Here is a 57,671-nt window from a genome sequence, read left to right as displayed (position 1 = left end):
TGCGGGCCGCCCGGTTCACGCGAAGCTGACGTCGTACACGTGCATGCACGTCGTACACGTATGCGTACTCGCACCCTCGATCAGGAGCGTTTGATGCCGCAGATCACCGTCGACTACTCCGCGGAGCTCGACGACAGCTTCGACCGCCGTGGCTTCGCGCTGGCCCTGCACCCGCTCGTCGCCGAGACCGTGTCCACCAAGGTCCCCGCCTGCAAGACCCGGTTCCACCGGGCCGGGGACTCCGTCGTCGGCGACGCCGCGACGGGCGACTGCCTCGTCAACGTCTCGATCGCGATGCTGCCCGGCCGGAGCCCCGAGACCAAGGCGCGGCTGACGGAAGCCGTTCTCCAGCTGCTGGCCGGGCACCTCCGGCCCGTGGACGGCCTCACCGTCCACACCTCCGCCGAGGTCCGGGACCTGGACGCGTCCTACCGGAAGAACTGAGGCAGCCGCTGCGGCGGGACGGCCGGTGCGGCGGGTGCCAGGACCGAGAGCCTGGCGAGCAGTTCGCCGAACGGGCCGTCCGCCGGCTCCTGTGCGAAGACCCGCAGCATGATGCCCGCCATCTCCTGGTCGTACGCCGCGCTCACCGACGCCAGCGCCGCGAAGTCGTGCACCAGCTGCAACTCCAGCTCGGCACGGGGAATGCGCTTCCCGTCGAGCCAGAGCAGCGCCGTCGACTCGGCCAGCGACACCCAGGTCCGCACGACGAGCTCCAGCCGGGCCGGCGGGGACGATACGCCGAGATGCGCGACGATCTGCTCGTACGCCGCCTGCCGCACCTCGTCCACCAGGGCGCCGGCCGTGGAGGGGCCACCTGACGGGCCGCCCCGCGTCAGCGCGGCGAAGCCCGGGCCGTGCTCCTCGACGAAGTCGAAGAACCGGTGCATCACCCGCACGAGCCTGGCACCGAGGGGCCCTTCGTGCGCCTCCAGGAAGCGGCCGGACAGCTCGTCGGCGGCCCGCCTCAGCGCCGCCTCGTACAGGCTGCGCTTCCCCGGGAAGTAGTGGTAGACGAGCGGGCGGGAGATACCGGCCGCCGCCGCGATCTCGTCGATCGACACCTCGTCGGGCGAACGGTGACTGAACAACTCCAGTGCGACGCCGATCAACTGGGCCCTGCGCTCGTCGACACCCATCCTGCGCCGCACCCCGCTCCTCATGCGCACCAGCCTATCGGGGCAAGGCCGGCAGCCACCTGCCGCACTCCCGCCCTCCCCGCTCAGCGCAGTGAGCCCGCCCGGCCACCGCCCTTCAGCAGCCCGTCGAGCCGGGGCCGGTCGCCCTCCCCGGCCGGCAGCACCAGCAGCCGGCCGTCCGACCGGCCCTCGACACCCCCGGTCGCCGAGAGGGACGCGAACTGCCGTGAGCCCGCCGCCAGTACGTACCACCGCCCGCTGCCCGACCTCCACAGCACGCCGGCCAGCACCCGGGGCCTGCGTATCCCGCAGTCCGGCACGCCCTCGGCACGGGCCGCCACCGCTCCCGGGGACCCGGCGCCACCCGACACCCCGGGCGGCGCCTGGAACTGTGCCAGGACCCTGCTGCCCGTACCCCGCCAGGTGTCCGCCCTGGTGCAGGACCACCGGGCGTGCCCCCCGCCCTCCGGCAGCCGCTGATCCGCGTACAGCCAGGAGTTCACCGACCGGACCCCGTGGGACCGCAGTGCCGGAAGGAGACAGGCGGTACGCGCCCAGCTCTCCCGCTCGGCACGCCCCGACACGTCGTGCGGAGCCGACGGCACCCCGGAGGTGAGGCGCACGGGCGTGAGCTCACCGAGATCCGTCATCAGACGTGCCACCGGGCCGTCCCTCAGCTCCAGGACCGGCCAGGACCGGCAGTCGTCGCCCCCCGCCCGGGTCCGCGGCCCCGTCAGCGGATCGGTCACCCCGTGACGGTCGCGCGGCAGCGGCCGGGCACCCTGGCGCGGTGCGAGCAGGTCCCGCACACCGGCCCGTTCCGTCCATGGCGCGGTCAGGTAGCGGATCCTGCCGGCGTCGCGCCGCACCACCAGCGCGCCGGCCGCCACCGCGTCCGCGCCGTCCACCCGGGCGAAGTCCAGCGCCGCGCCCCCGGACGGATCGGCGTTCCGCGGCTCCGCGTAGCGCACGACACGCAGCCCGTCGTGGAACAGCACGACCGCCGCGGGCCCGACCTCCCCCGCGAACAGCAGCTGCGGAGGCCCCATCGGCGGACCGTCGGGCGTCCCGGGGGTCGCCGACGGGACCACCGCCGGACCCGGCCGCGCCCAGGAGGCGAGGGCGCGGCGCAGCAGAGAGGTGTCCCCGGTCCGGTCGCCGCGCGTCGGCCAGACGGTGAAGTCCCGGCGTGTGGAGCCCCGCCAGAGCCCGTCGGGCACCCGGCGCAACGCGGCGGGATCCAGGGCCCGCTGAGCGGTGTGATGACGTGCGTAGAGCGGCGCGGAAGCGGCCCGCGGGCCGCCCAGGCCGTCCGCCGGCAGCAGGAGCAGCGTCCCGCAGACCAGCAGGGCGCCGACTCCCGCCAGGACGGTGCCCGCCCGGCGCCGCCGCCGGGCCGGATCGGCCGGCCGCACCTGGAGGGAACACGGGTCGAACTCCGTCGACGCCAGCAGCGCGTGGGGCGGCGTGAGCGAGTCGGCCTCCAGCAGCGCCGCCCCTGGGTCCGGTACGCCCGCCGCGCCGAGCACCCGGCACACCTCGGCGTCGTCGAGCCCTTCGAGCCCCCGCAGCACGTACGCCGCCCGGCAGGCTCCCGACACCTCGGCGAGGGCCTGTTCCAGCGCCAGCTCGTCCGCGCCGCAGGAGTGCGGGAGGAGCCGCAGCCCCCACACCTGGGGCACCAGCGGGGGGAACTGCGCCCTCCGGGGCCGGGACGGCCGGAGCAGCGGCCGTCCCGCCTCCAGCGCGGACCGCAGCAACCGGAGCCGCACGCGTTCGTACGCGCGCCCGGGACCGGCGTCCCGCCCGCCGGTCAGAGCCCGCTGGGCCAGCCGGTGGGCCGACAGCACCCGCCGGTTGCGGCCGGGCGAGGGCGGCAGGACGAGATAGGCGATACGCGCCAGCCGCGCGTAGTGCTCGGCGGGCACGGCCTCGGCCGGTTCCCCGGCGGCCTGCTCCGCGTACGGACGGCCGGCGGGCGGCGGTACTGCTGGCAGAGGGGGCATGTGCAGCTGAACGAGCGAATGGTGCGATGGTCACTCCGGCGCGCGCGCTCCGGGGCGGGTTGTGCGGTTCGCCCGCGCGAGCCGGTGGGGCCGGGGCAGGATGGCCGGATGCCGGAGCAGCTGGAGTGGCGACGAGGAAGTGCCCGCCGGGTGACCGCGGCCGTGCTGGCGGGGCTCGCCCTGCTCACCGCGTGCGGCGGGGGAGCGGACGGCGACGACAGGCCCGCCGTACCGCCCACCGCGAGCGGGACCCTGGAACAGCTCGCCTCGAAGGCGCACTGCGAGCCGGACGTGCAGACCGACGCCGAGGAGATCAGACAGGCCAACTGCACCACCGGCGACGGACGCTACGTCCTGGCCACCTTCGCCACCGACCGCGGCCAGCGGGAGTGGCTCGACGAGGCCAACGACTACGGCGGCTCGTACCTCGTCGGCCGGAAGTGGGTCGCGGTCGGTGACGCGGACGTGGTCGCGACGCTGCGCGGCCGGCTCGGGGGGACCGTGGAGACCGCCTCGCCGCACCACTCGGGGAGTGGCGGGGGGGGGGGGGGGGGAGGGGGCCCCCCCCCCTCCCCCGCCCCTTGTGCGTGTGCCCCCACCAGGCTTCCCCGGCCTTTCCCCGGTCTTTCTCATGCGGACTGAGGCTACTATGGTCGGACCATAAGCGAACGGGGAGGCTCCATGCGTATCGGACTCTTCGCCACCTGTCTGGGAGACACCCTCTTCCCGGAGGTGGTCAGATCGACCGCGGTGCTGCTGGCCCGACTGGGCCACGAGGTGGTCTTCCCGCCGGACCAGACCTGCTGCGGCCAGATGCACGTCAACACCGGCTACCAGCGCGAGCCCGTCCCGCTGGTGCGCAACTTCGCCCAGCAGTTCGGGGACGCCTCGATCGACGCGGTCGTCATGCCGTCCGGCTCGTGCGCCGGCTCGGTCCGCCACCAGCACGAGATCGTCGCCGAGCGGTACGGCGACGCCGCGCTGCGCGCCGGGGTCGCCGTGGTCAAGGCCAAGACGTACGAACTCTCCGAGCTCCTCGTCGACGTCCTCGGTGTCACCCAGGTCGGTGCGTACTTCCCGCACCGGGTCACCTATCACCCCACCTGCCACTCCCTGCGCATGCTCCGGGTCGGTGACAAGCCGCTGAAGCTGCTGCGCGCGGTCGAGGAGATCGATCTCGTCGAGCTGCCCGAGGCCGACTCCTGCTGCGGCTTCGGCGGGACCTTCGCCCTCAAGAACGCGGAGACCTCCACCGCGATGCTGCACGACAAGATGCGCGCCATCCGCGACACGAAGGCCGAGGTGTGCTCGGCCGGCGACGCGTCCTGCCTGATGCACATCGGCGGGGGGCTCTCGCGCATCAGGTCCGGTACGCGCACCCTGCATCTCGCCCAGATCCTCGGATCCACCCGCACCGCGCCGTACACCCCGATGGAGGCCGCCCGATGAGCACGTTCCTCGGCATGCCCGCCGCCCCGCCCCGCTCCCCGTACGGCACGGGGAATCTGCGAGGCGACCGGAAGTTCCCCGAGGCGGCGCATGACGGACTCCGCGACGACCAGCTGCGCCGCAACCTCGGCAGGGCCACCCGCACCATCCGGGCCAAGCGCCTGGACGTCACCGGTGAACTCCCTGACTGGGAACACCTGCGCGACGCCGGATCGGCCATCAAGACCGACACCATGAACCGTCTTCCCGAACTGCTGGAGCAACTGGAGCGGAACGTCACCGAGCGGGGCGGCACCGTCCACTGGGCGCGGGACGGCGTCGAGGCGGACGAGATCGTCACCCGGCTGATCAGAGCGACCGGCAGCAGTGAGGTCATCAAGGTCAAGTCGATGGCCACCCAGGAGATCGGGCTCAACGAGCACCTCGAAGCAGCCGGCATCACCGCGTACGAGACCGATCTGGCCGAGCTCATCGTGCAGCTCGCCCACGACAAGCCCTCGCACATCCTGGTGCCCGCGATCCACCGCAACCGGGACGAGATCCGGCAGATCTTCCTCGACGGGATCCCCGGCGTCGATCCGGACCTCGACAACGTGCCCGCCCATCTCGCCGCCACGGCACGGGCCTACCTGCGTGAGAAGTTCATGACGACCAAGGTGGCCGTCTCGGGAGCCAACTTCGGCATCGCGGAGACGGGCACCCTCGCCGTGGTCGAGTCGGAGGGCAACGGGCGGATGTGCCTGACCCTCCCGGACACCCTCATCACCGTGATGGGCATCGAAAAGGTCCTGCCGCGCTACCAGGACCTGGAGGTGTTCCTCCAGCTGCTGCCCCGCTCCTCGACCGGCGAGCGGATGAACCCGTACACCTCGCTGTGGACCGGCGTGACACCGGGCGACGGGCCGCAGGACTTCCATCTGGTACTCCTCGACAACGGCCGCACCGCCGCGCTCGCCGACACGATCGGCCGCGAGGCGCTCAACTGCATCCGCTGCTCCGCCTGCCTCAACGTCTGCCCCGTCTACGAACGGGCCGGCGGCCACGCGTACGGATCGACGTACCCCGGTCCGATCGGCGCGGTACTCACCCCTCAGCTCGCCGGGATGGACGCGGCCAGGAACGACCCCAACAGCTCGCTACCGTATGCCTCCAGCCTCTGCGGAGCCTGCTTCGACGCCTGCCCCGTGAAGATCGACATCCCCTCGATGCTCGTCGAGCTGCGTCATCAGCACACCGAGCAGTCCGGCATCACAGGGGAGAAGCTCGCCATGAGGGCTGCGGCCCGAGTGATGAAGCAGCCCAGGCTCTTCACCGCGGCACAGAAGGCGGCCTCCCTCGCCAGAGCCGTCGGAGGGCGCGACGGCACCCTCTCGCGTCTGCCCGCACCGCTCAGCGGCTGGAGCGACAGCCGCGACACCGCCGTCCCGCCCAAGCAGTCCTTCCGCTCCTGGCTGGCATCGGAGGAGGGTGCGGCGACCCTGCGCGCCGCAGCCGAGGAAGGCGCCGGACGCACCCACGGGGACGCGGGGGAGGACCGGTGACCGCGCCCACCGCCCGCGAGACGGTACTCGGCCGCATCAGGGACGCCCTGGCACTCGCTCCGACCCCCGAGGCGGAGGTCCCCCGCCTCTACCGCACCGCCCGCACCCTCCCGGACGGCGAGCGTCTCGCACTGCTGACCGGCCGGCTGGTCGACTACAAGGCGCAGGTCCACCCCTGTACGGGCGACCGCACGGCCGAGGTGATCGCCGAGATCCTGCACGCGCGCGGCGCACGGCGCATCGGTGTTCCGGACGGACTGGACGAACGGTGGCTCAGCGCCTACGGCGGGGAGGTCCGGCGGGACTCGGCGGACATCCCCGCGCCAAGTCTCGGCGCCCTGGACGGCGTGGTGACGGCCTCCGCCGTCAGCTGCGCGGAGACCGGCACGATCTTCCTGGACGGATCGCCCGACCAGGGCCGGCGTGCCCTGTCCCTCGTCCCCGACCTCCACGTGTGCGTCGTCGACCTGTCCTCGGTCGTGGCAGGAGTCCCGGAGGCGGTGGCAAGGCTGGTGCCGGAGAGGCCGACCACCCTGATCAGCGGTCCTTCGGCCACGTCCGACATCGAACTGGAACGGGTGGAAGGCGTCCACGGTCCCCGCACGCTCGCCGTGGTGATCCGCACCGACGTGTGATGCCGGCGCGGTGCCACCGTGGCACCGCGGCCCCTGGTGCCCGCGTCCCCGCGCGGACCCCAGGGGCCCCGGCCCCGAGTCAGGCGCCGAGGTCGTAGAGGACGAACTCCTCCCAGGACCCGGTGATGTCGGCGGACCGGGCGCGCAGCGAGTACTGGAGCGATCCTGTGTAGCCGTTCTCCATGGTGACGAAGAGCCCGTTCAGCGTGGACTGCAGCGCCCAGCGGCCCAGGACCTCGTTGTGCCACAGGACGAACCGCTCCCAGCCGCCCGCGCTGGTGGACCGGGCACGCAACACGTTCTGCGCACCACCGGTGTAGTTCTTCTCGACCGCCACGTAACGGTTGTTCGCCAGGGACTTCATGGCGAACGTCGCGGAGGCCTCGTCCCATTCGAGGGCGAAACCCTCCCACGAGCCACCCACGTCGAGGGAGCGGGCCCGCAGAACACCGGTGTGAGGGGCGGCGTAGTTCACCTCCGTGGCGACGAACTGCGCATTGCGAGCCGACTGCAGGGCCACGAGTTCGGTCTCCGCGGAGGCGGATACCCGGCCACCGGCGGCGAACGGGGACCGAAGGGATTCAGCCCCCTCCGTGACGCGCGCCGACCCGGCTCCGTCCACCTTCTCCCAGCCGCCGGGCACGGCAGCCGGTCTGCCGGCCACCGGCGTGGCCCCGGCGGTGGGTGAGGTGGACACGGAGACCGCCAGAAGGGCGCTCAGGGACAGAATTACGGACGTGATGCGTCGCACCGGTATTCCTCACTCGTCATCAGAAGAATCAGGGGACTGCGGAAACCTGGCCCGCGAAGCATTTCCGGTCGCGTGGTCGGGCCGTTCTCCCGGATGGGTGTGAAGGGCGGACAGCGCGCGCCCTCAACCGTTTCCACCGCGTGGCGAAATCTCCCCCTCGGATCTCCCGCACCCCCCGAAGGCCGAGTTCGGAGCCCTCCCCGGGCATCCTGTCGGCCGCCGCGCCACTCGGCGAAGCGGGTTCAGCGTAACGGCGCGAAGTCCTTCCCGGTCATGAATTCGAGGGACTTCGCGAGTTTTCGGGCACCGTCTCATCGCATTTCCGGTTCCGCGATATTCCGTTAAGGGCGACGACGTCTTCTGTTTCCTTCGCGGTCGCACGCCGCCTGTTACGCAATCCCTCAGTCCTCGCCGAGGCCCCGCTCGTAGGCCGCGAGGGTGTCGACGAACATCCGCCGCTGGTCGGCCGTCAGCGGGGCGAGTGCCTGCCGCCAAGCTGTCGCGCCGCGTCCCAGCCACCGCTGGATCGTGTCCCGGTGCTCCTCGGAGATGCTCACGATCTTCCGGCGCCGGTCGGCCTCCGACTCCCGCCTCTCCAGGACACCCTTCCGGCTCAACTCGCCCACCATCAGGCTGACGGTCGTCGGCGCCACCCCCAGCCTCGACGCGAGGCCGTTGACGCCCATCGGCCCGTCGAAGAGCAGGTAGGCGAGCAGCGACAGGTGCCGCGGGGCGAGCGCGAGCGTCCGGAGCTCCTCCGGTACGGGAACCCGTTTGGCCCGTCCCACCATGCGTGGCATGAGGAGGAGCAGCTCCCGGATCGATTCGTCGACATCGCCATCGGGGCCCCCATGTGTCGGGCCGACGGTTGACACGGTCCTCACCCCTCAATAGCTTTGTGGTCAAAGCTTATTTGCTTTCGAAGCAAATAAGTGTGTGGTGTGATGCTATCGAAAGGCTGATGTCGTGACTGAGCAGAGTCCTTCGCCCGCTGCCTTCAACCAGCAGGTCATCGAGGAGTTCCGCGCGAACGGCGGCACGGTGGGCGGGATGTTCGCCGGCGCGCCGCTCCTGCTGCTGACCACCACCGGGGCCCGCAGCGGCCGGACCCGCACCAACCCGGCGGTGTACGCCCAGGACGGTGACCGGTTACTCGTCTTCGCCTCCAACGCGGGCGGGCCCAGACACCCCGACTGGTACAGGAACCTGCTCGCCGATCCCCGGGTCACCGTGGAGATCGGCACCGGCGACGGCGGAGTGGAGACGTTCGCCGCCACAGCGGTGCCGGTCGACGGCGAGGAGCGCGACCGCCTCTACCAGGCGCAGTGCGCACGCGACCCCGCTTTCATCGCCTACCAGGCCGGCACCACCCGGGTCATCCCGGTGATATCGCTGAACCGCCTCGACCTCTCCGACCCGGAGCGCAACCGCGCTCTCGGTGCCTTCCTCCTGCGTGTCCACGGCGAACTCCGGAAGGACCTCGCCACACTGCGCCAGGACGTCGACGAATATCTCGCCGGACCGCGCGCACCACACGGGTCCACACCGGCGGAGCCGTCCATGGGCCGGCGACTGGCCACACACTGTCTGACGTTCTGCGATGCCCTCCACACGCACCACATGAGCGAGGACGGCGCCTTCACCGCATTCGAGAAGCAGTTTCCGCGCCTCGCCACCCCGATCGCGCGGCTGCGTGAGGAGCACCGCGCCGTGGCGGACGCCCTGGCCGGCATCGAAGCGCTGCTGGGCCGCCTCCCCGGCCGGGCCGACGCGGACGAGGCGGAGGCGCTCAGGAACGGCCTCGCACGACTGGCGTCGGACCTGGAGGCGCACTTCGACCGCGAGGAACGGGATCTGCTCCCCGCGCTGACCGGGCACGACGGGCCCGCCGACGCGTGACCGCACGCGCCGGCGGCCGTCCGTGCCCAGGTGCGGCGGGCATCAGAGCCCGTGGGTGACCCCCAGTGGTGCGAAACAGACACGCGTCGTCGTACCGTCGTCGGCCCACCGCACCGTGATCGTCTCCCCGTCTGCGTCCACTCCGCTCACGGCGGAGGCGAGAGGGCCGGCATCCGGCTCGGCGGTGAGCGAGGCCAGCGCCACGAGCACCTCGGTCCCCTCCACATCGGCGCCGAGCCGGGGCAGCACGGCCCACGGCGTGAACGCCGTGCCCTGCGGAGCCCGCACCTCCTCCTGCTGCGACCAGCCGCGCAGCCCGTGCAGCGCGGAGCGCACCGCGCCCCCGGGGGCCGTCGCCCAGCCCGTCTGCTCGGCCCGCGTCCCGGCGGGCGCGCCCAGGACGCGGTGCACCCGCAGTTCGTACCGCCCCCGGACGACGGTCACGCTCTCCACCCGCAGGCCGGGCCAGGCCGGTGGACCCTCCGGGAAGACCGGGCTGTGCCAGGACGCGGCCCAGCCCCAGCCCTCGCCGTGTCCCGCGCCCAGCGGGCGGATCCGGACCCGGCTGCTGCGGGAGCCGGCGATCCGTAGCGACAGATGGTTGTCCGCCGTGTTCGCGGACGCCGTGGGGCCGGTGGCCGTCGAGTACGCGAGGCGGGCGTAGAGCGGGTCGGACAGGTCCGCCGTCTCGCCCTCATGGGGCCGGACGTGGTCACTGCCGTGGTTGTGGAGCCGCACGATGCCGTCCGCCCGGGTCGTCTGCACCAGCAGCCCCGGGGAGGGCAGCGACAGCACCCGGTCCGGACCCTCGCTGGGCGCGGCCTCCTCCTCGGCCGTCCACAGCGGGTGGTGGTCCGGGGCCAGCAGGGCGACGAAGGCCTTCGACGCCCAGTAGGGCGAGGACGGACCGGAGTACACCTGGAGCGTCGCTTCGTGCGGACCGTGCCATCCCAGGCTCAGCAGACCGTCGTCCCCGGCCGAACCGCGCTCCAGGAAGTACCGCAGCGAGCCGCTGATCAGCCTGCGCGAGACACCAGGCGCCAGGGGTGTGTGCCCGGACACCGCGCCCATCCCGACCGCCGCGCCCGCCGCGAAACGGTAGGTGAGGGAGCGCCCGAAGTGCAGCGGAGCGCCGTCCCCGCCGAACATCAGCGCGAAGCTCTCCAGGTGCTCGCTCAGCCGCGCGCCGTGGTGCGCGGAGAGTTCCGCGTCGCCCGACAGGTACGCGTCCAGCACGGGATACAGGTGCAGAGCCCAGCCGTTGTAGTGGTCGAAGGCGCGCCCGTCCCCGTCCGCGTACCACCCCTCGCCGCGGTACCAGACCTCCAGCAGGTCGAGCGCCCGCTGCCGGGCCCGGGCCGTCTCCGCGTCGCCCCGGCCGGCCGACTCCAGGAACCCGGCGACGGAGAACGGGAAGAGGTACCAGTTGTTGGGCGCCGGCGTGTGCCGCAGGGCGCCGCGCAGCCATTCCTCCGTCCGGTCCTGGGTGGCTGCGTCGAGCCGGTCCCACAGCCACGGGCGGGTCAGCCGCAGCCCGATCGCCACCGACGCCGACTCCACCATCGGCTGGCCGGCCACGGTGTGGTCCAGGATCAGCGGCCAGGACTCGGCGTCGTCCCGCCCGGCCGTGCGGGTACCGGCCGCCAGTCCGTCGGCATAACGCTCCAGCCAGTTGTGCGGGTCCTTGCCCTGCGCCCCGGCGACCCGGAACGCGGCGGTGAGGAACGTACGGGCGTAGCCCTCCAGGCCGTCGGACCGGACGCCGGAGCGGGACGGGCGGCCCGGCAGGTCGATGAGGGCGCTTCCGGGGGTGGCCCACCTCCAGGCGGCGTCCAGCATGCCGTCCGCCGCCGCTTCCCAGTGGCTCCGGGTGTAACCGGTGTACGGGCTCGTTCCACGGTCGTCGGGGGGGAGTCGGAAGGGAGTGGAGGTCATGCGAGGAAAGCCAGCCTTTCGCGTCGTACGGGGTGGGCGAAACCGTCGCCCGCGGCCCAGCGGGCGACCTCGCCGATCGCCAGATCGGCCAGCCGCCGCAGTTCGTTGCCCTGGGATCCGGCGAGATGCGGGGTGATGGTCGCGTTGCCGCATTCCCACAGCGGGTGGCCGGCCGGGAGCGGATCCGGGTCGGTGACGTCCAGAACCGCCCGGATCCGTTCCGTCCGCAGTACGTCGGTGAGGGCGTCCTGGTCGACCACAGCACCCCGGGAGGTGTTGATCAGGACGGCACCGGGCCGCATGGAGGTGAGGAGTCCGCGGCTGACCAGCCCCGTCGTCTCGGGCAGCAGGGGGGTGTGGACGCTGACCACGTCGCTCTCCGCGAACAGCCCGGCCAGGGTGATCGGCCGGACACCGAGCCCGGCGGCCTCCTCCTCCGTGACGTACGGATCGTGCAGCAGCACCCGCAGGTCGTACGGCCGCAGCAGTTCGATCACCCGCCGGCCGATCAGTGAGGCGGACAGAACGCCCACCGTGCGGCGGTAGTTGCCGACGTCGGGCGGCGCGGCGAGCCAGGCGTCGCGCACGCGGGTGGCCCGGAAGTCCCGGGCCCGCTCCAGGACCCTCTTGCCGGACAGCAGGATCATGGCGAGGGTGTACTCCGCGACCGGCAGCGCGTTGGCCGCGGCGGCCGACGACACCTCGATGCCCCTGTCCCAACAGGCATCGGTGACATGGCCGCGCACCGTTCCCGCCGTGTGCACGACGGCCCGCAGCGCGGGCGCGGCGGCCAGGACACCCGCGTGGACCGGCGGGCAGCCCCAGCCGGTGACCAGGATCTCGGTGTCCGCTAGCACGGCCCGGGCCGCCTCGGTGGTGAAGTCGGCGATCGCGGGTCCGGGGGCGAGGACGCACACCTCGGCCAGGGCCGCCAGGGAGTCGGGGGTGAGCACCGCGGCTGCGGCGTCCGCTCCCATGGCGAGCGCGGCACGCGGCCGGCGGTGTGCGGGGTGAGTGCTGGGCATGGTTCTCCTGAGCGGTGGTCCGGGCAGGGCGGCAGGGCTACTTGACGGCGCCCGCCGTCAGTCCGGACCGCCAGAAACGCTGGAGCAGGGCGAAGGCGAGGATCAGGGGCACCACCGCGAGCAGCGAGCCCATGATGACGACGGGGTAGTACTCGGGTGACACGGACGCGGCGCTGTTCCAGGAGTACAGCCCGAGGCTGACCGGATACAGGTCCTGGTCGGAGAGCATCACCATGGGCAGGAAGAAGTTGTTCCAGATGGCCGTGAGCTGGAAGAGGAAGATGGTGACCAGACCCGGTCCGAGCATGCGCAGCGCGACCCGGAAGTAGGCGGCCAGTTCGCCCGCGCCGTCCATCCGCGCGGCCTCGAGCACCTCGTCGGGCACGTACCCCTGACTGAAGATCCGGCCGAGATAGACGCCGAACGGGTTGAACAGCACAGGGATGAAGACCGCCCAGAAGGTGTTCACCAGCCCGGTGCCGGAGGCCATCAGGTAGAGGGGCAGCGCGAGCACCGTCTGCGGCACCATCACCGCGGCCAGTACCAGCCCGAAGAGCTTCTCCTTGTGGGCGAAGCGGTACTTGTCGAAGGCGTATCCGCAGGCGATGCTGATCAGGGCGCCCAGCGCCGCGCCGAGCACCGCGTACAGCAGGCTGTTGCCGTACCAACGGCCGTACAGCCCGCCGTCCATGGCGAAGAGGTCCTTCGCGTTCTGGACGAAGGAGAAGTCGCCCATCGACAGGAAGTCGCTGCGGAACAGGGCGTCCCTGTCCTTCGTCGAGGCGAGCACCAGCCACATCACCGGCAGCAGGGTGTACAGCACCGAGACGAGGACCACCAGGTTGACGACCGAGCGCCCCAGGAGCCGGGGCCGCAGGGGTGATGCGGTGCGGGACGCGGTCGACGCGCTCATCGGGCGGCCTCCTCGGCGGCGTTGGCGCGGTTGGTCCAGCGGGTGACGCCGTAGGAGAGGGCGATCGTGCACAGGAGCAGGATCACCGAGGCGGCTGCCGCGAGACCGTAGTTGTTGCGGGTGAAGGCCGCGTCGTAGATGTACATGCTGGGGGAGAAGCGAGAGTTGATCATCGGCGTCGACTGGCTGAGCAGCATCGGCTCGGTGAAGAGCTGGAGCGCGAAGATCAGGGTGAACATCGCGACCATCACGGTCGACGAGCGCACCAGTGGGGCCTTGACCTGGAGGGCGGTGCGGACGGGGCCCGCGCCGTCGACCACCGACGCCTCGATCACTTCGCGGGGGACCGCCTGGAGGGCGGCGTAGAACACGACCATGTTGTAGCCGAGATTGCTCCACAGGGCGATGTTCACGATGGACGGGAGCACCGTGTGCACCCCGAGGAAGTCGACGGTGATGTCGGCCCTGCCGAGCAGGTCGATGACCGGGCTGATGCCGGGTGTGTACAGATACAGCCAGATCAGTGCCGCGATGATGCCCGGCACGGCGTGCGGCAGGAACAGCGCCAGCTGGACGGTGCCCCGCAGGCGGACCACCCCTGAGTCCAGCAGCAGCGCCAGCACGAGGGCGCCGATCACCATGAGCGGGATGTAGACCACGCAGTACAGGGCGACGACGCCGAGACCGCCGAGGAACGTCGGGTCCGCCAGTACGGCGGCGTAGTTGCGGAGCCCGGCGAAGACCGTGCGTTCGGGGCCGAAGCCCAGTCCGGGCTGGTCGTCGCTGAAGAAGCTCAGATGGACGGCGGTGGCGACCGGAATCAGGAAGACGGTCACCAGAAGGACGAAGAACGGTGTCATCAGGACGCCGCAGGCGCCGAGTTCACGCCGACGGGCGGACCTGCGCGCCCGGGCGGCCGGCGCGGCGGCGGCCGGCTTCCTCGGTGACGGCCGGTCCGTGACGTCCGCCACGGACACGGGTGTGGTGCTGGTCATGGGTGTCACCTGCCTCTCTGCTGCTGGGTACGGGACGCGGACGCCGGGTCAGGTGGAGCGCTGGGTCGTGGACAGCCCGAGGGCCCTGAGGTCGGGCATCGTGCCCTCCTGCGCGGCCCGGACCGCGCCGAGGATGGACCCCTGTCCTCCGCTCGCCCGCGCCAGCCCGTCCCGCATGATCTTGCCGGTGGCCGTCATCCGGGGGCCCCAGATCCAGCCCGCACGGACCTTCCGGGCCTCCTGCTCGAAGAGGGTGTAGATGTCCTGGCCGCCGTAGTAGGCGCGGTCGAAGGCCCTGCGGCCCACCTCGACGAGCCCGGGGGCGGCGGGGTACTGGCTGCTGGCGCCGCTGGACAGCCGGGCACGGAGCGCGTCCGGGTGCGAGACCTGCCACTCGATGAACTCCATCGCGGCCTCGGGATGCGCACTGTCCTTGGTGATCGCGAAGGTCGAGCCGCCATGGGTGCCGACGCCGGGATCGGCCGGATCCCACTGGGGCAGCGGAGCGAGCGCCCACTGCCCCTTCTGGCCAGGCCGGGCCTTCATCTGGGCACCGGCGTCCCACGCGCCGCTGAGCCGGCTGACCACCAGGCCGTCGGCGATCTGGACATCGCTGTGCCGGCTCTCCACCGCGTTCATGAAGACCAGTTCCTGGTCGGTCAGCCGCTGCCAGAAGGCCGCCACACGGCGGGTGGGCGCATCGGCGAGCGAGACGTTCCAGGCCCCGCCGGCCGTATCGAACCACTGGGCCCCCGCCTGCCAGGCGTAGGCGGCGAGGTGGGTGTCACCGTCCGTCGGGAAGAGTGCCATCCGCCGCTCACCGCTCCTGCGGCGCACGGTCCTCGCGGCGTTCTCGAAGTCCTCCCAGGTGCGGGGGACCGCGAGCCCGTACCGTTCGAAGAGGTCGGTGCGGTAGTGCAGCACCATGGGCTCTATGTCGAGCGGGACGCTGAAGACCCGCTTCTCGAAGGTGGTCAGCCCCAGGGCCTGCGGCAGCATCCTGGCGCGGAGCCCCTCGCCGACCAGGTCCGTGATGTCGCGGCAGACGCCGTCGATGGCGAAGCCCGGGACCTGGGGGTACTCGATCGTGGCGATGTCCGGTGCGTTGCCCGCCCGGGCCGCGTTGCTGAGCTTGGCGTAACCGCCCTGCATCCCTCCGGGGACCTGCTGGTAGTCGACCTCGATGGTGTCGTGGCCGCGGTTGAACGCGTCCACGACCTCCTGGCTGCCCCGCAGCGCGGACCAGAAGGTGATCCGGGTCTTCCTGCCGGTCCTGCTGCTCACTGTCCTGCCGGTACTGCTCGTACCGCCCAATCGTGTGTCCCCGCCACCGCCTCCGCAGGCGCTGAGCGCGCCTGTCAGAGGCAGTGCGGCGATCGTGGCGAGCACGGATCGACGGCTTTGTCGACCAGGCATGTGCGCCTCCCGCGGCTCCTGATTCGAGACACGGGGAATACTGATCGGCTGATCGATAGCGGTCAATAGACCGATCAGAAGAAGCTCGAAGTGTTCAAACGCTCAGTTGTCCGGCTGATGCAACGCCTGGGCGGATCCGCGCACTTCGAGGCGGGGGAGCACCTCCGTCCTGCGCACCGGACCGGCGGCACCCGCGGGCTGCGCCAGCCGGTGCACGAGGAGCTCCGCCGCCGCCCGTCCGATCTCGGCCCGCGGCGGGGCGACCGCGGTGAGAGCGGTGCTGCCCAGCGCCGCGACGACGTCGTCGTACGCCACCACGGAGCAGTCCTGCGGAACCCGTATCCCGCTCTCCGCCAGCCGCTGCACCAGCATCAGGGCGTCCTCGTCGCCGTGCAGGACGGCGCCGGTCACGCCGCGCTCCCGCACCAGCGCCGCGAGGTCGGGCACCGCCTCCCGCGTGCCCGGCTCCCCGGGCCCCGCGTCGGGTGAACTGAGCACCACCGACCAGTCCTCCACCTCGGGCCGGCCGGCGGCTATCTCGGTGAACGCCGACCGTATGGAGCGTGCCGTCGGGCTGTCGTTCCTCGCGGCCAGCACGAGCCGGCGGTGGCCGAGCGAGACCAGGTGGTCGACGGCCAGGTGGATCCCGTACCAGTGGTCGGAGCACACCGAGTCCATGGCGTGCAGCGCGCTGCCCGGCCGGGGTCGCCGCTCCATCAGGACCGTCGGGATCCCCACCTCCGCGAGCCAGCCGTAGTCCGCCTCCTCCCCGGCGGCGCTGCGCCAACGGGGAGCGATGAGAAGTCCGCGCACACCGGCGGCCAGGGCCTGCTCGACCTGCGGTCTCTCGGCCCCGGCCGCCTGCGGGGCGATGTGGAGGGCGATCCGCATCCCGGCCTCCTCCAGGGCGGTCCTGGCGCCGTGCAGGGTCTCGTACAGATACGAATGCCGCTCCGGCACGACCAGGGCGATCGCGGCCCCGTCCCCTGCCGGTTCCCCGTTCCGGACGGCCGGCACGGCAGTCGGACGCGCGACGTCCCCCACCGGACGGACGACGCCGTGACCGCGCCGCAGCATCCCCGTCCTGGCCAGCTCCTCCACGTCCCGCCGGAGCGTGACCGCCGAGACGTCCAGCTCGTCGGCGAGCGAGCTCACCTTCACGGCGCCGCGCGCGTGCACCACCGCGAGGATGCGCTTGCGCCGCAGCTCGACCGGCTCCCGCATGCTGGCCCCCTTGCCTACCGCTGTGCGATGTTCGTTTGAACGTTCTCGTGAGCGATCGCAGCATAGCGAGGGACCCGCACGCCGGGCGGCCGGAGGATGGAACGATGATCCGTCGAGAGGAAGATGTGCCTACCATCTGAGCCGAATGGACACCATCACGCTCTGGCAACTGGCCGCGCTCGCGGCGGCATCCACGCTCGTCGGCTTCTCCAAGACGGCGGTCAGCGGTGCCAACACGATCAGCCTCGCGGTCTTCGCGGCCGTACTCCCGGCCCGCGAATCGACCGGAGTGCTGCTCCCGATCCTGATCGCGGGCGACGTCCTCGCCGTCCTGGTCTACCGCCGGCACGCCCACTGGCCGACCCTGCTGCGGCTCTTCCCCGCCGTCGCCGTAGGAGTGGTGGCGGGTACCGTCTTCATGCTGTGGGCCGACGACGACGCCGTACGCACCTCCATCGGCGCCATCCTGGTCCTCATGGCGGGTGTCACCGTGTGGCGCCGGCGGGCCCGCCCGGAGCCGGCACCGGAGGGGGAGGGCGAGGACGGACCGGCGCGCGGCGGCCGCTTCAAGGCCCGCTCGTACGGGGTCCTCGGCGGGTTCACGACCATGGTCGCCAACGCCGGCGGGCCCGTGATGTCCCTCTACCTGCTGTCGGCGGGCTTCCGGAAGCTGGGCTTCCTCGGGACGTCGGCCTGGTTCTTCCTGATCGTCAACACCTCGAAGGTGCCGTTCAGCGTGGGCCTCGGCCTCATCGACGCGCAGTCACTGCTGCTGGACGCGGCCCTCGTGCTGTTCGTCATCCCCGGCGCCTACCTCGGCCGCGCCTGCGTCGGCCGCATCAACCAGAAGCTCTTCGACCGGATCGTGATCGGGGCCACCGTCCTGGGCGGCCTCCAGCTGCTGGTGCGCTGAAGACCGCCGGCGGCGGGCGGCGGCCCGGAAAGGAGTCCTAGACGATGCCCTCGGCGATCTCCGCCTGCTCGCGGGCGTTCCCGTACGCGGCCGGGGTGCCGTACGAACGGCGTGCGACGAACCACCACACCGTAGCCAGTACCAGGACCGCGACCAGGGCGATCGACGCGTAGTTCATCGAGTCGATGGTCACCGGGGAGGACTGCGGGAGCAGGAACAGCACACTCACGAGGGCGACCCACACCACGGCGATCCAGCCGATCGGCTTCGACCACCGGCCCAGGTGCCAGGGACCGCGCTGGAAGCGGTCACCGGCCCGCAGCTTCAGATAGATCGGGATGGCGTAGGCCGGCGTGATCCCGATGACGTTGATCGCCGTGACCGCCCCGTACGCGGTGGCGGAGTACAGGGAGGGCACCGCGAGCAGAGCGGCGACGGCGACCGAGAGCCATACGGCGGGCACCGGCGTCTGGGTGCGCGCGCTGACCTTCCGCCACAGCGCCGACCCCGGCAGCGCGTTGTCACGGCTGAAGGCGAAGACCATCCGGCTCGCGGCGGCGACCTCGGCGTTGCCGCAGAACAGCTGAGCCGCGATGACGATCAGCAGCATAGCGGTGGCGCCGGACGTACCCAGCGCGTCGATCAGGATCTGGGCGGGCGGGACCCCGGTGGCGCTGTTCTGGGTGCCCGAGTAGTCCTGGATGGCGAAGGTCAGCCCCGCCAGCAGGACGAATCCCGCGATCCAGGAGACCCAGATCGCTCGGACGATGCCCTTGGCCGCCGTCACCGACGCGTTCGAGGTCTCCTCGGAGAGGTGGGCGGAGGCGTCGTAGCCGCAGAAGGTGTACTGCGCCAGGAGCAGGCCGATCGCCGCCACGTAGATCGGGTTCTCCCAGCCCGTGCCGTTCACGAACTCGGTGAAGACGAACGACGGCGACTGGTGGTTCGAGGGCACGATCGCCAGCACCGTCACGATCAGGGCGACACCGGCCAGATGCCACCACACGCTGATCGAGTTGAGCACGCTGACCAGGCGGACTCCGAAGAGGTTCAGCACGGCGTGCAGCAGCAGGATGCAGAGGAAGATCACCATCGTGGAACCAGGGGTGGGATCGAAGCCCCACTGCAGATTGAGCAGGGCGCCCGTGAACAGGGCCGCCCCGTAGTCGATACCGGCGATCGCGCCGAGCAGACCGAGCAGATTCAGCCACCCGGTGTACCAGCCCCATTTGCGGCCACCGAGCCGGTCGGCCATGTAGTAGAGGGCCCCCGACGTCGGGTACGCGCTGGTGACCTCGGCCAGGGCCATGCCCACGCAGAGCACGAACAGGCCGACACCGGCCCAGCCCCAGAGCATCACGGCCGGGCCGCCGGTCGACATGCCGAAGCCGTACAGCGTCATGCAGCCGGAGAGGATCGAGATGACGGAGAAGCTGATCGCGAAGTTGCCGAAGCCGCCCATGCGGCGGGCCAGCACCGGCTGGTACCCGAGCTCGCGCAGTCGCTGCTCCTCGTCCTTGTGCGGCATGGGCTCCGTGCTCGACTGGGGCGAGGCGGATATGGGCATGGAGACGACCTCCGGGTGGGGATGTGGACGGAACAAGAAAGAGCGGGGCCGGGGGAGCCGGCCGCGCGGTGCCCTGCCGGGCGGCGGCCGGTCAGCCCTGCGGTTCCCTCCCGGGCTCGTGCTCGGCGGTCAGGCAGCGGCCGCGGGCGCGCAGGAACACGTCCTCGGCCCCGGCCGGGTCCTGCGGAGTCCGGGTGCGGTAGGTCCAGGGGACCGACGTGTAGTAGGGGCCCATCGCCCGGAACACCGGCGCGGCGTCGGCGAACCGCAGCGACCCCCACAGCGCGTGGGCCAGATAGTTGAGGTCGAGCAGGGAACGCGCCGCGGGGTCCGACGCGGCGAACCAGACGCGCAGGGCCCGCCGGGCGTCGCGCTCACCGTCCTCGGTGACCCAGTGCAGGTCGAGTGCCCGCTCGTTGCCGTGCTCGCGCCGGTAGCGCTCCACCCGGACGTACAGCGGCAGCACGTGGAGCGGGGAGCCCTCCGGCGCGGAGGAGGCCGCCCACTGGACGAAGTTGACCGCCTCGGAGAGCGTGCCGCTCGCCTGTCTGGCGTAGACGAACTGCAGCATCCGGTGGTAGGCCTCGCGGTTGAACGGGTCGCGCTTGTCCGCCTCCGCCAGCAGCCCCCACGGCCCGGGGAACAGCATCGGGCCGGGAGGCAGCAAGCGGTGCTCCTCCAGACGCTGTCCCTCGTCGAGCTGGGACAGAGCGAGGAGACAGACCCAGGGCACCGGGTCCGTGGGTGAGGCGTGCGCGGCGGAGCGGCACCCCTCCCACGCCTCCTGCCACAGCTCCTGTGCGCTCGGTCGCTTCTCCCGGTGCGCGCGCACGGCCCGTTCCACGGTCACCCGGGCGTGCATCACCGTCGCCGCCACGCTCCGCGGTTCCTCGGCGAGCCAGGCGTGCACCGTGTCGGAGCCCGCCGCCACGGCCGCGAGGACCTGGGTCCGTTGCGTCCACAGCGCCCAGTCCGGTGTGCTCTCCAGCAGATTGCGCATGGCGAGCCAACGGCCGGTACGCAGGTCCTGTAAGGCCACCCGCAGAGCGTGGTCGTGTCCCGCGGGGTGGTAGACCGGCCGGAAGTCACCGGTAGCCATGTACGCGCCCTGCCCCTGAACGCGCGGTGGGGGCGGGGCGATGGGCCGGGCACAGTGGCACGGCGCGGGTTCTTCTGGACATGAATCCTCAAGAAACGTGGGGGGTCGGGCCGATCGGTCGTGAACCACCGGTGGTCATCGTCCGGTTGTCCACTCGGCGGTGAGTGTAGGGCGCCGGACACCTGCTATCCGGTGACTCCGCGGATCTTACTCAAGTAGGCCCTTCACACAGGACGTTGATCTCCCCGGGCGGCCGAGTACGGGATGATCTGGGTGGGGTTGACGCGGGGCGTGGTCTGCACGACTGTGGGCGCAGGGACCAGATGATCACGATTCCGCCCGGGTCAGGGCGGCCCGCACGGCTGGAGCGTTCGCTTGACAGGACCGGTACTCGCCATCGACCAGGGGACCTCCGGAACCAAGGCGCTGGTGATCTGCCCCGAGCGTGGGGTGATCGGTTCCGGTTCGGCGCCCGTGCGCCCGCGCTACGGCGCCGGGGGCCTGGTGGAGGCCGATCCGGCCGAACTGATCGGCTCGGTCCTCGACGCCGGACGGCAGGCCGTGGCGGACGCCGCGGAACCGGTGGCGGCCGTCGGCCTGGCCAACCAGGGCGAGACGGTGCTTGCCTGGGACCCCGCGACAGGCCGGCCCCTCACGGACGCCGTGGTCTGGCAGGACAGGCGTGCCGAAGGCCTCTGCGACGGCCTCTCCGAACACGGGGACGAGCTGAAGCGGCTCACCGGGCTGCCGCTCGATCCGTACTTCGCCGCGCCCAAGATGGCGTGGATACGCCGTGAGCTGACCCGCGAAGGGGTCGTGACGACCAGTGACTCCTGGCTGGTCCACCAGTTGACGGGAGCCTTCGTCACCGATGCCGCCACCGCGGGCCGCACCCAGTTGCTCGCTCTCCACGACGCGGACTGGTCACCCGCAGCCCTGGAGATCTTCGGCCTGTCCGGCGAGCGGCTGCCCACGGTCGTCGACTGCGCCGGAGCGGTCGGGACCACCACCGCGTTCGGCGCGGAGATCCCCCTGACGGGCCTCCTCGTCGACCAGCAGGCCGCCCTGCTGGCACAGGGCGCCCTGGACCCCGGCCAGGCCAAGTGCACCTACGGCACCGGCGCGTTCCTGCTGGCCCAGACCGGCAGCCGGCCCAGTACCGGCTCCACGGGCCTGGTCAGCTGTGTCGCCTGGCGGCTGGGCGGCCGGACGGACTACTGCCTCGACGGGCAGGTCTACACGGCTGCCTCGGCCGTGCGCTGGCTCACGGACCTCGGAGTGATCTCGGGCGCCGGGGATCTCGACGTGGTCGGTGCCTCGGTCGGCGACACCGGCGGCGTGACCTTCGTCCCCGCCCTCGCCGGTCTCGCCGCCCCGTGGTGGCGCGGCGACCTGCGCGGCTCCCTCACCGGCCTGGGCCTCGACACCACCGCGGGACACCTGGTGCGCGCCCTCTGCGAGGGCATCGCCGCGCAGGTCGTCGCCCTGGCCGACGCGGTGGCGTCCGACCTGGGCGCCCCACTGGCCGCGCTGCGGGTCGACGGCGGCCTGACCCGCTCCTCGTTGCTCATGCAGACCCAGGCGGACCTGCTGCAACGGCCGGTCGAAGTCTCGGCGCTGCCCGACGTGACCGCCCTCGGCGCCGGTGTGGTGGCCAGACTCGGGCTCGACCCGCGCCTGACGCCCAGCAGCGCGACACCCGAGTGGCGGCCCTCGGCCGTGTACGAGCCACGGATCGGCCCCGGGGAAGCCGCGGAGCGCCTCGCGGGCTTCCGTGCCGCGGTGGACGGCCTGCTGGAGCGCGCGTGAACGTCACCCTCACCACAGCGGGCCCCCTGACCCACGAGGCGGGGGAGGCGGCCTACGACGTGACCGTCGTGGGAGCCGGCGTCGTGGGCGCGGCCATCGCCCGCGAGCTGGCCCGCTACGACCTGCGCACCGCCCTCGTCGACGCCGCCGACGACATCGGCAACGGGACGTCGAAGGCCAACACCGCGATCCTGCACACCGGCTTCGACGCCGTCCCCGGCTCACTGGAGGCCCGCCTCGTGCGGGAGGGGCAGCAACTCCTGGCCGCCTACGCCGCCGAGACCGGAATCCCGGTCGAACGGGTCGGCGCCCTCCTCGTGGCCTGGGACGAGGACCAGCTCGCCACTCTGCCCCGTCTCCGGGACAAGGCCGTCCGCAACGGCTACCGCGCCTCCCGCATCATCGACGCCGGCGAACTCCGGTCGCGCGAACCGCATCTGGGGCCCGGCGCCCTCGGCGCGCTGGAAGTGCCGGACGAGAGCATCATCTGCCCCTGGACCACCCCGCTGGCCTTCGCCACCCAGGCCGTCCGCGCAGGCGTCCACCTGCATCTGAACTGCCGGGTGGGGGACGTGCGCAGCGACGCCGACGGCCACACGCTGAGCACCTCGCGCGGCCGGCTGCGCACCCGCTACCTGGTCAACGCCGCCGGGCTGTACGCCGACGAGATCGACCGGCTCCTGGGCCACGACGTCTTCACCGTGACGCCGCGCCGAGGCCAGCTCATCGTCTTCGACAAGCTCGCCCGCGACCTCGTCAGTCACATCCTCCTGCCGGTCCCCGGGCCGGCGGGCAAGGGCGTCCTGATCGCACCGACCGTCTTCGGCAACGTCCTCCTCGGCCCCACCGCCGAGGAGCTCGACGACAAGACCGCCACCGGCTCCACCGCCGAGGGCATGCGCCTGCTGCGTGAGAAGGGCCGCCGGATCGTGCCCGCGCTGGTCGACGAGGAGGTCACCTCCGTCTACGCGGGCCTGCGCGCCGCCACCGGGCAGGAGGACTACCGCATCCAGGAGTACCCCGGCCGGCGCTACGTCGCCGTGGGCGGCATCCGCTCCACCGGTCTCACCGCCTCCATGGCGATCGCCCGTCATGTCGGGGAACTGCTCGCGGACATCGGCCTGGAGCTCGCCGGGCCACGCGCCCTCCCGCCCCTGACGATGCCCAACCTCGGCGACTCCTTCCCCCGGCCCTACCGGAGTGCCGGCCTCATCGCCCGGGATCCGGCGTACGGAACCCTCGTCTGCCACTGCGAACAGGTCACCCTCGGAGAGATCCGGGACGCGCTGTCCGCGACGATCCCGCCGCAGTCCCTGGACGGCCTGCGGCGACGCACCCGCGCCCGTGGCGGCCGGTGCCAGGGCTTCCACTGCGGCGCCGCCGTCCGCGCCCTGTTCGAGGAGGCGCGCCCATGACCCGCAGCGCACGCGAGGTCGACGTCCTGATCGTCGGCGGGGGCCCCGCGGGCCTCGCGGCCGGAGCCGAACTCGCCGCGGCCGGCGCGGGACGGGTGGAGATCCTGGAACGCGAACAGGAGGCGGGCGGGATCCCCCGCCACTGCCACCACGGCGGATTCGGCGGACGCGTCGAGCGGTCCCTGTACGCCTGGGCCACGGCGACCGGGGCCACGTTCGCCCCGGAAGGGACGAGCGGGCCCGACTTCGCCCGGCGGAGCGTGAGCGCGGCCGTCGACGCGGGCGCCGACCTGCGCACCGGGGTCACCGTCACCGGCTGGGCGGGGCCCCGAACCGTCGAGACCACCGGTCCCGCCGGGCTCGAACGGATCACCGCCCGGGCCGTCGTCCTCGCCACGGGCGCCCGCGAACGGCCGCGCGGCGCCCGTCTGATCCCCGGCACCCGGCCGCCGGGCGTCTACACCACCGGTGAACTCCAGCAAGCCGTCCACCTGTACGGACAACGGATCGGCACCCGGGCGGTCGTCGTAGGCGACGAGCCCGTCGGTCACGCGGCCGTCGCCACCCTGCGGGCGGCGGGGGTGCACGTCGTCGCCATGGTCACCGACCAGCCGGCCCACCTCGGCCGGATCCGTCACCGGCGCACCCCGCTGCTCACCGGCGCCACCGTCACCGAGCTCACGGGCCGGGGCAGGCTGTCCGGGGTGGCACTGCGCCACGACGACGGCCGCACCACCACACTGCGCTGTGACACCGTCGTCCTGACCGGCGACTTCGTCCCCGACCACGAACTGGCGAGGCGCGGCGGGGTGCTCCTCGACCCCGGCACCCGCGGACCGGCGTACGACGCCGCGTACCGCACCTCGAGGCCGGGCGTCTTCGCCGCCGGGAACCTGCTGCACGCCGTCGAGAGGGCGGGGACCGCGGCCCAGGAGGGCCGAGCCGTGGCGGTGCCCGTGCTGCACCGTCTGGGCGGTACCGAGGAACCCGCCGGTGACGGACGGCCCCTGGTCGTCGACGCGCCCCTGCGATGGATCGCACCCAACGTGACGGGGCCGGACGGCGTGCTCCCCCACGGGGACCGGTTCGTGCTGCGCACCGCGAGGCGGCTGACCATGCCGCTGCTCGTCGTCTCCCAGGGCGGACGCGAGCTCCACCGGCAGCGGCTCCTGACGACGGCCGTCCCCGGAACTCCCATTCATCTGGCGGCCGGCTGGGCCGACCGGGTCGACCCGCACGGCACGTCCGTACGGATCACCGCGAGGTGAGGGCGGTGCGGCTGCCTCAGGGAATGAGCAGCCGGTCCGCGCCGACGGCCGCCACCAGCCCGGCGCCCAGCAGCCAGCTGCCGAGCCGGGTGCGGCCGTTCCTGCTGAGTTCGATCACCACACCGCAGAGGATGAGCGCGAGCCCGTAGACCCCGACCACCAGGACCGACGAGCGGCTCGCTATGCGCAGGGCCAGCACGACGGCCATCGCCGCCATGCCCACCGACGACAGCACGATCCGCAGCCGCCGCGCCTGGCGTGGTGTGAGTCTCCGTTCCTGTGCCACGGCCCCGGCCTGCGCCGCGGGGCCCCCGCCCCGCTCGTGGTCCTGCCACCGGTCCTGGTCCTGGTCAGAAGTGCTCATGACGCCGGATCGTAATGGCTGTCCGCCGCGATGTTCGCCGGACCCGGGGATCACCGAGGCGTCAGGCGATCGAGGCCGACACGATGGCGGACACCGCCAGGTTGCAGGACGCGGTCACCCACACCGCCGGATGCGGCTCCCGCTCCACCAGTGTGGCCCCCAGCTTCCCGGGCGTGACCAGGTCCACGACGAGGAAGGCGACAGCCATCATGACCAGGCCGAGCAGCCCGAACGCGGCCGTCGAGGCGAGCCCCTTGCCGAAGTCCTCGTACGTCGTCCAGATCGACGTGAACACGATCCCGCCTATGCCCAGCATCGCCGAGCTGAGGAGCAGCGCCGCGTTGCGGTTGCGCTCCTCCCATATCTGACGGCCGAGCTTGCCCGGTGTCAGGGCGTCGATCAGAAAAATGCCGAGAACGAGCAGTACGACGCCGAGGGCCCCGTATGCGGTGGCACGGCCGAGGCCGTTGATGATGTCGGTCATCGGGGCGTCCGTCTCCTGAGCAAGTGGTCGATGAATGGAACATGGGCGTGACGGACGTGATCAACACGCCGTCAAGAAGGAGCAAAACCTATCGCATGGATGGGGTCAGCTCCCGGCCCGGTCCTCCCGCCGCAACCGGGGTGCCACCGCGGCCGCGTCCACGGCCGGGGCGCTCCCGGCGCCCCTCTCCGCACGGAGGGCGGACCCGTCCGCGCCCCCGGGCCCGGAGGGGTCGACCCGGCCCGCCAGCTCCCGCGCCCAGCTGATCAGCCCGTCCACACCGATCCCGTGCGGTTCCGACGCCCGGAACCCCTCCACGGCGGCGGCTCCCCGCCTCAACAGCCTTGCCCCGCCCGCCGCGTTGCCACGAGCGGCATGGGTCAGCCCGACCGCCATCTGCGCAAGGCCCCGCCACAGTTCGCGCTCCGCCTCCGGCCCCGACTTCCAGGCGTCCTCGAACACCTCATGGGCGTGGAACGGCATGCCCGAATCCAGCAGACGCTGCGCCTCGCGCACCGTCTCGTCGGGGGAGCGGACCACCCCCTCGGGCTGCCGCTCCACTCCCGGAGCCCCGTACGGCAGGGGGCGCCCCAGCCCGTCCCGGGGGCGCGCGTTGCGCGCCCGCCCTTCCTCGTCACGGTCCCTGCGAGATTCTTCCACCCTCCGATTGTGCCTCGCACCTGCGAAGAACCACCGGAATCCCGTCCGCGGGCCCCCGCGCGCGGATAGGCTCGGGGCTCTCCGCATCCACCCTGGGAAGGGGAGGCATGAAGCCGTCCCGGCCGTTGTACGAGCGCGAACCGGAACTCGCCGCCGCCGCACAGGCGTTGGACGCCCTCTGCGGCGGTCAAGCCGCCGGCGGGCTGCTGGTCTTCAGCGGCGAAGCAGGCATCGGCAAGACCGCGCTGCTCGGCGAGATCCAGGCCATGGCCGCCGACCGCTGCACCATCTGGTCCGCACGTGGCGGCGAGACGGTCACCTCGGTGCCGTTCCACGTCGTACGCCAACTGCTCCAGCCCGCACTGGACCGCTTTCCCCCCGACGAGACCCGCGCGCTGTTCGGCGACTGGTACGAGATCGCCGCTCCCGCCCTGGGCCTGGCGGATCCCAGCAGCCCGCAGCCCGACCCCCAGGGGGTCAGGGACGGGCTCGACTACGTCGTCGCCCGGCTCGCGTCCCGCCTCAGCCACCGGCCGCTGCTCCTCATAGTGGACGACGCGCACTGGGCGGACGGTGAGTCCCTCGCCTGGCTCGCCGGTTTCACGGCGCGGCTGTCCGAACTGCCCGTACTGGTCGTCCAGGCGCACCGCCCCCAGGAACTGGCAGACCGCAACGCCGACTGGGCCATCGCGCGCACGTCCGACAGCGCCGGCAAGGGGGCCCACCCGGCGCTGGTCCGCGTAGCGCTGCGCGCGCTCACCCCCGAGGCCACGGCCGACCTGGTGCGCGCCGGCCTGGGAGACCACGCGGACGACCCGTTCTGCCGAGAGGTCTGGGCCGTCACCGGAGGCAACCCGTACGAAGCGGTCGAACTCGTCGCCAAGGCGCAGGACCGTGAACTGGCGCCGGTCGAGGAGTCCGCGGGGCTCCTGCGTGAACTCGGCGCGTCCGCCCGGGGCAGCGGGCTCGTCGCCCGCCTCGAACGCCTGGGCACCAACGCCAACCGCTTCGCGTGGGCAGCGGCCGTACTCGGCACGGAGATCTCCCAGGAACTCGCCGCCACACTGGCCGGGATGAGCTCGGCAGAGGCCGCCGACTGCACGGCGCGGCTGCGGGACGCCCGCATCGTCAGCGGCTTCGACCCGCTCGAGTTCGTCCATCCCCTCATCGCCACGGCCGTCTACCGCTCCATCCCGCCGGCCACCCGCACCGCCATGCACGGACGGGCGGCATGGGCGATCACCCAGGCCGGACTCGGTGCCGCGGCGGCCTCCCGGCACCTCCTCGAAGTCCACCCGGACGACGACCAGGAACTGGTCGCGCAGCTCAGGGACCGCAGCACGGCAGCACCTCGCGGTCGGCGCGCCGGAAGCCGCCAGGCGCTGCCTGGAGCGCGCCCTGGACGAGCCGCCGCGTCCGCGCGACCGAGCGGTGCTGCTGTACGAACTGGGCTGCGCCACGCTGCTCTCCTCGCCGGCCACCACGGTGCAGCACCTGCGCGCCGCGCTCGACACACCAGGACTCGACGGGACGCTGAGGATCGACGCCACCTTCCGGCTCGCCTCCGCCCTGGCCCACAACAACCAGCTCAAGGACGCGGCGCTCTCGCTGGCGGCCGAGGCATCCCGCACCGCTCCCGGCCCCGGGCTGATGCGTCTGCAGGCCGCGCACTTCCTCTGGGAGGGCATGCAGGCCACCGAGGACGACGGACCCGCGCGGTCGGCCCGTCTCGCCCGCAACGCGGACCACCTCAAGGGGCGGGACAACGCCGAGCGTGCCCTGCTCACGCTGAGGGCATTCGACGCCATGCTGCGTGGCGAGGACGCCCAGGTCGTCGTGGACTTCTGTGAGCGCGCGCTCGTCGACGGACGGCCCGCGCGCGGGCTGGGCTGGACCGATTCCCAGTGGGGTTTCGAACTCCCCGCGATGGTGGGCATCACCTACGCCTTCACCGACCGGCTGGACCGGGCCGAAGCGCTGTTCGGGGAAGCCGTGCGCGCCTTCGAGATCTCCGGCTGGAGCGGTGCGCACCTCGCGTTCGCGCACACCCTCCTCGGGCTCGTGCACCGGCGCCGCGGCCGTCTCGCCGAGGCCGAGGGCTTCCTGCGGGAAGGGCTGCGCCTCGCCGACCGGGCGGGCAGCGGACTCCCCGTCCACTGGGACGCCACCTGCCTCCTCGTCGACACCCTGCTGGCGCGTGGCCGGACGGCGGAGGCACGGCTGGTCGCCGACCGGTACGACTTCGGTCCGCCGTACCCCAGCGCCATGGTGCTGCCGGACGCCCCCTGCGTACGCGGACGACTGCTGCTGGCCGAGGGCCGCACGGAGGAGGCCGTGGCCGAGCTGGAGTCGGCGGGCGCGGCCCTGGAGCCACGAGGCCGCTTCAACGGCGTCTGGGCCCCCTGGGCCGGGGACCTCGCACGCGCTCTCGCCGACACGGACCCCGTCAGGGCGGCCCAGCTGGCCACCCGGGCGCGCGTCCACGCGGAACGGTTCGGCACCGGCACGGCGATCGGTGAGGCCCTGCGCTGCCTGGCCCTCTTCGCGCCCCGTGAGGAGGCCACCCACCTGCTGGCCGAGTCCGTACGCCACCTGGAGACCTCGTCGTCCGCCTACGAGCACGCACTGGCACGCTTCGAGTACGGCATCGCGATCCACTCCCGGCGGGAGGTCGCCCTCGCTCAGAAGCTCGCCACGGCCTGCGGGGCGGAAGGGCTGGCGAGCCGCGCCCAGCAGGTACGGGCGTCGATCCGATCCTCGGAGTGAGGTAATGTTTGTCCTGCGCCGCCGCCCGGGAACGCCGGGAGGAAGTGCATCGGGACGTAGCGCAGCTTGGTAGCGCACTTGACTGGGGGTCAAGGGGTCGCAGGTTCAAATCCTGTCGTCCCGACTCGAGAGAGTCGCAGGTCAGGGCCGGTTTCGGAGAAATCCGAGACCGGCCCTTGATCATTTTTGGGGACCAGTCGGGGGCCAGCTGGAGGTCCGGCGTCCTTGACCGGGTCAGCGGGTCGTGACGCTGGGGCTCGTTGAGCGTGGTGCGCGCACTACGTTGAAGTGGGCGGAGAGTGCCGTCCCGGCCGCCGTGAGCGTGTGGACCTCCGGTTGCGGGTGGTGGTCGGTGATCCTGCGGACGACGCGTACATGGACCCCGGCAGGTGCCCCGGAGCTCGTGGCGACGCAGATGCTCGTACCCGAGCTCGGTGACCACGTCGTCCCAGTGTGGGGCTCCCTCGGCGTGCGCGAGGTCGACATGGCTGACGGTGTGCGGAAGTTCGGGGCGGGCGAAGAGCGCCACGGGAATCCGGGCGGCGCGGCCTGGACAAACACGACCAGCGCACCATCCCGTAGTGCCCTGGCTACATGTACGGGGAGTTCCGGGCCCTCCCAGCCAGCAGGCCGCCGCCGTGTGCCGTGGTCCGGCACAGCCCGTACCGGCCCGCCGGCCGATGCCAACTGCGTTGCTGCAGGGCATCAGTTGCTCATCACGGAGTCATCCGACCGTATGCGGTCTTAAACTTAATGGAAGTCTAAAGAAAAGTCGGTCCGAGTCCTTGACCGCACCCGCAGGAACAGGCCAAGGTCTGGAGAGCGCTCTCCCGTTTCAGGTTTGTTAAGGAGCCCTTCATGCCTGTTGGCCTTCCGGTCGCAGCACCATCTCGCAGACGCCGTCATCTTTCAGCCCGTAAGGGCATCGCCGGGGCGATAGCCGCCGCAGTGGCGGGCAGCCTGCTCGCGCTGGCCCCCGCCACGACGGCACAGGCCGCTCCCACCCTGCTCTCGCAGGGGAAGACGGCCACCGCCTCCTCCACCGAGGGCCCCGCGTTCGCCGCGAGCGCCGCGGTGGACGGCAACCTCACCGGCACTCGCTGGGCCAGCTCCTGGCAGGACGCCCAGTGGCTCCAGGTCGACCTCGGCAAGAGCGCCACGCTCAGCCGCGCCGTCCTGACCTGGGAAGGCGCCTACGGCAAGAGCTACCAGATCCAGTCCTCGGAGAACGGCACCGACTGGCGGACCGTCACCGCCGTCAGCGCCGGTGACGGCGGCACGGACGACGTCACCCTGTCCGGGACCGGCCGGTACATCCGTATGAACGGCCTCACCCGGGCCACCGGATACGGTTTCTCCCTCTGGGAGTTCCAGGTCTACGGCAGCACCGACGGCGGGGGCCCGACCCTTCCCGGCGGCGGTGACCTCGGTCCCAACGTGCATGTCTTCGACCCGTCCACGCCCGGCATCCAGACCAAGCTGGACCAGGTCTTCCAGCAGCAGGAGTCGGCCCAGTTCGGCGCCGGCCGGCACGCCTTCCTGTTCAAGCCGGGTACGTACAACGGTCTGAACGCGCAGATCGGTTTCTACACCCAGATCGCCGGTCTCGGACTGCGCCCGGGTGACACCACCATCAACGGTGACGTGACCGTCGACGCCGGCTGGTTCAACGGCAACGCCACCCAGAACTTCTGGCGCGGTGCGGAGGGCCTGACCCTCAACCCGGTCAGCGGCACCAACCGGTGGGCGGTCTCGCAGGCGTCCTCGTTCCGCCGCATGCACGTCAAGGGCGGTCTCAACCTGGCGCCGAACGGCTACGGCTGGGCCTCCGGCGGCTACATCGCCGACTCCAAGGTCGACGGGCAGATCGGGAACTACTCGCAGCAGCAGTGGTACACCCGCGACAGCTCCATCGGCGGCTGGTCCAACAGTGTCTGGAACCAGACGTTCTCCGGCGTGGAGGGTGCTCCGGCCAACGCCTTCCCCGAGCCCCGCTACACGACGCTCGACACGACGCCGATCTCCCGCGAGAAGCCGTACCTCTACCTCGACGGCAACGAGTACAAGGTGTTCGCGCCCGCCAAGCGCGTCAACGCCCGTGGCACCAGCTGGGCGAACGGCACTCCTCAGGGTGAGTCCATCCCCCTGAGCCAGTTCTACGTGGTCAAGCCCGGCGCCACCGCCGCCACGATCAACCAGGCGCTCGACCAGGGCCTGCACCTGCTGTTCACCCCGGGCGTCTACCACGTCGACCGGACCATCAACGTGAACCGGGCGAACACCATCGTCCTCGGCCTCGGCCTCGCGACGATCATCCCGGACAACGGCGTCACCGCGATGCGGGTCGCCGACGTCGACGGCGTCCGGCTCGCCGGCTTCCTGATCGACGCGGGGCCGGTCAACTCCCCGACGCTGCTGGAGATCGGGCCGCAGGGCGCAGCCGCGGACCACGCCGCCAACCCCACCACCGTGCAGGACGTCTACATCCGCATCGGCGGCGCACACGTCGGCAAGGCCACGACCAGCATGGTCGTGAACAGTGACGACGCGATCATCGACCACACCTGGGTCTGGCGCGCCGACCACGGCGAGGGCTGGGGCTGGGAGACCAACCGCGCGGACTACGGCGTGCGAGTCAACGGTGACGACGTGCTCGCCACCGGCCTGTTCGTGGAGCACTTCAACAAGTACGACGTCGAATGGTACGGCGAACGCGGCCGGACCATCTTCTACCAGAACGAGAAGGCGTACGACGCCCCCAACCAGGCCGCCATCCAGAACGGCGCCACGAAGGGGTACGCCGCCTACCGCGTCGACGACTCGGTGAACACCCACGAGGCGTGGGGGCTGGGAAGCTACTGCAACTACAACGTGGACCCGACCATCGTCCAGGACCACGGCTTCAAGGCACCCGTGAAGCCGGGCGTGAAGTTCCACAGCCTCCTGGTGGTGTCCCTCGGCGGCATGGGCCACTACAACCACGTCATCAACAACACCGGGGCGTCCACCATCCCCGCCGGCACCTCGACCGTGCCCTCCACCGTCGTGTCCTTCCCCTGACGGGCCGTCGCCTCCCTGCCGGACTCCGGTAACGCGACGGAGCCGACCGCAACTCCCCGGGCCGGGTGAACAGTCCCCGCGCCCCGGCCCGGGGCACTTACCGCACCACCCGACCAGCCAGGACGTCCTGACCCGGGCGCGTCACTCAGAGTGACATGGGCATGCCACATCCGTCGGACCCGAGAGAGCGCCGCATCGGCGGGTGAGCCCTTCCGGAAGCTGGTCCCACGTCGCCGCCTTCACCTCAGGAGCCGCAATGTTCCATCCCCCCTCCGTGACCGCACCAGCCCGCCGCACGCGCGGCGCGGCGGCGGCCCTCACCCTCGGAGCGCTTCTCGCCACCTCCCTCACCACCCTCGCCACCGCCCCCGCCGCGAGCGCTGCGGAGTCCCTGCTGTCCCAGGGCAAGCCGGCCAAGGCCTCCTCGCAGGAAGGCGAGGCCTTCTCCGCCGCCGCCGCGGTCGACGGCAACCTGACCGGTACCCGGTGGGCGAGCCAGTGGAGCGACGCCCAGTGGTTCCAGGTCGACCTCGGCGCGAGCAAGAACCTGAGCCGCGTCGTCCTGACCTGGGAGGGCGCGTACGGCAAGAACTACGAGATCCAGGTCTCGGACAACGGCACCGACTGGCGTACGGCGAAGACCGTCACCGGCAGCGACGGCGGCACCGACGACCTCGCGATCTCCGGTTCAGGCCGGTACGTGCGCATGAACGGCCTCGTCCGCTCCGGTGGCTACGGCTACTCCCTGTGGGAGTTCCAGGTCTACGGCGCCGACGGCGTGACCGATCCTCCTCCGGCCGGCGCGGTCAAGGTGACCGGTTCGCCGGGGAACTGGCAGCTGACCGTCGGCGGCCAGCCGTACACCGTCAAGGGTCTCACCTGGGGCCCGGCCATCGCGGACGCCCCGAAGTACATGCCGGACCTGAAGTCCATGGGCGTCAACACCGTCCGCACCTGGGGCACGGACGGTGGCACCAAGCCCCTGCTGGACGCCGCGGCCGCCCAGGGGCTGAAGGTCGTCAACGGCTTCTGGCTCCAGCCCGGCGGCGGCCCCGGCTCCGGTGGCTGCGTCAACTACGTCACCGACACGACGTACAAGAGCACCATGCTCACCGAGTTCGCCAAGTGGGTCGACACCTACAAGTCCCACCCGGCGACGCTGATGTGGAACGTCGGCAACGAGTCCGTCCTCGGCCTGCAGAACTGTTACGGCGGCACCGAGCTGGAGGCCCAGCGCAACGCGTACACGTCCTTCGTCAACGACGTCGCCAAGAAGATCCACTCCATCGACCCCGACCACCCCGTGACCTCGACGGACGCCTGGACCGGCGCTTGGCCGTACTACAAGCGCAACGCCCCGGACCTCGACCTGTACTCGATGAACGCCTACGGCGACATCTGCGGCGTGCGCCAGGACTGGATCGACGGTGGGTACGACAAGCCGTACATCATCACCGAGACGGGGAACGCCGGTGAGTGGGAGGTGCCCGACGACGTCAACGGCATCCCCGACGAGCCCACCGACGTCCAGAAGGCCGAGGGCTACACCAATGCCTGGGGCTGCATCACCGGGCACCGGGGAGTCGCGCTGGGCGCGACGATGTTCCACTACGGCCTCGAGCACGACTTCGGCGGTGTCTGGTTCAACCTCCTCCCGGACGGCCTCAAGCGCTTGTCGTACTACGCGGTGAAGAAGGCGTACGCCGGCTCCACCACGGGCGACAACACCCCTCCCGTCATCACCGACATGACCGTCACCCCGGCCACCTCGGCCCCGGCGGGACGTGAGTTCACGGTCCGCGCCGACATCCGGGACCCCGACGGCGACCCGGTCACACCCAAGATCTACCTGAGCGGAAACTACGCCAACGGCGACAAGCGTCTCGTCGACGCGCAGTACCGCTCCCTGGGCAACAACACCTTCGCCGTCACCGCACCCGAGAAGCTCGGCGTGTGGAAGGTCTACATCCAGGCCGAGGACGGCCGCGGCAACGCCGGCATCGAGACGAAGTCGGTCAAGGTCGTCGCCCCGCCCGTCACCGGCACGAACATCGCCCTGAACAGGCCCGCCACCGCCTCCTCCGCCCAGGCCTCCTACGGCGACTGCCCCTGCCCCGCCTCCAACGCCTTCGACGGCAAGACCGGGACGCGCTGGGCCAGCGACTGGAGCGACCCGCAGTGGATCCAGGTCGACCTCGGCTCGGCCAAGCCCATCCGCACACTCCAGCTCGTCTGGGACCCCGCCTACGCCAAGTCCTACGAGGTCCAGGTCTCCGACAACGGCACGACCTGGCGGACCGTCCACACCACCAACACCGGCAACGGTGACATCGACACCATCGAGGCCGCCACCACCGCCCGGTACGTCAGGCTCCAGCTGACGGCCCGCGGCACCGGGTGGGGCTACTCGCTCCACGAGTTCGGCGTCTACAGCTGACGAGCCGGACCCCATGACGGGTGGCGGGGCCCGCTGCTCGGCCCCGCCACTCCGGCACCACCGCACGGGAAACCCCTCACACCGGTCGCGTGGCGCGTTCGCGTCCACGCGAAACCCCCCATGGGCAGGAGATCCCCATGAGATCGAGTCCGAAAAGGCTCCCCGCACTCCTCCTCGGTACGGCCCTTGTCGCCGGCGTCCTCGGCATCGGCACCATGGCCTCCGCCGCGGACACGGACAACAGCGCCCCGCCCTCCGCCGTCGCGGCCGACGCCCACAGCGGACACGTCACGGCCGTGTCCACCCGGGCCTCGGGCGACGACGCCGACGGAGACGGCTACATCCCGGCCGTGCCCCAGGTCACCGGAGCCGTTCCGTCCACAGCCACCCCGCCGCCGGCCTACCACCACGAGTTCCAGGCCGGCTGCGCCGTCACCCACACCGCGCCGGACGACCCGATCGTCTACCCGGGCCAGTTCGGCAAGTCCCACGACCACACGTTCATGGGCAACACCTCCACCGACGCCGCCAGCACCACCGGCTCGCTCTACGGAGGGAACACCACCTGCAAGGCGCCCGCGGACGCCTCCGCGTACTGGATGCCCTCGCTGTACAAGGGTGACCAGAAGATCCTGCCCGTCGGTCCGCAGGTCATCTACTACAAGGCGGGCGTCACCGACTACCGGAGCGTGCGGCCCTTCCCCAAGGGTCTGCGGTTCGTCGTCGGCAACCCGATGCAGAGCGCCGGGGAGTTCCGCGGCCACAAGGGCTTCGTCGAGGGCTGGGAATGCGGTGACAGCTTCTTCAACACCGACTTCCCGGCGAACTGTCCGAATCGGCCCGACGTACAGCTCAACCTGCGCATGCAGGCCCCCAGCTGCTGGAACGGCCTGTACCTCGACACCCCCGACCACCAGAGCCACATGGCCTACCCGGTGGTCAAGCCCGGCACCAACGACAACATGTGCCCGGCCTCCCACCCCGTCGCCCTGCCGATGATCGAGTTCAAGATGGCGTGGCCGGTCAACGGGGACATGTCCCAGGTCCGCCTGGCCAGTGGCCGCGGCTACTCCTTCCACTACGACTTCTTCAACGCGTGGGAGGAGCGCACCCTCAAGGCCCTGGTCGACCACTGCATCGTCGGCGGCCTGCAGTGCGACACACGGGGCTTCGACCTCTACCGCCCCGAACGCGGGACCGTGCTGAACGCGGACCACCGACTGCCCTGAGCCGGCCGGCGATGCGCACCGGCCCGGTCGCCCTCTCCCGCACCCGGGGCGACCGGGCCGTCCGCTCGCGAGCACGAACAGAGCCGGGCGGCAATCTCGCCGCCCGGCTCTCGTGTCTGCGGTACCTCACTGCGGAAGTCGGTGTGACGGTCAGAACGGCATGCGACCGCGTGCCCGGCGGCCGGCGGAACCGCTGTTGCCCACAGCCTTGGAGCTGCTGCGGAACGGCTTGCTGAAGAGTCGGCCCAGTACACCCGGGGCCTTGCCGCCGACACGTGACCCGGCACCGAGGGTGCGCTGGGTGCCACGTTCGGGGTGGCGGGACAGGCGGGGCACGAAGAAGGCGAGGACGGCCAGAACGATACAGACAGCGACGATGCCGACAATCATCATGAAAGACTCCCAGAGTTGATGTGTCCTGCCGTCTGCCCTCCCTCACCCCTGGTATGCGCCACCACTCGTACGGCCTGTCGACGGGCACCGGTCCACGGCACGGATCCCGGGACCGGACGGCAGCCGGGCCCGCCCGCGGCGGCGCCGTGGCGTGAGGCGCCACAACGGAACGCGCGGGCGGGGACAGCCGTCCCCGCCCGCGCGTTCCGCCCGTGTCCCGCCCGCGTCAGGACTGCCCGGCGAGCGCCGTTCCGATCTCCCGCACGAACGGTTCCAGGTCACCCGGATTCCGTGAGGTGATCAACGTCCATCCACCGGAACCGTCCGTCACGACCGCTTCGTCGGTCCAGTCGCCACCGGCGTTGCGGATGTCCGTCCGCAGCGAGGCGTAGGAGGTCAGGCGCTTGTCCGTGACGACGCCTGCTTCGACCAGTGCCCACGGGCCGTGGCAGATGGCCGCGACGGGGCGTCCGGAGTCCGTGAAGGAACGGACGATGCCGGTCGTGGCGCTCTGGAGCCGGAGGGTGTCGGCGTTGAGTGTGCCGCCCGGGATGAGCAGCAGATCGTACGCCGCGGGGTCGGCGTCGGCCAGTGTGAGGTCGGGGCGGACGGTCTTGCCCGGATCCTTGTCACCGACCAGCGTCACGATGTCGTCCATCGACACGGCCGCGACGTCGACCTGGGCTCCCGCACCACGGAGGTGTTCGAGAGGCACCAGGAGTTCGTCCTGTTCCACGCCGTAGTTGGTGACCACGGCCAGAACCTTCCGCTTGGTCACGTTGTTGTCGGTCATCGGCTGTCACCTTTCCTCCGAGCGGTCCACCGGATCGTGGCCCGCGGTCGTGGGGTTCCCCTGATCGGCCGGGGTATGCGCGCCGGGCCCGGAGAGCTGACCGGGCGGGCCGGGCCGGCGGAAAGCGGCTGCTCAGACCCCGTCGTCGTCCTGGATGTGCACTGCCGCCTCCTCGGCGGAGGCCGCGCCACCGTCGATACCGACGTCGCGGCCCAGCACCCTGTTGTTGCGGTCGGGCCCCGGTTCCTCGTCTGCCGCCGCGACGCGGCCGGCCCGCCGGCCGCCGGCGTCGACCTCCTCCGGTCCGTTGTCCTCCGGACCGTCGTCGGCCCCGTCCGCCAGGACCGGGTCCTCCTCGGGCACCTCCTGCGCGAGCCGGCGGTCGAGGGACTCGCCCTCCCGCTGCTCCTCGCCGGTCGTGCCGTACTTGGTCACGCCCAGGGGCTTCTCCGGCGGGGAGTATCCCGTGTCCAGCATGTCGTCCAGATCGGGCTCGTCGATCACGTTCTCCGGATCGAGATCGTCGGTCGGCCGGTTGTCCGCGTCCGAACCGTCGGGCTGGTAGACGTCGTCACCGCGTCCTGCTTCCGACATCGGGCCGCTCCTTCCCTCGAGGTTGCCGTATCCGCCGTCGCCCCCGACGGGGACGGACGGCATCGCCGCTCTCCTGCCCACGCGCGCGCATCTCAGTGATGCGCGTTTCCCGGTCGCCGCCCGCCCTGCCGGCCCTCCGCGCTTCGGCTGCCGCCCGGACGAAAGCCCTGGTCAGGGACTTCGCGCTCGTACGCCGTCGGCCCCGGCAGCTTATGACCGATCCCCGGTCACTGCGACCGGACGGGACGTGGACCCGTGCCGGACCAGGGGCCGGTGCCCGGTGGCAGGTCTGGCCGGGCCAGGAGCGGGCAGACGGCGAACGCCGGGCCAGCCCCCGGCCCACTCGTAGCCCGACGGGCACCGAAGCGACGGGAAAGACATGCCGACCGACACACCGGAAAGACGGACAGCCCTCCCCGGCGGGCCTGTCGCCGCCCTGCCGCCCCCCGGTGACGAGCACGTCCCGGCCGTGCCGACCCGGTCCGGCGCGGAGCGTCCGGCTCCTACCACCGAGCCGGCCGCCGGGGGCATGGGCCGGGCCGTGGGGGTGATCGTCTCGGCAGCCGTCTGCCAGGCCGCGATGATGGTGGGGCTCGGACTCCTGGTGACCGGCCCGGCGGCCGAGGTGTGGCCCCTGGCGTCGGAGGACGAGGTCGCCGACGCGCTGGCTGATGCCCGTACCGGAACGCTGGACACGGTGTCCTTCGTCGTGTCGGAGGCGGGGGACACGGCCACGGTCGTGGCCGGGACCCTCCTCGCCTGCCTCGTCCTGCTCCTGGCCCCGCGGCTTCCCCGATGGCGGGACGCACTCTTCCTGGCCGTCGCCGTCTCGCTCCAGTCCCTGGTCTTCCTGGTCATCACCGAGGCGGTCGACCGCACCCGGCCGGATGTCGACCGGCTCGACGCGGCGCCCCCCACGTCCAGCTACACCTCTGGCCACACCGGCGCGGCCACAGCCCTCTACGCGGGGCTGGCCGTCCTGGTCCTGCACCGGGCCAGGGGGCCGTGGCGCAGGCCGGTGGCGGTGCTGCTGGTTCTCGTGCCCCTGCTGGTGGGGATCGCGAGGGCCTACCGGGGGATGCACCACCCGACGGACATCGCGGGCGGCCTCCTCAACGGAGGGCTCTCTCTGCTGATCGTCGGCCGTGCCCTGCTGGCCGGGCCGCACGTGCCCGCCGCCGTGCCGGCCGGTGTGGCGGCCCGTCGGCAGCCGGCCCTCCGGACTTCGCCCGGGCACACCCCCGGCCGCACCGCGGTGGTCTACAACCCCACCGTGACCGACGAGGCGGTCCGCGCCGGTCTGCGGCGGGTTCTCGAGGACCACGGACACCGGGGAGCCGAATTCGTGCCGACCACGGCCGACGACCCCGGGGAAGGACAGACGGCACGCGCGGTGCGGGAAGGGGCGTCACTCGTCGTCGTCTGCGGGGGTGACGGGACGATCCGCGCGGCCGCTGAGGCGCTGGCCGGCACGGGCGTGGCGCTGGCTGTGGTGCCCTGTGGCACGGGCAACCTCCTCGCCCGCAACCTGGGCCTCCCGGTGAGGCCGGCCCAGGCGCTCGCCGACGCGCTGCGCGGTGCTCCGCACCGTATCGACCTGGGGCGGATCGAGGGGGACGGCATGGCTCCCGCGCACTTCACGGTGATGTCCGGCGCAGGTCTCGACGCCGCGATGCTCGAGAGCACCAGTGACCGCGCCAAGGCGCTGCTCGGCTGGCCCGCCTACGTCATGGCGGGCCTGCGGGAACTGCGGGCGCCCCGGATGCGCCTGACCGTGGGTGTCGACGGGGCGCGACCCCTGCGCCGCACCGCCCGGATGGTGCTCGTCGCCAACACCGGCAAGGTGCAGGGCGGCGCGGCCCTGGTCCCGGCCGCCCGGCCCGACGACGGCCTGCTGGATCTGATGATCCTCGACCCGCGCGGACCCGCGGGATGGCTGAGGGCCCTCGCCTCGCTGGTGCGCCGCCGGCCGGCGGGAGGGACCGGCCGCGCGGGCGGTCCCCGTCCCGTGGAGTACTTCACCTTCCGCCACGCGGAGATCCTGTTCGAGGTCCCGCAGCCACGCGAGCTGGACGGCGACCCGGTGGCCCCGGGCCGGCGCATCAGCGCCCAGGTCAGGCCCGGGGCGCTGACCGTACTCATACCTGTGCGAGAGGAGTGACATGGGCACCGCGACCCGGGTCCCGCAGACCCGTGACATGGTCGGCAGCGAGCTCTCCGGTGACGAGGCGCTGGCGACCCTCCGCCGCTACGGCCGCTGGCCGCTGCTGCGCGACTCCTTCGTCCGTTTCCGGTACGCCGACGGCTTCAGCCACTCGCGCGCGCTCGCCCTGCAGACCGTGCTCGCCGTGGTGCCGCTGGTCATCGCCTTCGTCGGGCTGTCCACGGCGCTGCACACGGAGAACCTCGGCAGGGTCGCGGAACTGACGATCCACCGGATCACCGCGGGTCCGAGCTCCGAGGTGGTCCAGGACGCGCTGGACCGGAGCCGGGGGAGGGACGACGACGGGGTGGAGATCGCCCTCTGGTTCGGACTGGTCTTCTCCCTGACCAACACCACGACCGCGATGTGCCAGATCGAGCGGGGGGCCAACCGGATATACGGGGTCGAGCGCGACCGGGTCTTCCACCGGAAGTACCTCCGGGGGCTCGTGATGTCGATGACCGCCGGGATCCCGCTCGGCGTCGGTTTCATCGCCATGGTGGCAGGCGGCGATCTCGTGGCGGCCGTCGTCGACGTGTACGACCTCGGAGCCGGCGCGCGGTCCGCATGGGACGTGCTGCGCTGGCCGGTGGGGGTGGTCCTCGTGATCCTCTCGGCGAGCGCGATCTTCCGCCGCTCGCCCAGGCGCCGGCAGCCGGGCTACACCTGGCTCGCCTTCGGCGCCGCCGTGTACCTGGTGCTCTGGACCACGCTGACCTGGCTGCTCAGCCTCTACCTCGAGGTCAGCGGTTCGTTCGACACCGTGTACGGACCGCTCACGGCCTTCATGTCCCTGCTGCTGTGGGCCTACCTGACCTCCATCGCCCTCTTCCTCGGCCTCGCCTTCGCCGCCCAGCTGGAGGCGGTGCGGGCCAGGCTTCCCGATCCCGTACAACCCGACCCAGGAGTCTGAATGACCGCCCGACCCGCTGCCCCGGCACGACGACGGAGCCGCCGGGACGCCGACCGCAAGTTCGGGATCCGGCTGTTCGGGTCCGTGGCCGTCGCCGCGGTCGCCGCCGTCCTGTTCGGCCTCCTGCTGGTCCTCGTGGAGAGCGGGTGGGCTCCGCTGCGGCGTCTCGACGCGGGCGCGGCCCGGTGGCTGAACCGGGCCGCCCTCGACCATCCGGCGTGGACGGGCACCCTGCGCTTCCTCTCCGACGTGGTGTGGGACCCCGTGACCCTGCGCGCGGCGGTCGCGGTGCTCACCCTGTGGCTCGTGCACCGGCGCGCCTGGCGTCTCGCCGCGTGGTCGGCCGTCACCGCGGTGGCCGGAGGGCTGACGGGGCTGCTGGTGAAGACCGTCGTCGAGCGGGCGAGGCCTGCTCTGCCCGACCCGGTCGCCCACGCCCCCGGATTCTCGTTCCCCTCCGGCCACGCCATGGCGGCCACGACCTCGTTCGCGATCCTGCTGCTCGTCCTCCTGCCGGTGGTGCGCCGCGGTTTCCGTCCGCTCCTCTGGGCCGTGGCGGCCGTCTCGGTGCTGGGCGTCGGATTCACCCGCGTCGCGCTGGGCGTCCACTGGTTCAGCGACGTGCTCGGAGGCTGGGTGCTGGGACTGGCGGTGGTGGCCCTGACCGGCTGGTCCTTCGAGGCCTGGCGCGCCGACGCGGGCCTGGGCCGGACCGCGGTGGCCGAGGGCCTGGAGCCGGAACTGGGCGGCGACGACCCCGAAGCGTCCGGACCCGCACGCTGACGTCCGGCCCGCAGACCTGATGGGAACGCATGTTCTAGTGACCGAGTAGGCTGGGTCCATGACCGCTCACCTCCAGGGTTCGCTGTTCGACCAGGCCGACCGGCCGCACCTGGGCCGTCTCACCGGGCTGCGCAGGACGGTCCTCGGCGACGGGGCGTGGATCGACCTGCTGCCGGGCTGGCTGAGCGGCGCGGACGAACTCTTCGCCGAGCTCGCGGCCTCGGTGCCCTGGCGGGCCGAGCGCCGGCAGATGTACGACCGGACGGTGGACGTGCCCCGGCTGCTCGCCTTCTACCGCAGCCAGGACGCCCTGCCCAGCCCCGTCCTCGACGAGGCCCGCGACGCGCTGTCCGCCCACTACGGCGACGAGCTGGGCGAGCCCTTCACCACGGCCGGACTCTGCTACTACAGGGACGGGCGCGACAGCGTCGCGTGGCACGGCGACCTGACCGGACGCAGCTCGCACGAGGACACGATGGTGGCGATCCTGTCCCTCGGTGCCCCACGCGACCTGCTCCTGCGGCCGTGCCGCGGCGGCGACACCGTGCGCCGGCCGCTGGGTCACGGCGACCTGATCGTCATGGGCGGCTCCTGCCAGCGCACCTGGCAGCACGCGATCCCCAAGACCGCGCACGCCCGGGGTCCGCGGATCAGCGTCCAGTACCGCCCCCGGGGAGTGCGCTGACGCGGTCGCGAACGCCGGGACAGCCGTTCCGGAACGGGTCCGCATGTCCGCCGCCCGTCAGGGCACGCGCCTGTGGAGTGCACGAACACGTCCTTCGGAAGGGGCACCCACATGTCGCAGGCGCAGCGCAAGAACATCTTCGTCGTCGGCCTGGACGACTCCAACCTGCCGACCCTGCAAGCGGTTCCGGACGCCGACGCCTACCGTTTCCACCGCCTGCTGACCGTCGCCGAACTCCAGGAGGGCGAGGTTTCCGTGCCCGACCTGATGGACCGCGCCCGGGCCGTCCTCGACGCGCACGACGGCAGCATCGACGCGATCGTCGGGTACTGGGACTTCCCGGTGAGCACCCTCGTCCCGATGCTCGGCAAGGAGTACGGCGTACGTACCACCAGCCTCGAATCCGTCGTCAAGTGCGAGCACAAGTACTGGAGCCGGCTCGAACAGCAGAAGGTCATCGACGAGTACCCGCGCTTCGGCCGGGTGGACCTGGACACCGACGATCCGAAACCGCCCGAGGGTGTGAACTTCCCCATGTGGCTCAAGCCGGCCCTCGCCTACTCGTCCGAGCTGGCCTTCGGGGTCTCGGACATGACGGAGTTCCGCAAGGCCGTCGACGAGATCCGGGCAGGCATCAGCCGGGTCGGCAGGCCCTTCGACTCCGTGCTCGACCTCCTGGACCTCCCCCCGGAGATGGAGGGTGTGGGAGGGCAGGTCTGCCTGGCCGAGGAGGCGATGACCGGGATCCAGGTGGCCGTCGAGGGATACGTGTACCAGGGCAAGGCGCATGTCTACGGCGTGCTGGACTCGATCAACTACCCGGCCTCCCCGTGCTTCCTCCGGCATCAGTACCCGAGCAGCCTCCCCGCCCCGGTGGTCCGCAAGCTGCACGAGGTCAGCGAGCGGACCATGCAGCAGATCGGCATGGAGTCGGCCACCTTCAGCATCGAGTACTTCTACGACCCGAAGACCCAGGACGTCCGCCTGCTGGAGATCAACCCCCGGCACTCGCAGTCCCACGCCGAACTCTTCGACTACGTCGACGGCGTACCCAACCACCACCGCATGATCAGCCTCGCCCTGGGCCGCGACCCGGCGCTCACCGGCGGCAAGGGGCCCTACGCCATGGCCGCCAAGTGGTACTACCGCTGGTTCGGCGACGGGAAGGTGCACGAGGTACCCACCCCGGAGCGGATCGCCGCGATCGAGCGCGAGATACCCGGCGTGCGCATCGACGTGGTGCCCGAGGAGGGGCAGAAGCTCTCCACGGTCTCCCAGCAGGACAGCTACAGCTACGAGGTGGCACACATCTTCACCGGCGGCGACGACGAGCAGGACCTGCGCCGCAAGTTCGACCGGTGCGTGGCCGCCCTCGGACTCACCTTCGACGAGACCGAGCCGGGAGGCCGCGGCACGAAGACCCGGTGAACCGGCAGGACCAGCACGACGGAAAGGAGGTCGCCCCGGCATGCGCTACGTCGACCAGCTGCCCTGCGCGATCCAGGAAGAGAAGCACGTCACGATCCCCATGGAGGACGGGGTCAAGCTCTCCGCGCGGATCTGGCGTCCCACCGCCTCCGACGCGGAACCCGTGCCGGCCGTTCTGGAGTACATCCCGTACCGGAAGAACGACCTCACCGCCACGCGCGACGCCATCCACCACCCCTACATCGCCGGACACGGCTACGCGTGCGTGCGTGTCGACCTGCGGGGGACCGGGGAGTCGGAGGGCGTGCTGCTGGACGAGTACCTCGAACAGGAGCAGAGCGACGCCGAGGAGGTGCTGGCCTGGATCGCCGAGCAGCCCTGGTGCGACGGGAACACCGGGATGATGGGCATCTCGTGGGGAGCCTTCGCCGCCCTCCAGACGGCCGCCCGACAGCCGCCCGGCCTGCGCGCCATCTGCATCGCCTCGTTCACCGACGACCGGTACGCGGACGACATGCACTACCTCGGCGGCGCCATGCTGTCCGACAACCTGGCCGAGGCCGGGACCATGTTCGCGTACGCCACCTGTCCTCCCGACCCGGCCGTGGTCGGTGGACGCTGGCGGGAGATGTGGCGGCAACGGCTCGACGCCGCACGCCCCTGGGTCCTCGAGTGGCTGCGCCACCAGCAGCGGGACGACTACTGGCGCCACGCCAGCCTCAGTGAGGACTACTCGGCACTGCGCTGCCCGGTGCTCGCCTCCAGCGGGTGGGCGGACGGCTACTCCAACGCGGTGACCCGGCTGCTGAGCAACGTGGACGTTCCCCGCAAGGGGCTGATCGGCCCGTGGTCCCACAAGCTCCCGCATCTCGGCGAGCCGGGGCCGGCCATCGGATACCTCCAGGAAGTGGTCCGCTGGTGGGACCACTGGCTGAAGGGAGTCGACAACGGCGTCATGGACGGCCCCATGCTCAAGGCGTGGATGCAGGAGAGCGTCCCGCCCTCGACCTCGTACGAGGAACGGCCGGGCCGCTGGGTCGGTGAGCCCTCCTGGCCCTCGCCGAACATCGGTGAGGCCGTCTTCCCGCTGCGCGGCGCGGCCCTCGGGATGCCTGACGCGGGCGAAGAGCAGGAGGACCGGGTCCGCACCGTGCAGTCGCCGCTGTCCGTCGGCCAGTTCGCCGGCAAGTGGGCCTCGTACAACGCTCCGCCGGACCTGCCCTACGACCAGCGCGAGGAGGACGGCGGCTCACTCGTCTACCAGACCGAGCCGCTGGCCGAGAGGATCGAGATCCTCGGCGCACCCGCCGTCGTCCTGGAGGTGGCCGCGGACGCGCCGGTCGCCCAGGTGAACGTCAGGCTGTCCGACGTGGCACCGGACGGGCGGTCCACCCGGATCACGTACGGGGTGCTCAACCTCACCCACCGTGACAGGGAGGAGGCGCCCGAGGCCCTCGAACCGGGCAGGCGCTACCAGGTGCGGGTGCCGCTCCACGGTGTCGCCCAGGCGTTCCCGCCCGGGCACCGCATCAGGCTCTCGGTGTCCACCTCGTACTGGCCGCTCGTATGGCCCGCACCCGGACCCGCCCTGCTCAGCGTGTACGAGAAGGGCAGCACCCTCACCCTGCCCGTACGCCCCACGGACGTGCCCGAGGACAAGGCGCTGCTCCCCTTCGGCGAACCCGAGGGCTGCGCGCCGCCAGCCGTCACCCGGCTGAGCGAGCCCGAGCAGGCGTGGACCGTGTCCCGGGACCTCGTGAACTACCGGTCGGTGCTCGACATCGTGAAGGACCGCGGGCGCCAGCGGCACGAGGACACCGGGATCGAGACAGGGCTGCGGGCCTGCGAGCAGTACAGCTGGATCGGTGAGGACTTCGCTTCCGTACGTGGTGAGTCGGCCTGGGAGATGCGCTTCGGCCGCCCCGACTGGGACGTCAGGGTGGAGACGCGGACCGTGCTCACCTCCGACAAGGACACCTTTTACGTGAACGCCACGCTCGACGGGTACGAGGACGGCCGTCGGGTCTTCTCCCGCACATGGAACGAACAGATCGCCCGAGAGAACGTCTGACCCGGGCTCACGGACGCTGCCGATGGAGTGACGGCGCAGCGCCCGCCGTGGCAGGGACGCCCCGCCACGGCAGGTATACGCGTGCCAGGGCGGCATGCCGCGCCGCGCCCACCCGGCACGTCGGTCCGGCGACGAGCTACACATCAGGAGGACGAGAAGTGACGGAGAATCAAGGAAGCAAGCCGATCCCCGGCGCGCCCAGCAGTGTGCCGCCGCCGGTGGAGGAGCCGACCGCCCCCCGCGAGCCGCTTCCTCCCAAGGACGACCAGACCGGCCCCGAGACGGTGAGCCCCACGGGCCAGCCCACCGGAGCGGACCAGGCACGCAAGGCCCAGAGCGGCGCCTACCTGACCACGGCCCAGGGCGCCCGGCTGTACGACACCGACCACTCCCTGAAGGCAGGCCCCCGAGGCCCGGTCCTCCTCCAGGACCACCACCTGCGGGAGAAGATCACCCACTTCGATCACGAGCGCATCCCGGAGCGGGTGGTGCACGCCCGTGGCGCCGCAGCCCATGGTGTCTTCCGCGGGTACGGGAGCGCGGCGAAGATCTGCAAGGCGGCCTTCCTGGCGAAGGACGTGGAGACCCCGGTCTTCGTCCGGTTCTCCACCGTGCTCGGGTCGCGTGGGTCGGCCGACACCGTGCGCGACACCCGTGGTTTCGCCACGAAGTTCTACACCGAGGAGGGCGTCTTCGACCTCGTCGGGAACAACATCCCGGTCTTCTTCATCCAGGACGCCATCAAGTTCCCCGACATCATCCACGCGGGCAAGCCGCACCCCGACCGGGAGATCCCGCAGGCACAGAGCGCCCACGACACGTTCTGGGACTTCGTGACCCTGCACTCGGAGGCGACGCACCACACGCTGTGGAACATGTCCGACCGTGGGATCCCGCGCTCGTACCGCACGATGGAGGGCTTCGGGGTCCACACCTTCCGGCTCGTCGACGCGGCGGGCGCCACCACCCTGGTCAAGTTCCACTGGAAGCCCAAGCTGGGCGTCCACTCCCAGGTGTGGGAGGAGGCCCAGATCGCGGGCGGCGTCGACCCGGACTTCCACCGCCGGGACCTCGCCGACGCCATCGAGGCGGGCGCCTATCCCCAGTGGGAGCTGGGTGTGCAGACGTTCCCGGACACCCCCGAGCAGATGTTCCAGGGCATCGATCTGCTGGACCCCACGAAGATCGTCCCCGAGGAGCTCGCGCCGGTGCAGCCGATCGGTCTGATGACCCTCGACTCCAACCCGTCGAACTTCTTCGCCGAGACGGAACAGGTCGCCTTCCACGTCGGCAACATGGTGCCGGGCATCGACGTCACCAACGACCCGCTGCTCCAGGGCCGTCTGTTCAGTTACCTCGACACCCAGCTCACCCGGCTCGGCGGTCCCAACTTCCCGCAGCTGCCCATCAACCGGACGCACGCCCCGGTCAACGACATGCTGCGGGACGGCATGCACCAGACGGCCGTCCACCGCGGCGTCGCGCCGTACCGGCCCAACTCCCTGGACGGTGGCTGCCCGTTCCTGGCGGGAGCCGACAACAGCGCGTTCGTCGAGGTGCCCGCCGAGGTCGCCGCGAGCCGGAAGGTGCGTGAGGCCCCGGAGTCGTTCGACGACCACTTCAGCCAGCCCCGGCTCTTCTGGCTCAGCATGAGCCCGGTGGAGCGCGAGCACATCATCGCCGCGTACACCTTCGAGCTGGGCAAGTGTTACGAACAGGCGGTCAAGGAACGCGCACTCAAGGTGCTCGCCCGGATCGACCCCCAGTTGTGCGAGCAGGTCGCCACGGGACTGGGACTGCCCGCGCCCGAGCCGGACGGACCGCTCGCCGACCCGGAGCCGAGCCCGGCCCTTTCACAGGTCGGCCGTGTCTGGCCGCTGGACGGGCGCGTCATCGGCATCGTCGCGGACGAGAACGCGGATCTCGACGGCGTCCGGGCGGTGCGTGACGCGGTCCAGGGCGCCGGCATGGTGCCGTTGGTCATCGCCCCCGCCGGTGGTGTCCTCGACGCGGACGGCGACCCGGTCACCGTCCAGCGGACCTACGCGACCGCCCGCTCCATCGAGTTCGACGCCGTCCTGCTCGCCGGTGCCCCCGGCGCGGGCGCCGACGCCATCGGTGCGAGGGACGCGAAGGCGGGCGCGGCCGGCCCGGCGACCGACCCGAGGGTCGTCCTGCTGCTGAACGAGGCGTACCGGCACGCCAAGGCGATCGGCACATGGGCGGGCGGCGACCGCGTCCTCGCTGCTGCGGGCGTCCCGCAGGACGCGCCGGGCGTGGTGAACGGCGGCACGGGCAGCGAGGTACTCGAAGACGTCAAGCAGCTCCTCGGCGCACACCGGGTCTGGGCCCGCTTCCCCGCCACGGTCTGATACGGCGCACGCACCTACGACACGAAGCACCAGGACGAGGTCCGGAGGCGGCACCCGGGAACGGGCGCCGCCTTCGGCGTGTGCCGCCACCGGGTCCGCCGGCATCTCGTCCCGCCCGCACCGGTCGGCCGACGGCCCCTGCCTCGCAGCGGCCGCCGGGACGGCACGTACGAGCCGGGTGCCCGGCCCGCCGCGTGGAGCGGTGGGCCGGGCACCCGGCTGCGACGTGAGGGGGGAGGCCGAGCTGCGCACCCGGAGGCGGGCGGAGCTAGCGGGTCACGCGGAAACGGTGGATCTGGTCGGCGCCGCCGAGGCCGGCTCCGGACTTGTCGACCACGTACGCGGTGCCGTGGGTGATGGTGACGTGGTTGGGGTTGGTGCCGGTGGTCACCGTCCGGACGACGGTGCCCTTGCCCGGATCGACGACCGTCGCCGTGGCGGCGGTGCGGTTCACGACCACGACGTTGCCCGTGCGGTCGTCGCTGGCGACGGACAGCGCCCCCGCGCCCGTCGCGACGGACTTGGTGACGAGTCCCTTCCTGAGGTCGATGACGGAGAGGCCGCCACCGGTCTGGTCGGCGGTGTACGCCGTCCTGCCGTTCTTCGACAGTGCGATCGAGATCGGGCCGTCGCCGGTGGGGATGAGCCGCGGGGCGGCGGACCTGGCGGTGACCTCGATGACCTGGTCACCGTTGAGGTCGGCGGCGTAGGCCGTCCCGGTCCGCTCGTTCACGACCAGGCCGGTCGGGCCGGCGCCGGCGACGGTGATCCGCTTCTTCTCCTCGAAGGTCCTGGAGTCGAAGGCGACGAGGGTACCGTCGGTGAAGGCGCTCGCCCACACCGTGTCGCGGCGCTCGTCGACGACGATCTCCCGGGCGTGGCCCACGTCCGGCAGGGTGGCGAGGTGCTCGCCGGTGCGCTGGCTGTACACGGCGACCGTGTTGTTGCGGGTGTTCGTCGTCCAGACGGTGTTGTGCTCGTCGTCCACGGCCACGCCGTAGACGGCCTCCACAGCACCTGTGGCGGCATCCGTCACCGGCGGGGTGATGGTCTGCTTCACCTTGAGGGTCTTGGGGTCGACCTTGAGCAGGCTGGAGGTCACGACCGGGGGGCGGCCCACGGCGGAGGTGGTCCACAGGACGTTGTTCCGCTCGGAGTACGAGGACTGGTACAGGCCCTTGACGAGCGGGGCGACCGTGACGTCGCCGGCCGCGGTGTGCGCGGAGGCCGTACCCGTCAGCGCGGCGGTGCTCCCGGTGGCGATCACGAGGGCGATGGCGGCACGGGTGACGGTGCGACGGCTTCTGCGGTAGGACGTGGTCATGCTGAAGTCAACTCCCTGACAGGGGTTTCAGTAGAAAAGGCAACAGCCTGTAACTTAGCTTAGGCTTACCTAAGTAACTCGCACTCAGGTGTGTGACGTGCGCGACAACTCGCCTTCGGGGGAGCCGTGTCGGTGCCTGCGTCGTCAGCCGCGCGCCGCGTGCCCGCCCGAGCGGCGGCGCACGACGAGCAGGGTCGTGGCCCCGGCTCCGGCTGCGCCGCCCACCGCGGCGGCACCCGCCGACCAGGCGATCGTCGCGTAGGAGACGGACGCCGACGCCGCGACGGTGTCCGGTGCGGCCTGCTCGGACACGGCAACCGCCGGGGCGGCCCCCGGGACCGCCGCGCCCGGCTCGGTCACCGTGAAGTCGACCTTGAGGGTGGTGGCGGGGTCGGGTGCCAGGAAGCGCAGCCAGTGGGCGCCCACGGAAGTACCGGCCGGGATCGTGACCTCGCCCCTGTACGAGCCTGCGGCGTCGGCCTTCCACTGACCCAGGATCTCCTCGTCGTCCAGCTTGATGGTGACCGTCCGGCCGGCGGGGAACTTCGTCACCTCGAACGGGATCCTTCCGCCCGGCTGCACCTGGCTGGCCGTTATCGAGGCCTTGGCGCCCCGGGAGTTGGAGGCGGCGGCCGGCGCGCCGGTGGCCGCCGGCACGGTGGTGGCGCCGGCGGGTCCGCCCGCGCCGCCGGAGGGTCCGCCCGCCGCCGACTGCCCGGCCGGCGCGCCGGAGGTGACGGTGAAGCCGGCCTTGAGGCTCGTTGAGGGGTTCGGGGCGAGGAAGCGCAGCCAGTGGGCGCCCTTCGTGACATCCGCCGGAAGGGTGACCGACGCGGAGAGGGAGCCGTCCGCCCCGATACCGTTCGGCCACTGCCCGATGATCGTGGAGTCGTCGAGCTTGACGGTGAGTCGCTGTCCCGCCGGGAAGCCCGTCACCCGGAAGGACACCCTTCCTCCGGCGGCTGTGCGGGAACCCGCGGTGATGGTGGCCGAGGTGCCTGCGGTGCTGCCCGGACCGCCGCCGGACCCGGACGACCCGCCGTCACCGCCGGAGCCACCCGAGCCGCCGGATCCGCCCGAGCCGCCGCCGGTGTCCGCGCCGCCCCCCGTTCCCGAACCGCCGCCGCCCGAGCCGGTCGACGTCACCGAGATGCCGGCCTTGAGGCTGGTCGAGGGGTCCGGTGCCAGGAAGCGCAGCCAGTGAGCCCCGGCCGACGTCGTCTTGGGGACGGTGACCGCGGCGGTCAGGGTGCCGTCCGCCTTCACGGCCGAGGGCCACCGTCCGATGATTTCGACGTCGTCCAGCTTCACCGTGACGCTCTGGCCCCTGGCGAACCCGGAGAGGGTGAAGGTGACCCTGCCGCCCGCCGCGACCTCGGAGTCCGCCAGTCGCACGGTGGGCCCCGAGGCGGGCGGCGTGGTCGTCGGGGGTGCGGTGGGCGCCGGGGTGGGGCTGGGGGTGGGTGACGGTGTCGGTTCCGGCGCGCTGCCGGTCACGGTCAGGCCTTCGCTGCGGACACTCGTCTGCGGCGCCAGGAAACGCAGCCAGTGACCGCCGCCCGGTGCGGCGCCGGCCGGTACGGTCACCGTCCCCGAGGCGGTGCCGTCCTCGTCGACGGGGAACTGCCCGAGCAGGACCGAGTCGTCGAACTTGACGCTCAGGGTGGCTCCGGCCGGGAAGCCCGACGCCCGGAACGGCACCGTGCCGCCCGGCTTCACGGTGGTGGCGCCCAGGGTGACCGCGGGTGCCACGGTCTCGGCGGCGAGGGCGAAGGCTCCGGTCGCCTCCCCATCGGCGTGGCCGGCCGCGAGGGGCGCGACGGCCAGGGCGCCGATGCCCAGCGTGGCGCCTGCGGCGAGAGCGGCCATCCGGCCCAGCCGGGGCCGGGGGAGAGCGGGCGAGGACGTGCGTGTGCGGGGTCTGGCGGGGTTCATGGTGAGCTGCTCCAGGGCGGCGGAGAGAGGTGAAGGGGAGAGGAGGGCGCGGGTCGGCCGGCCGACGGCCTTCCGGGCGCGACCTGTCGAGCCCTCCGAATGAACTTAGGTTAGCCTAACCTGCATGGATCACGGCACTCCTGGCCGTCTCGCGCGAGTAAGGTAACCCTTAGTTTTTGGTCCTCGTTGTTCGGAGTCCCTCTCGTGATCACGTCACCGCCGCCGCCCGACATCCCGCGCCGGCCGCCGCGCACCGTGCGCCCGGACGCGGTACCGCGGATCGCGGAGCCGGCAGGCCTGCTCCCCGGCCCGGGTGCCACCGAGGAGTTCTGGACGGCGGTCGGAGGAAGTGGCACACCCCTCGTGTCCCCCGACCCCCAAGGTAGCCCCGACCACCGGGTGGTGACGTTCCTGTGGCGCGGCGCCCCCGCCACCCGCGCCGTGCAGGTACTGCCCAACAAGCTCGGAGACCCCCGCGCGCCCGAGGGCAACCTGATGGAGCGGGTGCCCGGCACGGACGTCTGGCACTGGTCGTTGCGCCTGCGGCACGACTGGCGTGGCACCTACGACTTCTACGTGGACGAGGGGGACGGCCCCGAGCCCGGTACCGCCGGCTACTGGCAGTGGCTGCGCACGCGGCGCCACCATGACCCGCTCAACAGCCGTACGCTGCCTCGCCGATGGAGCGGCGGCCCGGTCTCCTACGCCGAGCTCCCGGCGGCGCCCGGCGGGCAGGACTGGCAGCCGCGGCCGGGAGCAGCCCGTGGCCGGGTGGCCGCCCACGAGGTGCCGTCCGGCAGGCTGGGGGGCGGCAGCCGCCGCGTCTGGCTGTACGAACCGCCGACGCACCCGGCGCACCCGGCGGAGCTCCCCGTGGTCGTCCTCCTCGACGGCGAGCACTGGCAACCGCGCCTCGGGCTCGCGCATCTGCTGGACAACCTGATCGCCGACGGCCGTATCCCGCCGCTCGTCGCCCTGCTGCCGGATTCCGTGGACGCGGACACACGGTGGTCCGAACTGACCTGTCGCCCGGAGTTCGTCGCCTTCCTCGCCGACGAGCTGCTGCCCTGGGCGGCGGCACGGCTCCCGGTCACCGGCGACCCGGCCCGCACCGTCGTCGCGGGACAGAGCCTGGGCGGCCTCGCCGCCGCCCACGCGGCGCTGTCCGCCCCGGGCCGTTTCGGCAACGTCCTCGCCCAGTCGGGCTCCTTCTGGTGGCCCGACGGACCCCAGGCGCAGTGGCTCACCGACCGGATCGCCCGGACACCGCGCCTGCCTGTCCGCTTCTGGCTGTCCTTCGGAGAGCAGGAATGGGTCGCCCTGCCCGCCGCCAGGCGTCTGCGTGAGGTCCTGGCGGCGGCCGGCTACGACGACGCCGCGTACCGGGAGTTCAACGGCGGCCACGACTACCTGTGCTGGCGCACGGAGCTGGCAGACGGCCTCGTGGACCTGCTGGGCCCGGCCGCCCCCACGCCGTAGGGGCGGCCGGACGCCAGCCCTTCACCGGGCCGGCTCCAGCGTGGCGGCGCACGCCTCGTGCGGAGCCGGTCCGAACCGGACGGACCACCCCGCCGGCACCTCCCTCCAGACCGGCCAGAGCGACAGTCGGCCGGAGGTGTTCTCCAGCACCACGTGCGTGGCACGGTCCCCGGGGCCCGGGTCGAACGGCCCGCTCCTCGCACTCATGAGTCCAGCTCCTTCAGGCGGACCGCCAGGACGGCCGCGATCTCGTCGAGATGACGGTCCTGCATCAACTGCGGGTGGGTGCACTCCAGGTCGTGGTTGTCGACGGAACCCGACACATGGGCCCGCCACGCCTCGCGGGTCAGCCAGTCCTCAGCACGCGGGGCAGCGGCCGTGAAGAACAACAGGTCACCGTCGTAACCCCGGTGGTGGTGCTCCCTCATCATGCGGGCGTGGTTGGGCACGATGTCGACGATCCTCGACAGCGCGCGGTCACTGAGTCCGGCCAGCGGGCTCCCCGCCCGGCGCAGTGTCGACAGCACGTCGTCACGGTCCTTCTCGTGCGTGCGCTCGAAGCCCGCCATCCGCAGCACCGCGGTCAGCGCGTCACCCTCCTCGGGCGCCGGGCGTTCCCGCCACTGCTCGGCCGGGAAGGAGTCGAGCATCGCGAGCAGCTCGACCTCCTCGCCCGCCTCCTGGAGCAGTACGGCCACGGTGTGCGCGAGCACGCCGCCGACGGACCAGCCCAGCAGCCGGTACGGGCCGTGCTCCTGGACCGCGCGGATGTGCCGGAGGTAGTCGGCCGCTTCCTCCTCCAGGGTGAGCGGCAGCGGCTCGTCCCCGGCCAGCCCACGCGCCTGGATGCCGTACACCGGCTGTTCGGGGCCCAGGCGGGCCGACAGGCCGGCGTAGCACCACGCGATCCCGCCGGCCGGATGGATGGCGAACAGCGGGGGCCGGCCCTCCCCTCCGCGCAGCCGCAGCACGACGTCGAGCGCGTCCTCCGACGCCGGCCCGGTGGAGCCGAGCCGGGCCGCGAGCGCGGCAGGCGTCGGGGACTCGAACAGCGAGCCGATGGTCAGTTCCGCCCCGAAGTCCTCCCGTACGCGCGCCACGAGCCGCACGGCGAGCAACGAGGTACCCCCCATGTCGAAGAACGCGTCGTCCGGCCCGACTTCGTCCACGCCGAGCACCTGCGCGAACAGGCGTGTCAGCGCTTCCTCCCGCGCGTCCGACGGCCGCCGCGCGGCGGCGCCGCCGCTGAACACCGGTGCGGGCAGGGCGCGCCGGTCCAGCTTGCCGTTGGGACTGAGCGGGAAGGCGTCCAGTGCCACCACGGCGGCCGGCACCATGTGCTCCGGCAGCTCCCGCGCCAGCGAGGCGCGCACACCCACGGGATCGGCGTCTCCGGTGATGTAGCCGACGAGCCGCTGCTCGCCCGGCCGGTCCTCCCGCACGAGGGCGCAGGCGGCGTCCACCCCCTCCCGGGCCGTCAGCGCCGTCTCGATCTCGCCCAGTTCGACGCGCTGCCCGCGGAGCTTGACCTGGTCGTCCGTGCGGCCGAGGTAGAGGACCTCGCCCTGCGCCGTCCACCGCGCCAGGTCCCCCGTGCGGTACATGCGCTCCGCCGGACGGCCGAACGGGTCGGCGACGAAGCGGGACGCGGTCAGCTCCGGACGGTTCAGGTAGCCGTCGGCGAGCTGCCGCCCCGCCAGGTAGAGCTCGCCGGGGATCCCCGGCGGGCACGGGTGCAGCGCCGCGTCGAGCACGTACAGGCGGGTGTTCCAGACGGGCCGGCCGATGGGTACCGGGCCGCTCGCCTCCGCCGCGCACGCGTGGAAGGTGACGTCGACGGCCGCCTCGGTGGGGCCGTACAGATTGTGCAGTTCGACGCCCGGCAGTTCCCGTCCGAACGCGTCGGCGGTCTCGCGCGGCAGCGCCTCACCGCTGCAGAAGACCCTCCTGAGGCTTCCGCACCCGTCCGTCTCCGCCTCCGCGAGGAAGACCTGGAGCATCGACGGCACGAAGTGACAGGTGGTGACGCCCTGTTCGCGGATCAGCCGGGCCAGGTAGGCCGGGTCCTTGTGGCCGCCGGGTTCGGCGACCACAAGCGCGGCGCCCTGGCGCAGCGGCCAGAAGAACTCCCACACGGACACGTCGAACGACGAGGGGGTCTTCTGCAGCACCCGGTCGTCCGCGGTCAGCCCGTAGGCGCCCTGCATCCACCGCAGCCGGTTGTCGATCGCAGCGTGCGACACGACGACCCCCTTGGGGCGGCCCGTCGAGCCGGAGGTGTAGATGACGTACGCCGGGTGCGCCGGAGTGAGAGGACGCGCCGGGTTCACCCAGAGGTACTCCGAGACGTCGAGGCCCTCCAGCACGACCAGCGGGGTCCCCGTGTCCTCGGGGAGCCGCCCCGGCCGGTCGGTCACCGCGCACACCGGGGCCGCGTCCCGCAGCATGTACCCGAGCCGCTGCTGCGGATAGTCGGGGTCCAGCGGCAGGTACGCCGCCCCCGCCTTCAGGACGGCGAGCAGCGACACGACGAGCTCCACCGAGCGCGGCACCGACACCGCCACCACCGCGCCCGGCCGGGCGCCGAGCGTCCGCAGGTGCCGGGCCAGGCGGTTGGCCCGGATGTTCAGCTCCTCGTAGGTCAGCGAGGTGTCGCCGTACACCAGGGCGGTCGCCCCGGGGGTGCGCGCGGCACGCGACTCGATCGGGCCGATCAGCGTCGTGGGCGGCAGCGGACGGCCGGTGTCGTTGAACGTACCGACGACCAGCTCCAGTTCGGCCGCCGTGGCGATGCCGTGCACGGCCGTCGGGACGTGGGGGTCGGTCCGGCTCAGCCGCTCCACCAGATCCAGGAGGCGGTCCTGGTGCGCGGCCAGCTCCCCGTCGTCGTACAGCGCGGGATTGCCGTCGTGGTCGATGCGCAGACCACGGCCGTCGGCCCGGTCGTAGATGTTGACCGTCAGGTCGTCGACCGGCCCGGCGGACAGATTGCGGGCCCGGGCGGCGGCGCCCGCGAAGTCCACGTCGTAGTCGAAGGGCATGACGTTGACGAGGGGGCCGGCCAACCCCCGGTTCTCGCCGAGCAGGCGCAGGTCGCGGCGGATGTCCTCGTAGCGGTAGCGCTGGTGGCGCCGGACCTCGCGGATCCCGAGGACCACCTGGCGGACCAGTTCGGCGAAGGTGGCCTCCGGGGCGACGTCCAGCCGGAGCGGGAGCACGTTCATGACCATGCCGGGAACCCGCAGCGAGACGGACCCCATACGGCCCATCATCGGCAGGCCCAGTACGACCTCCTGGCGGCCGGTCGCCCGCGAGGTGTAGAGGGCCTGGGCGGCGATCAGGACGTCCGGCCAGGTGGCGCGGAGCCGGGCGGCCAGGTCCCGCACGCCCTCGGTGGCCTCGGGGCCGAGGTGCGCGGTGCGCCGGAGGAACGTCCGTGACGGCAGCGCCCCGCGGCCCGCGAGCCGAGGCACCTCCGGACGGTCGGCGAACGCCGCGGACCAGTGGGCGCGGTCGGCGGCGAAGGCCTCGGAGGACCGGTAGGCGGCGTCCTCGGTGACCAGGTCGGCCAGCCTCCCGAACGTCCGGGGCGCAGGCTCCTCACCCTTCACCAGCGCTGTGTAGACCTCGGCGGTCCGGCGTACGAGGAGCGAGTAGCCGAATCCGTCCATGACCAGGTGGTGGATGCGCTGGTACCACAGCCACCGGTCCTCGCCCACACGGAAGAGGGCGTGCCGGAAGAGGGGGCCGGCCGTCAGGTCGAAGGGCACGGCCAGGTCGGCGCGCATCCACTCATCGGCCCGCCGGCCGGCGTCCGGGGCGCCCCGCAGGTCGTGCGTCGTGAGCGGCAGCCCGACGGAGGGGAGGACACGCTGACGGGGACCCTCCGGGGAGTCCTCGACGGACACACGCAGGGCGTCGGCCTCGGCGGTCACGCGGCGCAGGGCCGCCGCGAACAGTTCCGGGTCGAGGGGCCCGTCGATCTCCAGGCACTCCGCCGTGTTCTGCGCCGGGCTGAGCGGATCGAGCGACTGCGCGAACCACATGCCCGACTGGGCCGCGGTCAGAGGGAGTACGACGGCCGGGGCGTCCGGTCCGGCCCCGTCGGCAGCGGTGAGCAGGACGGTCATGAGGCGCCCAGCAGGGGAGCCCAGGCGTCGATGGCCGGCTGCTCGGCCAGGTCGGCGAAGTCCGCCACGACACCGTGGTCCCGGCGCCAGCGGCCCAGCAGGGCCATGATGCGCACCGAGTCCAGGCCGTAGTCCAGGAGGTTCTCGTCGAGCGGGATGTCCGCGGGGTCCTCACCGAGGACTTCGGCGACATCCTGGCGGATCAGTTCAAGGGTGAGCGCCACGGCGTTCAGACCTCCTTCAGAAGCGCGTCGGCCGGGAGGACGACCGCGCAGCGGCCCGCCGCCCAGCGCAGTGCCATGTCATGGTCCTCGCGGGAGAAGTCCGCGACGGCGTCGGCGACCACGAAGGCCTGGATGTCACGCATCCACGCGTCGCAGGCACTCATGAGCACCCCGATGTGCGCGTACACGCCGGTGATCACCAGTTGGTCGCGGCCCGACTCACGCAACAGCGACTCCAGTTCGGTCCGCACGAACGCGCTGTACTTCCATTTGGTCAGTACGGTGTCGCCGTCCGCGGGTGCGACGGCGTCGGGAACGGCCAGCGCCTCGGGGTCGTCGGCGGCG

44 protein-coding genes, 1 tRNA gene and 2 pseudogenes (1 of these 47 running past the window's edge) are annotated in these 57,671 nt (G+C 72.0%); 23 read left to right on the top strand and 24 right to left on the bottom strand.

The window, feature by feature from the left end:
- Window positions 1–93 precede the first annotated feature (93 nt).
- The gene (locus tag ACHFIV_RS24300) at window positions 94–444 is read left to right on the top strand and encodes a 5-carboxymethyl-2-hydroxymuconate Delta-isomerase (protein ID WP_398972807.1); all 351 of its coding nucleotides are present in this window, start codon (window positions 94–96) and stop codon (window positions 442–444) included.
- Here the strand turns inward: ACHFIV_RS24300 and ACHFIV_RS24295 are convergent.
- Together ACHFIV_RS24295 and ACHFIV_RS24290 are read right to left on the bottom strand one after the other, a co-directional pair.
- Window positions 429–1,163, bottom strand: a complete 735-nt coding sequence (locus tag ACHFIV_RS24295) for a TetR/AcrR family transcriptional regulator (protein ID WP_398972804.1) — start codon at window positions 1,161–1,163, stop codon at window positions 429–431. The genes ACHFIV_RS24300 and ACHFIV_RS24295 overlap by 16 nt on opposite strands.
- A gap of 59 nt (window positions 1,164–1,222) precedes the next feature.
- Window positions 1,223–3,145 carry a hypothetical protein gene (locus ACHFIV_RS24290; RefSeq protein WP_398972801.1) on the bottom strand — a complete coding sequence of 641 codons (1,923 nt, stop codon included), beginning with the start codon at window positions 3,143–3,145 and terminating at the stop codon, window positions 1,223–1,225.
- Window positions 3,146–3,253: 108 nt separating this feature from the next.
- Here ACHFIV_RS24290 and ACHFIV_RS24285 point away from each other — a divergent pair, with 108 nt between their 5' ends.
- From ACHFIV_RS24285 to ACHFIV_RS24270, 4 genes are read left to right on the top strand one after another with little or no spacing between them, the layout of a single operon-like run.
- A complete protein-coding gene (locus ACHFIV_RS24285; protein ID WP_398972798.1) occupies window positions 3,254–3,787 on the top strand; it encodes a hypothetical protein in 534 nt (177 codons plus the stop codon).
- Window positions 3,788–3,826: 39 nt separating this feature from the next.
- Window positions 3,827–4,594, top strand: a complete 768-nt coding sequence (locus ACHFIV_RS24280; protein ID WP_398972796.1) for a (Fe-S)-binding protein — start codon at window positions 3,827–3,829, stop codon at window positions 4,592–4,594.
- Window positions 4,591–6,135 carry a lactate utilization protein B gene (locus ACHFIV_RS24275; protein ID WP_398972793.1) on the top strand — a complete coding sequence of 515 codons (1,545 nt, stop codon included), beginning with the start codon at window positions 4,591–4,593 and terminating at the stop codon, window positions 6,133–6,135. Before ACHFIV_RS24280 ends, ACHFIV_RS24275 begins: the two co-directional genes overlap by 4 nt.
- The gene (locus tag ACHFIV_RS24270) at window positions 6,132–6,770 is read left to right on the top strand and encodes a lactate utilization protein C (RefSeq protein ID WP_398972791.1); all 639 of its coding nucleotides are present in this window, start codon (window positions 6,132–6,134) and stop codon (window positions 6,768–6,770) included. Before ACHFIV_RS24275 ends, ACHFIV_RS24270 begins: the two co-directional genes overlap by 4 nt.
- A gap of 79 nt (window positions 6,771–6,849) precedes the next feature.
- Here ACHFIV_RS24270 and ACHFIV_RS24265 read toward each other — a convergent pair whose 3' ends face one another.
- Both ACHFIV_RS24265 and ACHFIV_RS24260 read right to left on the bottom strand, forming a co-directional pair.
- Complete coding sequence (locus tag ACHFIV_RS24265) at window positions 6,850–7,512, bottom strand: fascin domain-containing protein (protein WP_398973018.1); 663 nt, start codon at window positions 7,510–7,512, stop codon at window positions 6,850–6,852.
- A gap of 410 nt (window positions 7,513–7,922) precedes the next feature.
- On the bottom strand, window positions 7,923–8,321 hold the full coding sequence (locus tag ACHFIV_RS24260) for a MarR family winged helix-turn-helix transcriptional regulator (RefSeq protein ID WP_398972788.1): 399 nt from the start codon (window positions 8,319–8,321) through the stop codon (window positions 7,923–7,925).
- A 166-nt stretch (window positions 8,322–8,487) separates the two neighbouring features.
- Between ACHFIV_RS24260 and ACHFIV_RS24255 the strand changes: the two genes are divergently transcribed.
- On the top strand, window positions 8,488–9,420 hold the full coding sequence (locus ACHFIV_RS24255) for a nitroreductase/quinone reductase family protein (protein ID WP_398972785.1): 933 nt from the start codon (window positions 8,488–8,490) through the stop codon (window positions 9,418–9,420).
- A 42-nt stretch (window positions 9,421–9,462) separates the two neighbouring features.
- On the opposite strand, the gene ACHFIV_RS24250 is transcribed toward ACHFIV_RS24255, so the two are convergent.
- From ACHFIV_RS24250 to ACHFIV_RS24225, 6 genes are all read right to left on the bottom strand, one after another.
- The gene (locus ACHFIV_RS24250) at window positions 9,463–11,355 is read right to left on the bottom strand and encodes a DUF2264 domain-containing protein (RefSeq protein WP_398972782.1); all 1,893 of its coding nucleotides are present in this window, start codon (window positions 11,353–11,355) and stop codon (window positions 9,463–9,465) included.
- Window positions 11,352–12,380 (bottom strand): hydroxyacid dehydrogenase, encoded by a 1,029-nt coding sequence (locus ACHFIV_RS24245; RefSeq protein ID WP_398972780.1) that lies wholly within the window; start codon window positions 12,378–12,380, stop codon window positions 11,352–11,354. The genes ACHFIV_RS24250 and ACHFIV_RS24245 overlap by 4 nt, the downstream gene beginning before the upstream one ends.
- A 37-nt stretch (window positions 12,381–12,417) precedes the next feature.
- Entirely contained in the window at window positions 12,418–13,293 is an 876-nt protein-coding gene (locus ACHFIV_RS24240; protein WP_398972777.1) for a carbohydrate ABC transporter permease, read from the bottom strand.
- On the bottom strand, window positions 13,290–14,288 hold the full coding sequence (locus ACHFIV_RS24235) for a carbohydrate ABC transporter permease (protein ID WP_398972775.1): 999 nt from the start codon (window positions 14,286–14,288) through the stop codon (window positions 13,290–13,292). Before ACHFIV_RS24235 ends, ACHFIV_RS24240 begins: the two co-directional genes overlap by 4 nt.
- Window positions 14,289–14,336: 48 nt before the next feature.
- Entirely contained in the window at window positions 14,337–15,704 is a 1,368-nt protein-coding gene (locus ACHFIV_RS24230) for an ABC transporter substrate-binding protein (RefSeq protein WP_398972772.1), read from the bottom strand.
- Window positions 15,705–15,806: 102 nt separating this feature from the next.
- Window positions 15,807–16,928: a substrate-binding domain-containing protein gene (locus tag ACHFIV_RS24225; protein WP_398972769.1), complete on the bottom strand. Its 1,122-nt coding sequence runs from the start codon at window positions 16,926–16,928 to the stop codon at window positions 15,807–15,809.
- Between the two features lie 145 nt (window positions 16,929–17,073).
- Here ACHFIV_RS24225 and ACHFIV_RS24220 point away from each other — a divergent pair, with 145 nt between their 5' ends.
- The gene (locus ACHFIV_RS24220; protein WP_398972766.1) at window positions 17,074–17,841 is read left to right on the top strand and encodes a sulfite exporter TauE/SafE family protein; all 768 of its coding nucleotides are present in this window, start codon (window positions 17,074–17,076) and stop codon (window positions 17,839–17,841) included.
- 37 nt (window positions 17,842–17,878) lie between these two features.
- Here ACHFIV_RS24220 and ACHFIV_RS24215 read toward each other — a convergent pair whose 3' ends face one another.
- Window positions 17,879–19,408, bottom strand: a complete 1,530-nt coding sequence (locus ACHFIV_RS24215) for an amino acid permease (RefSeq protein WP_398972763.1) — start codon at window positions 19,406–19,408, stop codon at window positions 17,879–17,881.
- Window positions 19,409–19,499: 91 nt separating this feature from the next.
- Window positions 19,500–20,507, bottom strand: coding sequence for a hypothetical protein (locus tag ACHFIV_RS24210; RefSeq protein ID WP_398972761.1), 1,008 nt, complete (start codon window positions 20,505–20,507; stop codon window positions 19,500–19,502).
- A gap of 375 nt (window positions 20,508–20,882) precedes the next feature.
- On the opposite strand from ACHFIV_RS24210, the gene ACHFIV_RS24205 reads away from it, so the two are divergent.
- Genes ACHFIV_RS24205 through ACHFIV_RS24195 form a run of 3 tightly spaced genes read left to right on the top strand, consistent with a single transcriptional unit; the run spans window position 20,883 to window position 24,999 of the window.
- Window positions 20,883–22,316, top strand: coding sequence for an FGGY family carbohydrate kinase (locus ACHFIV_RS24205; protein ID WP_398972758.1), 1,434 nt, complete (start codon window positions 20,883–20,885; stop codon window positions 22,314–22,316).
- On the top strand, window positions 22,313–23,731 hold the full coding sequence (locus tag ACHFIV_RS24200; protein WP_398972755.1) for an FAD-dependent oxidoreductase: 1,419 nt from the start codon (window positions 22,313–22,315) through the stop codon (window positions 23,729–23,731). Before ACHFIV_RS24205 ends, ACHFIV_RS24200 begins: the two co-directional genes overlap by 4 nt.
- The gene (locus ACHFIV_RS24195) at window positions 23,728–24,999 is read left to right on the top strand and encodes an NAD(P)/FAD-dependent oxidoreductase (RefSeq protein ID WP_398972751.1); all 1,272 of its coding nucleotides are present in this window, start codon (window positions 23,728–23,730) and stop codon (window positions 24,997–24,999) included. Before ACHFIV_RS24200 ends, ACHFIV_RS24195 begins: the two co-directional genes overlap by 4 nt.
- Window positions 25,000–25,015: 16 nt before the next feature.
- On the opposite strand, the pseudogene ACHFIV_RS24190 reads toward ACHFIV_RS24195, so the two are convergent.
- The 3 genes and pseudogenes from ACHFIV_RS24190 to ACHFIV_RS24180 form a co-directional block, all read right to left on the bottom strand.
- Window positions 25,016–25,276 (bottom strand): annotated as a pseudogene (locus ACHFIV_RS24190) (hypothetical protein); the annotation flags it as partial.
- A gap of 148 nt (window positions 25,277–25,424) precedes the next feature.
- Window positions 25,425–25,847: a DUF350 domain-containing protein gene (locus ACHFIV_RS24185; protein WP_325751554.1), complete on the bottom strand. Its 423-nt coding sequence runs from the start codon at window positions 25,845–25,847 to the stop codon at window positions 25,425–25,427.
- 105 nt (window positions 25,848–25,952) lie between these two features.
- Window positions 25,953–26,507, bottom strand: a complete 555-nt coding sequence (locus tag ACHFIV_RS24180) for a DUF309 domain-containing protein (protein WP_398972749.1) — start codon at window positions 26,505–26,507, stop codon at window positions 25,953–25,955.
- Between the two features lie 107 nt (window positions 26,508–26,614).
- Here ACHFIV_RS24180 and ACHFIV_RS24175 point away from each other — a divergent pair.
- The 5 genes and pseudogenes from ACHFIV_RS24175 (at window position 26,615) to ACHFIV_RS24155 (ending at window position 35,999) form a co-directional block, all read left to right on the top strand.
- Window positions 26,615–29,273 (top strand): annotated as a pseudogene (locus ACHFIV_RS24175) (ATP-binding protein).
- Window positions 29,274–29,323: 50 nt separating this feature from the next.
- Window positions 29,324–29,397, top strand: a tRNA-Pro gene (locus ACHFIV_RS24170).
- A 734-nt stretch (window positions 29,398–30,131) separates the two neighbouring features.
- Window positions 30,132–32,333, top strand: coding sequence for a discoidin domain-containing protein (locus tag ACHFIV_RS24165; RefSeq protein WP_398972747.1), 2,202 nt, complete (start codon window positions 30,132–30,134; stop codon window positions 32,331–32,333).
- Window positions 32,334–32,589: 256 nt separating this feature from the next.
- On the top strand, window positions 32,590–34,770 hold the full coding sequence (locus ACHFIV_RS24160; RefSeq protein WP_398972744.1) for a discoidin domain-containing protein: 2,181 nt from the start codon (window positions 32,590–32,592) through the stop codon (window positions 34,768–34,770).
- Between the two features lie 137 nt (window positions 34,771–34,907).
- Window positions 34,908–35,999: a DUF1996 domain-containing protein gene (locus ACHFIV_RS24155; RefSeq protein ID WP_398972742.1), complete on the top strand. Its 1,092-nt coding sequence runs from the start codon at window positions 34,908–34,910 to the stop codon at window positions 35,997–35,999.
- Window positions 36,000–36,149: 150 nt separating this feature from the next.
- On the opposite strand, the gene ACHFIV_RS24150 is transcribed toward ACHFIV_RS24155, so the two are convergent.
- The 3 genes from ACHFIV_RS24150 to ACHFIV_RS24140 form a co-directional block, all read right to left on the bottom strand.
- Window positions 36,150–36,392 (bottom strand): DUF6411 family protein, encoded by a 243-nt coding sequence (locus ACHFIV_RS24150; RefSeq protein ID WP_398972739.1) that lies wholly within the window; start codon window positions 36,390–36,392, stop codon window positions 36,150–36,152.
- Window positions 36,393–36,618: 226 nt separating this feature from the next.
- A complete protein-coding gene (locus ACHFIV_RS24145) occupies window positions 36,619–37,185 on the bottom strand; it encodes a type 1 glutamine amidotransferase domain-containing protein (protein ID WP_398972736.1) in 567 nt (188 codons plus the stop codon).
- A 132-nt stretch (window positions 37,186–37,317) separates the two neighbouring features.
- A complete protein-coding gene (locus ACHFIV_RS24140; protein WP_398972733.1) occupies window positions 37,318–37,779 on the bottom strand; it encodes a DUF5709 domain-containing protein in 462 nt (153 codons plus the stop codon).
- Window positions 37,780–38,308: 529 nt separating this feature from the next.
- On the opposite strand from ACHFIV_RS24140, the gene ACHFIV_RS24135 reads away from it, so the two are divergent.
- From ACHFIV_RS24135 to ACHFIV_RS24105, 7 genes are all read left to right on the top strand, one after another.
- Window positions 38,309–39,940 carry a diacylglycerol kinase family protein gene (locus ACHFIV_RS24135; protein ID WP_398973016.1) on the top strand — a complete coding sequence of 544 codons (1,632 nt, stop codon included), beginning with the start codon at window positions 38,309–38,311 and terminating at the stop codon, window positions 39,938–39,940.
- A 1-nt stretch (window position 39,941) separates the two neighbouring features.
- A complete protein-coding gene (locus tag ACHFIV_RS24130) occupies window positions 39,942–40,895 on the top strand; it encodes a YihY/virulence factor BrkB family protein (RefSeq protein ID WP_398972730.1) in 954 nt (317 codons plus the stop codon).
- Complete coding sequence (locus ACHFIV_RS24125) at window positions 40,896–41,678, top strand: phosphatase PAP2 family protein (RefSeq protein WP_398972728.1); 783 nt, start codon at window positions 40,896–40,898, stop codon at window positions 41,676–41,678.
- A 58-nt stretch (window positions 41,679–41,736) separates the two neighbouring features.
- A complete protein-coding gene (locus ACHFIV_RS24120; protein WP_398972725.1) occupies window positions 41,737–42,363 on the top strand; it encodes an alpha-ketoglutarate-dependent dioxygenase AlkB in 627 nt (208 codons plus the stop codon).
- Window positions 42,364–42,474: 111 nt separating this feature from the next.
- Window positions 42,475–43,791 carry an acetyl-CoA carboxylase biotin carboxylase subunit family protein gene (locus ACHFIV_RS24115; RefSeq protein WP_398972722.1) on the top strand — a complete coding sequence of 439 codons (1,317 nt, stop codon included), beginning with the start codon at window positions 42,475–42,477 and terminating at the stop codon, window positions 43,789–43,791.
- A 40-nt stretch (window positions 43,792–43,831) separates the two neighbouring features.
- Window positions 43,832–45,862 (top strand): CocE/NonD family hydrolase, encoded by a 2,031-nt coding sequence (locus tag ACHFIV_RS24110; RefSeq protein ID WP_398972719.1) that lies wholly within the window; start codon window positions 43,832–43,834, stop codon window positions 45,860–45,862.
- Between the two features lie 158 nt (window positions 45,863–46,020).
- Window positions 46,021–48,234 carry a catalase gene (locus ACHFIV_RS24105; RefSeq protein WP_398972717.1) on the top strand — a complete coding sequence of 738 codons (2,214 nt, stop codon included), beginning with the start codon at window positions 46,021–46,023 and terminating at the stop codon, window positions 48,232–48,234.
- A gap of 268 nt (window positions 48,235–48,502) precedes the next feature.
- On the opposite strand, the gene ACHFIV_RS24100 is transcribed toward ACHFIV_RS24105, so the two are convergent.
- Window positions 48,503–49,558, bottom strand: coding sequence for a YncE family protein (locus ACHFIV_RS24100; protein WP_398972714.1), 1,056 nt, complete (start codon window positions 49,556–49,558; stop codon window positions 48,503–48,505).
- 144 nt (window positions 49,559–49,702) lie between these two features.
- The gene (locus tag ACHFIV_RS24095) at window positions 49,703–51,493 is read right to left on the bottom strand and encodes a hypothetical protein (RefSeq protein ID WP_398972712.1); all 1,791 of its coding nucleotides are present in this window, start codon (window positions 51,491–51,493) and stop codon (window positions 49,703–49,705) included.
- 204 nt (window positions 51,494–51,697) lie between these two features.
- Here ACHFIV_RS24095 and fes point away from each other — a divergent pair, with 204 nt between their 5' ends.
- Window positions 51,698–52,972 (top strand): enterochelin esterase, encoded by a 1,275-nt coding sequence (gene fes, locus ACHFIV_RS24090; RefSeq protein WP_398972709.1) that lies wholly within the window; start codon window positions 51,698–51,700, stop codon window positions 52,970–52,972.
- Window positions 52,973–52,993: 21 nt separating this feature from the next.
- Here fes and ACHFIV_RS24085 read toward each other — a convergent pair whose 3' ends face one another.
- The 4 genes in view from ACHFIV_RS24085 to ACHFIV_RS24070 are tightly spaced (at most 5 nt apart) and all read right to left on the bottom strand, a layout consistent with a single transcriptional unit that may run on beyond the window.
- A complete protein-coding gene (locus tag ACHFIV_RS24085; RefSeq protein WP_398972706.1) occupies window positions 52,994–53,179 on the bottom strand; it encodes an MbtH family NRPS accessory protein in 186 nt (61 codons plus the stop codon).
- Window positions 53,176–57,102: an amino acid adenylation domain-containing protein gene (locus ACHFIV_RS24080; protein ID WP_398972703.1), complete on the bottom strand. Its 3,927-nt coding sequence runs from the start codon at window positions 57,100–57,102 to the stop codon at window positions 53,176–53,178. Before ACHFIV_RS24080 ends, ACHFIV_RS24085 begins: the two co-directional genes overlap by 4 nt.
- Entirely contained in the window at window positions 57,099–57,326 is a 228-nt protein-coding gene (locus tag ACHFIV_RS24075) for a phosphopantetheine-binding protein (protein WP_398972700.1), read from the bottom strand. The genes ACHFIV_RS24080 and ACHFIV_RS24075 overlap by 4 nt, the downstream gene beginning before the upstream one ends.
- A 5-nt stretch (window positions 57,327–57,331) precedes the next feature.
- Window positions 57,332–57,671, bottom strand: partial view of an isochorismatase family protein gene (locus ACHFIV_RS24070; protein WP_398972698.1) — the 3' portion only. The gene runs 293 nt beyond the window's last position; only the last 340 of its 633 coding nucleotides appear in the window; its start codon lies off the right edge, out of view — the gene reads right to left on this strand; it ends in the stop codon at window positions 57,332–57,334.

The organism is Streptomyces sp. ALB3, from assembly GCF_044385685.1.
In the GTDB taxonomy this organism is placed as follows: Bacteria; Actinomycetota; Actinomycetes; order Streptomycetales; family Streptomycetaceae; genus Streptomyces.
This window is presented reverse-complemented; position numbering and strand designations above follow the sequence as displayed.

Bases quoted from the DNA above. Each gene is read 5' to 3' on its own strand.
- ACHFIV_RS24110 (WP_398972719.1), top strand. From the start codon at position 43,832: ATGCGCTACGTCGACCAGCTGCCCTGCGCGATCCAGGAAGAGAAGCAC.
- ACHFIV_RS24185 (WP_325751554.1), bottom strand. From the start codon at position 25,847: ATGACCGACATCATCAACGGCCTCGGCCGTGCCACCGCATACGGGGCC.
- ACHFIV_RS24275 (WP_398972793.1), top strand. From the start codon at position 4,591: ATGAGCACGTTCCTCGGCATGCCCGCCGCCCCGCCCCGCTCCCCGTAC.
- ACHFIV_RS24100 (WP_398972714.1), bottom strand. From the start codon at position 49,558: ATGACCACGTCCTACCGCAGAAGCCGTCGCACCGTCACCCGTGCCGCC.
- ACHFIV_RS24225 (WP_398972769.1), bottom strand. From the start codon at position 16,928: ATGCGGGAGCCGGTCGAGCTGCGGCGCAAGCGCATCCTCGCGGTGGTG.
- ACHFIV_RS24125 (WP_398972728.1), top strand. From the start codon at position 40,896: ATGACCGCCCGACCCGCTGCCCCGGCACGACGACGGAGCCGCCGGGAC.
- ACHFIV_RS24245 (WP_398972780.1), bottom strand. From the start codon at position 12,380: ATGCCCAGCACTCACCCCGCACACCGCCGGCCGCGTGCCGCGCTCGCC.
- ACHFIV_RS24220 (WP_398972766.1), top strand. From the start codon at position 17,074: ATGGACACCATCACGCTCTGGCAACTGGCCGCGCTCGCGGCGGCATCC.
- ACHFIV_RS24300 (WP_398972807.1), top strand. From the start codon at position 94: ATGCCGCAGATCACCGTCGACTACTCCGCGGAGCTCGACGACAGCTTC.
- ACHFIV_RS24290 (WP_398972801.1), bottom strand. From the start codon at position 3,145: ATGCCCCCTCTGCCAGCAGTACCGCCGCCCGCCGGCCGTCCGTACGCG.
- ACHFIV_RS24140 (WP_398972733.1), bottom strand. From the start codon at position 37,779: ATGTCGGAAGCAGGACGCGGTGACGACGTCTACCAGCCCGACGGTTCG.
- ACHFIV_RS24195 (WP_398972751.1), top strand. From the start codon at position 23,728: ATGACCCGCAGCGCACGCGAGGTCGACGTCCTGATCGTCGGCGGGGGC.
- ACHFIV_RS24160 (WP_398972744.1), top strand. From the start codon at position 32,590: ATGTTCCATCCCCCCTCCGTGACCGCACCAGCCCGCCGCACGCGCGGC.
- ACHFIV_RS24130 (WP_398972730.1), top strand. From the start codon at position 39,942: ATGGGCACCGCGACCCGGGTCCCGCAGACCCGTGACATGGTCGGCAGC.
- ACHFIV_RS24155 (WP_398972742.1), top strand. From the start codon at position 34,908: ATGAGATCGAGTCCGAAAAGGCTCCCCGCACTCCTCCTCGGTACGGCC.
- ACHFIV_RS24260 (WP_398972788.1), bottom strand. From the start codon at position 8,321: ATGCCACGCATGGTGGGACGGGCCAAACGGGTTCCCGTACCGGAGGAG.
- ACHFIV_RS24215 (WP_398972763.1), bottom strand. From the start codon at position 19,408: ATGCCCATATCCGCCTCGCCCCAGTCGAGCACGGAGCCCATGCCGCAC.
- ACHFIV_RS24120 (WP_398972725.1), top strand. From the start codon at position 41,737: ATGACCGCTCACCTCCAGGGTTCGCTGTTCGACCAGGCCGACCGGCCG.
- ACHFIV_RS24145 (WP_398972736.1), bottom strand. From the start codon at position 37,185: ATGACCGACAACAACGTGACCAAGCGGAAGGTTCTGGCCGTGGTCACC.
- ACHFIV_RS24240 (WP_398972777.1), bottom strand. From the start codon at position 13,293: ATGAGCGCGTCGACCGCGTCCCGCACCGCATCACCCCTGCGGCCCCGG.
- ACHFIV_RS24085 (WP_398972706.1), bottom strand. From the start codon at position 53,179: ATGAGTGCGAGGAGCGGGCCGTTCGACCCGGGCCCCGGGGACCGTGCC.
- ACHFIV_RS24095 (WP_398972712.1), bottom strand. From the start codon at position 51,493: ATGAACCCCGCCAGACCCCGCACACGCACGTCCTCGCCCGCTCTCCCC.
- ACHFIV_RS24250 (WP_398972782.1), bottom strand. From the start codon at position 11,355: ATGACCTCCACTCCCTTCCGACTCCCCCCCGACGACCGTGGAACGAGC.
- ACHFIV_RS24230 (WP_398972772.1), bottom strand. From the start codon at position 15,704: ATGCCTGGTCGACAAAGCCGTCGATCCGTGCTCGCCACGATCGCCGCA.
- ACHFIV_RS24285 (WP_398972798.1), top strand. From the start codon at position 3,254: ATGCCGGAGCAGCTGGAGTGGCGACGAGGAAGTGCCCGCCGGGTGACC.
- ACHFIV_RS24280 (WP_398972796.1), top strand. From the start codon at position 3,827: ATGCGTATCGGACTCTTCGCCACCTGTCTGGGAGACACCCTCTTCCCG.
- ACHFIV_RS24080 (WP_398972703.1), bottom strand. From the start codon at position 57,102: ATGACCGTCCTGCTCACCGCTGCCGACGGGGCCGGACCGGACGCCCCG.
- ACHFIV_RS24210 (WP_398972761.1), bottom strand. From the start codon at position 20,507: ATGGCTACCGGTGACTTCCGGCCGGTCTACCACCCCGCGGGACACGAC.
- ACHFIV_RS24235 (WP_398972775.1), bottom strand. From the start codon at position 14,288: ATGACCAGCACCACACCCGTGTCCGTGGCGGACGTCACGGACCGGCCG.
- ACHFIV_RS24115 (WP_398972722.1), top strand. From the start codon at position 42,475: ATGTCGCAGGCGCAGCGCAAGAACATCTTCGTCGTCGGCCTGGACGAC.
- ACHFIV_RS24165 (WP_398972747.1), top strand. From the start codon at position 30,132: ATGCCTGTTGGCCTTCCGGTCGCAGCACCATCTCGCAGACGCCGTCAT.
- ACHFIV_RS24150 (WP_398972739.1), bottom strand. From the start codon at position 36,392: ATGATGATTGTCGGCATCGTCGCTGTCTGTATCGTTCTGGCCGTCCTC.
- ACHFIV_RS24295 (WP_398972804.1), bottom strand. From the start codon at position 1,163: ATGAGGAGCGGGGTGCGGCGCAGGATGGGTGTCGACGAGCGCAGGGCC.
- ACHFIV_RS24135 (WP_398973016.1), top strand. From the start codon at position 38,309: ATGGGCCGGGCCGTGGGGGTGATCGTCTCGGCAGCCGTCTGCCAGGCC.